The 57671-nt window shown below is 38.4% G+C and carries 48 protein-coding genes, 1 pseudogene and 1 other annotated feature (2 of these 50 cut by a window edge); of the genes and pseudogenes, 37 read left to right on the top strand and 12 right to left on the bottom strand.

What is annotated here, in order from left to right:
• From D8Q48_RS05975 to D8Q48_RS05925, 10 genes are all read left to right on the top strand, one after another.
• A protein-coding gene (locus tag D8Q48_RS05975) for a hypothetical protein (RefSeq protein ID WP_121055844.1) crosses the window boundary here: on the top strand, positions 1 to 556 show its 3' portion. 1076 nt of this gene lie to the left of the window's left edge; 556 of the gene's 1632 nt are visible here — the last part of the coding sequence; its start codon lies beyond the left edge, outside the window; it ends in the stop codon at positions 554 to 556.
• 203 nt (positions 557 to 759) lie between these two features.
• Positions 760 to 1530, top strand: coding sequence for an acyl-CoA dehydratase activase (locus tag D8Q48_RS05970; protein ID WP_121055842.1), 771 nt, complete (start codon positions 760 to 762; stop codon positions 1528 to 1530).
• A 22-nt stretch (positions 1531 to 1552) separates the two neighbouring features.
• Positions 1553 to 2704 (top strand): double-cubane-cluster-containing anaerobic reductase, encoded by a 1152-nt coding sequence (locus D8Q48_RS05965; protein WP_121055840.1) that lies wholly within the window; start codon positions 1553 to 1555, stop codon positions 2702 to 2704.
• 1051 nt (positions 2705 to 3755) lie between these two features.
• Complete coding sequence (locus tag D8Q48_RS05955; protein WP_121055838.1) at positions 3756 to 4514, top strand: tRNA threonylcarbamoyladenosine dehydratase; 759 nt, start codon at positions 3756 to 3758, stop codon at positions 4512 to 4514.
• Between the two features lie 33 nt (positions 4515 to 4547).
• The gene (locus D8Q48_RS05950; RefSeq protein ID WP_121055836.1) at positions 4548 to 4925 is read left to right on the top strand and encodes a diacylglycerol kinase family protein; all 378 of its coding nucleotides are present in this window, start codon (positions 4548 to 4550) and stop codon (positions 4923 to 4925) included.
• 379 nt (positions 4926 to 5304) lie between these two features.
• Positions 5305 to 6351: an ABC transporter permease subunit gene (locus D8Q48_RS05945; RefSeq protein WP_243116241.1), complete on the top strand. Its 1047-nt coding sequence runs from the start codon at positions 5305 to 5307 to the stop codon at positions 6349 to 6351.
• Entirely contained in the window at positions 6352 to 7122 is a 771-nt protein-coding gene (locus tag D8Q48_RS05940) for an ABC transporter ATP-binding protein (protein ID WP_121055832.1), read from the top strand.
• A 76-nt stretch (positions 7123 to 7198) separates the two neighbouring features.
• Positions 7199 to 8395, top strand: coding sequence for an ABC transporter substrate-binding protein (locus D8Q48_RS05935; protein WP_118738462.1), 1197 nt, complete (start codon positions 7199 to 7201; stop codon positions 8393 to 8395).
• Positions 8396 to 8603: 208 nt separating this feature from the next.
• The gene (locus D8Q48_RS05930) at positions 8604 to 8987 is read left to right on the top strand and encodes a hypothetical protein (RefSeq protein ID WP_118688345.1); all 384 of its coding nucleotides are present in this window, start codon (positions 8604 to 8606) and stop codon (positions 8985 to 8987) included.
• Entirely contained in the window at positions 8980 to 10554 is a 1575-nt protein-coding gene (locus tag D8Q48_RS05925; protein ID WP_121055830.1) for an AarF/UbiB family protein, read from the top strand. Before D8Q48_RS05930 ends, D8Q48_RS05925 begins: the two co-directional genes overlap by 8 nt.
• Before the next feature lie 257 nt (positions 10555 to 10811).
• Here D8Q48_RS05925 and D8Q48_RS05920 read toward each other — a convergent pair whose 3' ends face one another.
• Positions 10812 to 11051, bottom strand: a complete 240-nt coding sequence (locus D8Q48_RS05920) for an HPr family phosphocarrier protein (RefSeq protein ID WP_022074862.1) — start codon at positions 11049 to 11051, stop codon at positions 10812 to 10814.
• Positions 11052 to 11258: 207 nt separating this feature from the next.
• Here D8Q48_RS05920 and D8Q48_RS05915 point away from each other — a divergent pair, with 207 nt between their 5' ends.
• The 10 genes from D8Q48_RS05915 to fucO all read left to right on the top strand — a co-directional run bounded on the left by D8Q48_RS05915 (position 11259) and on the right by fucO (position 22022).
• On the top strand, positions 11259 to 12137 hold the full coding sequence (locus D8Q48_RS05915) for a LysR family transcriptional regulator (RefSeq protein WP_117990200.1): 879 nt from the start codon (positions 11259 to 11261) through the stop codon (positions 12135 to 12137).
• Between the two features lie 169 nt (positions 12138 to 12306).
• Positions 12307 to 13107, top strand: a complete 801-nt coding sequence (locus D8Q48_RS05910) for a DUF4866 domain-containing protein (RefSeq protein WP_022074860.1) — start codon at positions 12307 to 12309, stop codon at positions 13105 to 13107.
• 19 nt (positions 13108 to 13126) lie between these two features.
• Entirely contained in the window at positions 13127 to 14458 is a 1332-nt protein-coding gene (locus tag D8Q48_RS05905; RefSeq protein WP_118724726.1) for a threonine/serine exporter family protein, read from the top strand.
• A gap of 158 nt (positions 14459 to 14616) precedes the next feature.
• Positions 14617 to 18225, top strand: coding sequence for an ABC transporter ATP-binding protein/permease (locus tag D8Q48_RS05900; protein WP_121055828.1), 3609 nt, complete (start codon positions 14617 to 14619; stop codon positions 18223 to 18225).
• A gap of 48 nt (positions 18226 to 18273) precedes the next feature.
• Positions 18274 to 18756 (top strand): VanZ family protein, encoded by a 483-nt coding sequence (locus tag D8Q48_RS05895; RefSeq protein ID WP_121055826.1) that lies wholly within the window; start codon positions 18274 to 18276, stop codon positions 18754 to 18756.
• A gap of 43 nt (positions 18757 to 18799) precedes the next feature.
• Positions 18800 to 19060: a hypothetical protein gene (locus D8Q48_RS05890; RefSeq protein ID WP_117990204.1), complete on the top strand. Its 261-nt coding sequence runs from the start codon at positions 18800 to 18802 to the stop codon at positions 19058 to 19060.
• A 150-nt stretch (positions 19061 to 19210) separates the two neighbouring features.
• Positions 19211 to 19444, top strand: a complete 234-nt coding sequence (locus D8Q48_RS05885; protein ID WP_117990205.1) for an HPr family phosphocarrier protein — start codon at positions 19211 to 19213, stop codon at positions 19442 to 19444.
• 56 nt (positions 19445 to 19500) lie between these two features.
• Positions 19501 to 20064, top strand: a complete 564-nt coding sequence (locus D8Q48_RS05880) for a class I SAM-dependent methyltransferase (protein ID WP_117990206.1) — start codon at positions 19501 to 19503, stop codon at positions 20062 to 20064.
• Positions 20065 to 20171: 107 nt separating this feature from the next.
• Positions 20172 to 20732, top strand: coding sequence for a TetR/AcrR family transcriptional regulator C-terminal domain-containing protein (locus D8Q48_RS05875; RefSeq protein ID WP_330514282.1), 561 nt, complete (start codon positions 20172 to 20174; stop codon positions 20730 to 20732).
• Between the two features lie 144 nt (positions 20733 to 20876).
• Positions 20877 to 22022, top strand: a complete 1146-nt coding sequence (fucO, locus tag D8Q48_RS05870) for a lactaldehyde reductase (RefSeq protein ID WP_117990208.1) — start codon at positions 20877 to 20879, stop codon at positions 22020 to 22022.
• Between the two features lie 57 nt (positions 22023 to 22079).
• Here the strand turns inward: fucO and D8Q48_RS05865 are convergent, their stop codons facing one another.
• Positions 22080 to 22706, bottom strand: coding sequence for a TetR/AcrR family transcriptional regulator (locus D8Q48_RS05865; RefSeq protein WP_117990209.1), 627 nt, complete (start codon positions 22704 to 22706; stop codon positions 22080 to 22082).
• A gap of 214 nt (positions 22707 to 22920) precedes the next feature.
• On the opposite strand from D8Q48_RS05865, the gene D8Q48_RS05860 reads away from it, so the two are divergent.
• The 8 genes and pseudogenes from D8Q48_RS05860 to D8Q48_RS05825 form a co-directional block, all read left to right on the top strand.
• Complete coding sequence (locus tag D8Q48_RS05860) at positions 22921 to 24984, top strand: MMPL family transporter (protein WP_117990210.1); 2064 nt, start codon at positions 22921 to 22923, stop codon at positions 24982 to 24984.
• Positions 24985 to 25023: 39 nt separating this feature from the next.
• A complete protein-coding gene (locus tag D8Q48_RS05855; RefSeq protein ID WP_121055824.1) occupies positions 25024 to 27873 on the top strand; it encodes a hypothetical protein in 2850 nt (949 codons plus the stop codon).
• Positions 27874 to 28046: 173 nt separating this feature from the next.
• Complete coding sequence (gene rpmG / locus D8Q48_RS05850; RefSeq protein WP_004842370.1) at positions 28047 to 28196, top strand: 50S ribosomal protein L33; 150 nt, start codon at positions 28047 to 28049, stop codon at positions 28194 to 28196.
• A 22-nt stretch (positions 28197 to 28218) separates the two neighbouring features.
• The gene (gene secE / locus D8Q48_RS05845) at positions 28219 to 28419 is read left to right on the top strand and encodes a preprotein translocase subunit SecE (protein WP_022074848.1); all 201 of its coding nucleotides are present in this window, start codon (positions 28219 to 28221) and stop codon (positions 28417 to 28419) included.
• A gap of 25 nt (positions 28420 to 28444) precedes the next feature.
• Positions 28445 to 28963, top strand: coding sequence for a transcription termination/antitermination protein NusG (gene nusG, locus D8Q48_RS05840; RefSeq protein ID WP_121055822.1), 519 nt, complete (start codon positions 28445 to 28447; stop codon positions 28961 to 28963).
• A gap of 51 nt (positions 28964 to 29014) precedes the next feature.
• Entirely contained in the window at positions 29015 to 29440 is a 426-nt protein-coding gene (gene rplK, locus D8Q48_RS05835) for a 50S ribosomal protein L11 (RefSeq protein WP_022074846.1), read from the top strand.
• 152 nt (positions 29441 to 29592) lie between these two features.
• Positions 29593 to 30285 (top strand): 50S ribosomal protein L1, encoded by a 693-nt coding sequence (rplA, locus tag D8Q48_RS05830; RefSeq protein WP_022074845.1) that lies wholly within the window; start codon positions 29593 to 29595, stop codon positions 30283 to 30285.
• 181 nt (positions 30286 to 30466) lie between these two features.
• Positions 30467 to 30706: pseudogene (locus tag D8Q48_RS05825) on the top strand (PD-(D/E)XK nuclease domain-containing protein); the annotation flags it as partial.
• Positions 30707 to 30813: 107 nt separating this feature from the next.
• Here the strand turns inward: D8Q48_RS05825 and D8Q48_RS05820 are convergent.
• From D8Q48_RS05820 to D8Q48_RS05800, 5 genes are all read right to left on the bottom strand, one after another.
• Positions 30814 to 31245, bottom strand: coding sequence for a lipoprotein (locus tag D8Q48_RS05820; RefSeq protein ID WP_118688335.1), 432 nt, complete (start codon positions 31243 to 31245; stop codon positions 30814 to 30816).
• Between the two features lie 51 nt (positions 31246 to 31296).
• Positions 31297 to 31707 (bottom strand): hypothetical protein, encoded by a 411-nt coding sequence (locus D8Q48_RS05815; RefSeq protein ID WP_118688334.1) that lies wholly within the window; start codon positions 31705 to 31707, stop codon positions 31297 to 31299.
• A 186-nt stretch (positions 31708 to 31893) separates the two neighbouring features.
• Positions 31894 to 32577: a hypothetical protein gene (locus tag D8Q48_RS05810; protein WP_118688333.1), complete on the bottom strand. Its 684-nt coding sequence runs from the start codon at positions 32575 to 32577 to the stop codon at positions 31894 to 31896.
• A gap of 11 nt (positions 32578 to 32588) precedes the next feature.
• A complete protein-coding gene (locus D8Q48_RS05805; protein WP_118688332.1) occupies positions 32589 to 33323 on the bottom strand; it encodes a hypothetical protein in 735 nt (244 codons plus the stop codon).
• Between the two features lie 169 nt (positions 33324 to 33492).
• Positions 33493 to 34107: an accessory gene regulator B family protein gene (locus D8Q48_RS05800; RefSeq protein WP_121055820.1), complete on the bottom strand. Its 615-nt coding sequence runs from the start codon at positions 34105 to 34107 to the stop codon at positions 33493 to 33495.
• Between the two features lie 166 nt (positions 34108 to 34273).
• On the opposite strand from D8Q48_RS05800, the gene D8Q48_RS05795 reads away from it, so the two are divergent.
• The 7 genes from D8Q48_RS05795 (at position 34274) to D8Q48_RS05760 (ending at position 47841) form a co-directional block, all read left to right on the top strand.
• Positions 34274 to 34987 carry a LytTR family DNA-binding domain-containing protein gene (locus tag D8Q48_RS05795; protein ID WP_121055818.1) on the top strand — a complete coding sequence of 238 codons (714 nt, stop codon included), beginning with the start codon at positions 34274 to 34276 and terminating at the stop codon, positions 34985 to 34987.
• A 365-nt stretch (positions 34988 to 35352) separates the two neighbouring features.
• Entirely contained in the window at positions 35353 to 36261 is a 909-nt protein-coding gene (locus tag D8Q48_RS05790) for an ATP-binding protein (protein WP_172696947.1), read from the top strand.
• Between the two features lie 77 nt (positions 36262 to 36338).
• Positions 36339 to 36480 (top strand) — a sequence feature (ribosomal protein L10 leader region).
• A gap of 49 nt (positions 36481 to 36529) precedes the next feature.
• Positions 36530 to 37066, top strand: coding sequence for a 50S ribosomal protein L10 (gene rplJ / locus D8Q48_RS05785; protein ID WP_118688328.1), 537 nt, complete (start codon positions 36530 to 36532; stop codon positions 37064 to 37066).
• A gap of 113 nt (positions 37067 to 37179) precedes the next feature.
• The gene (gene rplL / locus D8Q48_RS05780; protein WP_186865610.1) at positions 37180 to 37545 is read left to right on the top strand and encodes a 50S ribosomal protein L7/L12; all 366 of its coding nucleotides are present in this window, start codon (positions 37180 to 37182) and stop codon (positions 37543 to 37545) included.
• Between the two features lie 304 nt (positions 37546 to 37849).
• Complete coding sequence (locus tag D8Q48_RS05775; RefSeq protein ID WP_121055814.1) at positions 37850 to 41719, top strand: DNA-directed RNA polymerase subunit beta; 3870 nt, start codon at positions 37850 to 37852, stop codon at positions 41717 to 41719.
• Between the two features lie 14 nt (positions 41720 to 41733).
• Positions 41734 to 45417, top strand: a complete 3684-nt coding sequence (rpoC, locus tag D8Q48_RS05770; protein WP_117990216.1) for a DNA-directed RNA polymerase subunit beta' — start codon at positions 41734 to 41736, stop codon at positions 45415 to 45417.
• 444 nt (positions 45418 to 45861) lie between these two features.
• Positions 45862 to 47841 (top strand): sodium-translocating pyrophosphatase, encoded by a 1980-nt coding sequence (locus D8Q48_RS05760; protein WP_117990217.1) that lies wholly within the window; start codon positions 45862 to 45864, stop codon positions 47839 to 47841.
• 109 nt (positions 47842 to 47950) lie between these two features.
• Here D8Q48_RS05760 and D8Q48_RS05755 read toward each other — a convergent pair whose 3' ends face one another.
• Positions 47951 to 50350, bottom strand: a complete 2400-nt coding sequence (locus tag D8Q48_RS05755) for a family 78 glycoside hydrolase catalytic domain (RefSeq protein ID WP_118688325.1) — start codon at positions 50348 to 50350, stop codon at positions 47951 to 47953.
• Between the two features lie 230 nt (positions 50351 to 50580).
• On the opposite strand from D8Q48_RS05755, the gene D8Q48_RS05750 reads away from it, so the two are divergent.
• Positions 50581 to 51666, top strand: coding sequence for an AraC family transcriptional regulator (locus tag D8Q48_RS05750; RefSeq protein ID WP_118688324.1), 1086 nt, complete (start codon positions 50581 to 50583; stop codon positions 51664 to 51666).
• A gap of 163 nt (positions 51667 to 51829) precedes the next feature.
• Here the strand turns inward: D8Q48_RS05750 and D8Q48_RS05745 are convergent, their stop codons facing one another.
• The 4 genes from D8Q48_RS05745 to murC are packed head-to-tail and all read right to left on the bottom strand — an operon-like array spanning position 51830 to position 56523.
• A complete protein-coding gene (locus D8Q48_RS05745) occupies positions 51830 to 53014 on the bottom strand; it encodes a ribose-phosphate pyrophosphokinase (protein WP_121055812.1) in 1185 nt (394 codons plus the stop codon).
• A complete protein-coding gene (locus tag D8Q48_RS05740) occupies positions 53014 to 54015 on the bottom strand; it encodes an ATP-binding protein (RefSeq protein WP_121055810.1) in 1002 nt (333 codons plus the stop codon). Before D8Q48_RS05740 ends, D8Q48_RS05745 begins: the two co-directional genes overlap by 1 nt.
• A gap of 13 nt (positions 54016 to 54028) precedes the next feature.
• Positions 54029 to 55150 (bottom strand): DnaD domain protein, encoded by a 1122-nt coding sequence (locus tag D8Q48_RS05735; protein WP_330514287.1) that lies wholly within the window; start codon positions 55148 to 55150, stop codon positions 54029 to 54031.
• Positions 55147 to 56523, bottom strand: coding sequence for a UDP-N-acetylmuramate--L-alanine ligase (gene murC / locus D8Q48_RS05730; protein ID WP_118688321.1), 1377 nt, complete (start codon positions 56521 to 56523; stop codon positions 55147 to 55149). Before murC ends, D8Q48_RS05735 begins: the two co-directional genes overlap by 4 nt.
• Before the next feature lie 214 nt (positions 56524 to 56737).
• Between murC and D8Q48_RS05725 the strand changes: the two genes are divergently transcribed.
• Positions 56738 to 57671: the 5' portion of a glucose-1-phosphate adenylyltransferase gene (locus D8Q48_RS05725; RefSeq protein WP_117990223.1), read on the top strand. 341 nt of this gene lie beyond the right edge of the window; 934 of the gene's 1275 nt are visible here — the first part of the coding sequence; it begins with the start codon at positions 56738 to 56740; its stop codon lies off the right edge, out of view.

The following is a 57671-nucleotide window of genomic DNA, read 5'->3' as shown; positions in this document are numbered from 1 at the left end:
TTATCAGCATTTATTAGATATGAATGGAATTGAAGGTTCGATCAATGATCTCGATAAGAAATTGAATTTCTTAAATGAGCAGATAAAGGATATGACTGAGAAGAAACAAAACCATATGATGGAATTGGTAGTGGGATGCTGTAGCATTTCAATTTTGTCTTCTGTATTCATGATTATGAATCTTATGGGAATAAGTGCAGCTACACAGTGGGTCGTGCTGGGAACAGTGATTGGCATTGGTGTAGTGGGAGCTTTAGTGACAATGCTTCGTAAGACAAATGTTGTATCAGCATTTTCAGAAAATATGGAGAAACTGTACGATCATTTTGAAGCGGTAAAAGAGAATGTCAATGAGACATTGGCTGAGAGAGCAGAAGCGAAAGAAGAAGCAAGAGCTGCAAAAGAAGCCGCTGAAGAAGAGGCACTGGCTGAGCAGGAAGCAGCCGAGAAAGCTGCGCAGGAAGAACCAGAAAAGAAAGAATCTCAGCAGATTATTCATATAGAGGATAAGACTGCCAAAAAAAATAATGTAGATGATAATATTAAACATGCGTAGGTAATAATAAGGCAGAAAGAGGCAATCTTAGGATGGCTGAAAACAAATAAGGTACGCATTTATAATAGATAAAAATGATTTATAGATAAATTCAATAAATAAACCCAGACATGTAAAAAAGCTATAAGCACATGTCTGGGTTTTATTGTATTTAAAAGAAAAAAATGATACTTTGGATATAGTTGGATACGAAAGGGGAAGTTATGAATTACGTAGGAATTGATATTGGTTCGACAGCATCAAAAGTCGTAACAAGAGGTGACTGCCAGATGCAGTTTGTATTGCCAACCGGATGGAGCAGTAAAGAAACATGCAAGATAATCCAGGAACGATTGCAGGAATCGGGAATCGATGTGCTGGCAGATTCTACGAAGGTTGTTGCAACCGGATATGGCAGGGTTGCGGTAGATTTCGCAGATTATGTGATTACAGAAATTACCTGTCATGGAAGAGGCGGACGGGAGATAGCAGGAGAAAATTGTGGAATCATTGATGTGGGTGGACAAGATACAAAAGTGATTCTGGTAGAACACGGAATGGTAAAAGATTTTTTGATGAATGATAAGTGTTCAGCAGGAACAGGAAAATTTTTGGAAATTATGGCAAATCGTTTGGGAGTTACGCTGCAGGAATTGTTTGAGATGGCAGAATCGGGAACGGTGCTTCCAATCAGTTCTCTTTGTACAGTATTTGCTGAATCGGAAGTGATCAATTATATTGGGGAAGGGCATAAAAGAGAAGACATTGCAGCCGGTGTAGTGGATTCTGTTGCAGCGAAGGTATGTCAGCTGGCACAGAGAAAAGAACTTCCGGATAAAGTGATTTTGACAGGTGGAATCAGCAACAGTACGTATTTTACAAGAATTTTGTCAGAGAAGATAGGACGAACCGTAGAACCAACAGAAAATGGCAGATATGCAGGAGCTCTTGGAGCAGCATTGCTGGCAGGGGAAAAAAGCAGAAAAAAACGATAAACAGTGAAAGGATGAACAGAAGATGGAAATAATTAAAGATTTACCAGAGGTATTTGAGGAGTTTGCAGAACAGAGAAAGAATTCATTTCTTGCAGTAAAACAGTTGAAGGATAAAGGAATTCCGGTTATCGGAGCATATTGTACATATTTCCCGAAAGAAATTGCAATGGCAATGGGAGCAGCCACAGTAGGTTTATGTTCAACATCTGATGAGACAATTCCGGATGCAGAAAAAGATTTGCCTAAAAATTTATGTCCGCTGATTAAGTCCAGTTATGGATTTGCAAAGACAGATAAATGTCCATTTTTCTATTTTTCAGATGTAGTTGTCGGAGAGACTACATGTGATGGAAAGAAAAAGATGTATGAATATATGTCTGAATTTAAAGATGTGTTTGTAATGGAGCTTCCAAACTCTCAAAGTGCGGCATCAATGCAGCTTTGGAAGGGTGAGATTATACGCTTTAAAGAATATCTGGAAGAAAAATTTGGTGTGGCAATTACAGAAGAAAAAATTGCAGAGGCTATTAAAGAAGAAAATGAAGTAAGAAAATCTTTGAAAAATTTATATGAAGTGATGAAACACGAGCCGGCACCAATCAAAGGACATGATTTGTTTAAGGTACTTTATGGAAGTGGATTTAAATTTGACAGAAAAGCAATTCCGGCGGAAGTAAATGCATTGGCAGAGAAAATAGAAAAAGAATATGCAGAAGGTAAAATGTTGGAAAGTCGTCCACGTATTCTTGTAACCGGATGTCCAATCGGCGGAGCAACAGAAAAGATTATTACAGCAATTGAGGAAAATGGCGGCGTGGTCGTAGCTTTTGAAAACTGTTCCGGAGCAAAATCTATCGATAAGCTGGTAGACGAGGAAAATCCAGATGTATACCAGGCACTGGCAGAAAGATATCTGGCAATCGGATGTTCAGTCATGACACCAAATCCAAATCGTCTTGAGCTGTTAGAGAGATTGATTAATGAATATCAGGTTGACGGAGTAGTGGAGATGACCTTACAGGCATGTCATACATATAATGTGGAGACACTGGCAATCCGTAAATTTGTAAATGAGAAGATGGGACTTCCGTATATCAATGTAGAGACAGATTATAGTCAGGCAGATGTGGGGCAGTTAAATACAAGAGTTGCGGCATTTTTAGAGATGCTGTAGGATGTGGATGCAGAGTATTGCTATTTAGTTCATTAAATGGCAATACTTTCCTTACAAAAAATTGATATAAGAATTCTTGCTCAAATTCCATGAGCGGGTGACACATAAGAGCGTAAATTTTTGCTAAAAGCAAATGAACTTGAACTCAAACTTGCTGCTACGCAGCTTCAAACATGTTCGTTCAAATTCATTAACACAAAAATTTACGCTCTAAGTGTCTCCAACGCTCACTCCATATTCGCTCGGATTTCTTATATCAATTTTTTGTAAGTAATGTATCGGCTCAAGTTGTGAAGTAAATAGCAACAAAGGATATTGAGCGACGATATCTGCGATAGTGGATTTTGGGGAATTGAAGATGCCAAATTTTGATGGGGAGCATCCTCACGTTATCGAAAACGTGGGATGTAGATGCAAGATTTGCGAAGGAAGTATCTTTAAATCCCAGAAAAGACAAGATGTAGATGCAATTGTACATGACAGGCAGGCTGAAAAGCATCTGCAAGCTCAAAGAAAAGCAAATTGCAGATTACCTCGGTCTCAAAAATAGCATCTGCAACAGCGAATATCAAGCCTTGCAGATACAACGGTTGCCACAAAGATATCTACAACACTCAATAAGCGAGATGTGTAGATACATGAGGTGCCAGCGCCTGTCCAGTAAAGCGCTGCTTTTTAATTCATTAGATTTGCGATAACGTACTGAGAAAAAATATTGGATATGAATTTCTGTGAATACAAAGGAAGCGATTGGAAATACTAAAAGGCCAGAATTTTACGTTAGAGCTTAGAAACTTGCTGTTTGAGGGCATAGCCCGAGTTGCTGGTTTCTAAGCTCTGTTTTTAGTAATAATTCTGACCTTTATATATTTCCCGCTGACGGAGTCTGAATAGAAATTCATATCCAATATTTTTCTCAGGGACGCTTATCCAACTTAATGAACGAAACAGCAAGTGGATTTGTTTGCATCAGCCCTTGGTTGACAATTGCCTACTAAAACGATATGATAAACAAAGAATACACTTTATATAGAAAATGAGGATAGAAGCAATGTTAAATCAATTTTCAAGGACAGAATTATTATTAGGAAAAGAAGCAATGGAGCGTCTTGCAGGAGCACGGGTGGCAGTGTTTGGAATCGGCGGGGTCGGCGGCTATGTATGCGAAGCATTGGTTCGTTCCGGGGTGGGTTCTTTTGATCTGATTGACGATGACAAAGTTTGTTTGACGAATTTAAACAGACAGATTATCGCTACAAGAAAGACCGTCGGAAAATATAAAGTAGATGTGATGAAAGAACGTATTTCGGATATTAATCCGGATGCGAAAGTAGAAGTTCATAAGTGTTTCTTTTTGCCGGAGAATGCGGACGAATTTCATTTTGAAGACTATGATTATATTGTAGATGCCGTAGATACAGTGACAGCCAAAATTGAGTTGATTATGAAAGCAAAAGAAGTCGGAACACCAATTATCAGCAGCATGGGTGCGGGAAATAAATTAGATGCCAGTCGTTTTAAGGTAGCAGATATTTATAAGACAAGCGGATGCCCGTTGGCAAAGGTTATGCGTCGCGAGTTGAAAAAGCGTGGTGTAAAGAAGTTAAAAGTTGTTTATTCAGACGAGCTTCCGATTAAGCCGAAAGCTGATATGGCAAGTAGTTGTCGTACAAACTGCATATGTCCTCCGGGAGCTGAACACAAGTGTACAGAGCGACGTGCGATTCCGGGAAGTACGGCTTTTGTGCCATCGGTAGCAGGTCTGATCATTGCAGGTGAGATTGTAAAAGACCTGTCTGGAATACAGTAAAAGATAGGACCATACCAAACTAGGGGGGATTTTATGGAACAAAAGAAAAAACAAAATCATAAATTATATGGTGGATTTCAATATGCGTTTACAGGAATTGTAACTGGGTTGAAGCAGGAACAGAATATGAAGATGCATGCAGTAATGACAGTTTTGGTTGTGATCGCTGGATTTTTCTTTCACATTTCTATGACAGAATGGTGCATCTGTCTGTTACTCTGTGGTCTTATTATGGCATTGGAGCTGGTGAATACAGCGGTGGAAGCGGTTGTGGATCTTGTGACTGAGGAGAGAAAGCCATTGGCAAAGATTGCAAAAGATACGGCAGCAGGGGCGGTACTGATTGCGGCAATTTTTTCGGCTGTGATTGGATGTATCATTTTCTTGCCGAAATTTATAGTGTGGATATAGTTTTTTATTACATAGGAGATTTTATTTCCTATGTAATAAAAATCTTCCGGCAGGATGCACACTGCGGCGTACAAAACAGATGTCGCAAGCAATCGCCGCAGGTGTCAGAATGTGCAAAGCACATTCTTTTTTTGAGGAGCATCGAAAGATGCTCCTTTATCTATGTAAAGGACAAATAAATTTACTTATAGAAAATTTCTATAAATAGAAAGAACTTATCATAAATAGCGATTGGTGAAGAAAAAAAGAAGATGATAATATAAAAATATGAAAAAGATTTAGAGACGCTTAAAAAATTTAGTAATTAGATTGTCAGCATTTCGTTTACTTTTTGAAAGACATACGAAAACCAGACAATATGATAGCAGAAAGGGAAAAAATGTCGAAAGAAGATACAAGTAAAATGAGAGGATTGAGCCGTCAGCAATTGAAGGAGTTGGAGGCAAAGGAAAAAACAAAATTACAGAAGTTACTTGACTGGATTGTTATACTGTTGCCTATTGTATGCGGAATGGTGGCAATATTTGAATATAAATTTGTTCCAGATGGCAGTAGGAATAAAAATCCGAATACCTATCTCGGATCCTTGATTTTGTTTATTGCAGCGTATATCATTTATTTCCTTATTGCTATGGGAAAGAAATCAAGAGGGAGTGTTCCTTTTTATGAAAAATTGAGATATCGTGCACCTCTGTTTTCAGCATTATTTTTGTTGCTGTCAGGATACGATTATCTGACATTGAAAACGGGAATTTTAACACAACCATTTATTCCTTGTATGAATTCTATTTTAAACATTGCCTGGGAGGACCGCTCTTATTTGATAGAATGTACACTTCATACGTTGCGCTTGTTGCTTCTTGGATATTTTATTGGTGTTATAGCAGGACTTGTTACAGGAATTGCATGTGGTTATTTTGAAAAGGTACGTTATTGGGTGAATCCGATTATTAAATTTCTTGGGCCGATTCCAACACCTACATGGATTCCGATTGTTATGATAGTTGCTGCATCTTTATTTAAAGGAGCTGTATTTATCATTGCATTAGGAGCATGGTTTGCGGTAACAGTTGCATCTATGACAGGAATTTCAAATGTGGATAAAAGTTATTTTGAGGCTGCCAGAACATTGGGGGCAACGGAAAGGCAACTTGTGTTCAGAGTTGCAATCCCATATGCAATGCCATCTATTTTGCAAGGGTGTACACAAGCTATGAGTTCTGCTTGTGTTGCAATTACTGTTGCAGAGATGATGGGAGTCAAGGCGGGGCTTGGCTGGTATATGAACTGGGCAAAATCATGGGCTGCGTATGATAAAATGTTTGCAGCATTGTTTGTAATCTGTATTATTTTTACGTTGGTCACAAAGGTACTAGATTTGATAAAACGCCGCCTGTTGAGATGGCAGAATGGAGTAGTAAAATAAATGGCAGATAAACAAGTTATTTTGAAACTGGAGAATGTCTCCAAAAGTTTTGCAAAAGTAGAAAATGATGAAGTTACACATGCTCTAAATGCAATTGATCTAACACTGTATGGGGGAGAATTTGTCAGTCTGGTCGGTCCGTCTGGTTGCGGAAAATCAACGATTCTAAGATTGATTGCAGGATTAATTGTACCAACAACCGGGCAGGTTTTGGTTAATGGAACCGCCGTTGAGAAACCTTCTCCAGAAAGAGGAATGGTTTTTCAGAAACCAACGTTGTTTCCATGGCTTACGGTCGAAAAAAATATTGCATTTAGTTTGAAGATGCAAGGTAAACTAAAAGGAAATGAGGATAAGGTGAAACAGATGCTGAGGGTAATCGGTCTGGAAGAATTTAAGGATGATTATCCAGATCAGTTATCCGGCGGAATGGCACAACGTGTGGCACTGGTTCGTTCGTTGATCAACGAACCGGATATTTTACTTTTAGATGAACCTTTGGGAGCATTGGATGCGTTTACGCGTATGAATATGCAGGATGAGATACTAAAAATGTGGTACCAAAATAAACAATTAGCAATTATGGTTACACATGATGTAGATGAAGCTGTATATATGGGAACAAGGGTGCTTGTAATGGATGCGAATCCGGGAAGGATTGTAGAAGATATCCAGATTGAGCAGGAATATCCAAGAAAACGTTCATCTGCAGCTTTTATCGAATATAGAAATCAGATTCTTGACAGATTACATTTTGGAGGGAATTCGTAAAAGACTAAGTGGTCCATTGTCATCAATGCAGGAGTTGGTGATTGGAATATATTTACAATAGCAAGGAGAAAAAGAAATGAAATTGAAAAATGTAAAACGAGTGATTGCAACAGCCATGGTTTCAGTAATGGCATTGTCAATGACAGCATGTGGAGGAAGTGGAGACAGCACTTCAAAAGGAGGAGATTCCAAACAGGAAGCAAGCACGGATAAAGTAGAACGTCCGGAAGCTGTTTCAGAAGAAGATTGGGAAGCAATGCAGAAAGAACCTGTTTTTGGTCAGGAATTGAATTATTTGTTTAATGGTGGAGCTTGTGTATCCGCAAAATATATGGCCGAAGTACAAGGATACTATGAAGAATATGGTATCAATGCGAAATATATGGAGGGTGAATCTGTAGTAAATACAGTTGGTACAGGACAGTGCTTATGGGGAACAGACCATATTGCAACAATGCTTGTTCCGATAACCAATGGTGTGAATATGTCATTTGTGTGTGGTGCACATGTAGGATGTAAATCTATTTATGTGCCGGAGGACAGTGATATTAATTCCGTTCAAGATTTAAAAGGAAAAACAATTGCAATTCATGATGGTATTGGTAATTCAGATCAGAATATCAGCTATCGTTTGTTAGATGAATATGGTATTGACCCTACAAGTGAAGTAGAATTTTTAGATATTGCGGATAATGCAGCAACAATAGAAGCTATGAAAAATGGAGAAGTAGATGCAAGTATTTTTTCTGATTATTTTGTGTTAGCAAATTTTAAAGATGATTTGAAAATGATCTGTTCAATTGGTTATAGTCCGGAATTTCAGGATGAGGCTTGCTGTGTAACTGCTATGAATAATGATTTTATTAAAGAAAATCCAGTTCATGCCAAATATGTTACAATGGCCATCAAACGTGCAGGTGAATATAATAGATTACATTCTGAAGAAGCAATTCAGAAAATGTATGATACAGATAAGATGACAGGTGAAAAAGAAAATCAGCAGGTATTCTGGGATAATTTACATTTTGGACTTTCTGATGCATTTACAGAAAATGCACTTCGAGAAATTGCAGAAGACTATATTCGCCTTGGCATTATTAAAGACAAAGATTTGACTGTAGATGATGTGATGGATATGGCCTGGACAGAGACCTGCTCGGATGAGGAGATGCCAGAAGGATATACAGTAGGAGATCCGGTAGAACCAGAGAATGCAATTGTTCCAATTCAGCAGAAAGAAAATCCGGCGAAAATGGAAGGATTTGGATTATAAGAACATACGAATAATTGGCAAAGTAGATACTAAAAAGAGCGAGAGAATACTTTTACGAGTGACTTCTCGCTCTTTTTTCAGACTATTATATTTACTTTTTTTTAGAAAAAGTGTATAACAAAAGTATGAAAAATAACTGGTATGATTCACTTTCATGGCAATCACTACACGGATTGACACGAAGGGTACACGAAAGGAGAAGAAGACTATGGAAAAATTGACAGACGGATTAAAGAAAATCTTATTGGCAGGAATCGGAACAGTGGCTGTTACAGCAGAAAAATCAAAAGATGTTCTGGATGAACTGGTAAAAAAAGGCGAGTTGACAGTGGAGCAGGGAAAGGCTCTGAATGAAGAACTCAAACATAATATTAAACAGACAGTAAAAGATAAAGTGAATGTTTCAGTAAAGACATCAACACCTGAAGAATTAAATGAATTGCTCAGTAAGATGACAGCTGAGCAGCTTGCACAGTTGAAAGAGCAGATAGAAAAGGTGGAAGCGGAAGCACCGGAAGAAGAGGTTGTAGAGCCGGAAGATGTAGTGGAAGCAGAAGCAGAAGAAGTTGAAGAGCCAGAGGTTAATGAGTAACGCACAATCAGGTTCCAGATTGAAGGAAATTACGGCAGTATTGCGTAAGCATGAGATCACAAAGGGCATGACCCCGGTGAAGCTGCGGTTGATTCTGGAAGATCTGGGACCTACTTTTATTAAAATAGGACAAATCATGTCGCTGCATTCGGATGTCCTTCCAAAGAAATATTGTGACGAGTTAATGAAACTGCGTTCGGATGTGCCGCCGATGCCATTTTCAGAAGTGGAGGAAGTAATAGAAGAATCTTATGGCTGTCCGTGGAAGGAAGTATTTTCAGATATAGAGAAAATGACGCTTGGTTCTGCTTCGATTGCACAAGTGCATCGTGCAACGCTCAAATCTGGAGAGAAGGTTGTTATAAAGGTACAGCGCAAGGGAATCTATGACACGATGGCAAGAGATATCGGACTGCTTCATAAAGCGGTGAAACTGGTGCCGCCGATCAGCATTAAAGAGACTGTGGATTTTAGCATGGTTTTAGATGAACTGTGGGTAGTCACGCAAGAAGAAATGAACTTTCTGACAGAAGCAGCCAATATGGAGGAATTTGCTCGGAGAAATAAAGATATCGCCTTTGTGCGTACACCGATTTTATACAAAGAGCATACGACACATCATGTTCTTGTTATGGAATATATTGATGGATATCCAATTGATGATAAAATATCGCTTCAGGAAAATGGATATGATCTGCATGAAATAGGAACAAAATTAATAGATAACTATATTAAGCAGGTTATGGAAGATGGATTTTTTCATGCTGATCCACATCCGGGAAATGTATGCGTATCCGATGGGAAAATTGTCTGGATCGATATGGGGATGATGGGAAGATTGTCTGAACGAGACAGAGAATTGATCGGAGATGCAATTCAGGGAATTGCGATTAATGATATCGGAATGATACAGGATGCGGTACTTGCGTTGGGTGAATTTCGTGGAAAACCGGATCAGAGTAAATTATATGAAGATATCAGTACTTTGATGATGAAGTATGGAAAATTGGATATGGGTAATATTGATGTGGCAGAGACAATGCAGGATTTGATGGAGGTTATGAAAACCAATCGGATTTCCATGCCACATGGACTTACAATGCTGGCTAGAGGATTGACGCAGATGGAAGGCGTTATGGCAGACATTTGTCCGGAGATCAATATGGTAGAAATTGCAGCAGCCCGTATAAAAGGTGATTTCTGGCGTAATTTCGACTGGAAAAAAGAGTTAAAAAGCAGTGGCAAACATTTGTATCGTGCACTTCATAAAACAATAGATTTGCCATCAGTGACGGCAGATGCGATACAAGGCTTTATGAAAGGGCAGACAAGAGTAAATCTGGATTTACATGTGTCAAAAGATTTATCAGAGCTTTTGAGAAGACTTGTAAGAAATATCGTAATGGGGCTGTGGGTAATGGCTCTTTTAATTAGCTCGAGTATTATTTGCACGACCAATATGCAGCCGAAGCTGTGGGGAATACCTGCGATTGGAGCTATTGGTTACCTGCTGGCATTTGTGATTGTACTCTATGTATTTATAAAACACTTTTTGTCGAGAAAATAATAGAAAAATTCAAGTCGAGCAGCCGCGAGACTTGGCGCGTGATTCTGGTCAGCGTAAGCTGACACATTCTTTACAGAATCACTGCGCATCCTCGCGGAGCGTTTATCTCAGTCGGAGATTGGACTCCCACTGAGACAAATTTGTTGTTACTCACCACCTGAAAGAGGTGGGAGTCTTCTCGACTGAGATAAAATACGAGGGACATCCCATGGGAGTTTTGGGTGCCCCTCGTATTTTTGTACTAAAAGTACACACTACTATGATACGCGATATTTTTGAAGAAGTCTGTCAGCCTTCTGTTCATCATCACCATGAATGACGAGAGTAACCGGAAGACCCAGACGAATGGCCATTAGTTCGGAAAGTTCTTTTCCGTTAATATTCATACGATGATTCTCAATGTCTTTGACTGTGATATTAGCAGATAAATTTCTGCATGTGTTATAAAAAGTGACAAATTGTCCTGTAGTTACGAATTTGATATTTTGTTTAATCATAATCAATTCCTCATAGTCTGTATAAAATTGGTTAAAATGACATTGTTTGCAAAAAAGATTCGTATAATCAGATTTTTGTTTGACTTTAACCTTGTTCAGTATATAATAAGATGCATAAAAACGTAAAATACATATTTACTATGACTGATATACATTTTTTGTATATTAAAGAATGGGAAAATTTATGTGTATTAAGGGAGCAAAAGCATGGAGATTACATATGATTATTATCGGATTTTTTATTATGTAGCAATGTATAAAAGTTTTTCAAAAGCCGCGAAGGCATTAATGAGCAACCAGCCGAATGTTACACATTTTATGAACAATTTGGAGAATCAGCTGGGATGTAAGTTGTTTGTGAGGTCAAACCGTGGAGTGACATTGACAGCGGAGGGACAAAAACTGTATCAACATGTTTCTATTGCATATCAACATATTCATACCGCAGAAATGGAACTTGCAAATGAACAGAGTATGGAAAGTGGCAGTATCACAATCAGTGCCAGTGAGATTGCACTGCATCTGTTACTATTGCCTATACTTGGAAAGTTTCATAAGAAGTATCCGGGAATCCGTCTTCGGATTTTAAATCATTCGACTCCGCAGGCGATACAAGCAGTGAGGGAAGGCGTAGTAGATTTTGCGGTGGTGACAACACCATTGAAAGCAAAAAAACCACTGAAATCAATTTCACTGATGGAATTTCAGGAAATTGTTGTTGGAAATGAGACATTTGCAGACATACAAGAAGCAATTTGTCTTGAGGAGATTGCAAAAAATCCATTAATCTGTCTGGGAAAACAAAGCACAACATATGAGTTTTATTCCAAATTCTTTTTAGAGCATAATCTTGTATTAGAACCGGATACAGAGGTGGAAACAATTGATCAGGTCTTGCCGATGATTATGAATGGATTGGGAATTGGATTCTTGCCGGAGCCGTTTGCAAGAAATGTAATAAATGAGAAAAAGGTATATGAGATTCCAATGGTTGAAACGATACCGAAGCGGGAAATCTGTCTGGTGGAGAATCATAATTTTCCACCAAGTATTGCGGCAGAAACTTTGAAGAAAATGCTTATGTGAAATCAAGAAATATAAGTATGTAAATAATACATATCGGTTATGCAAATAAAACAGTCATGGTTGGTTTGACTTTAAAAGAATAGCTTTCTATACTTAGTGCAGAAGAAGGGTTATCGTTTACAAAATAATGTTAAGCCTGACCAGAAATTTGCATAAAGGAGGAGTTGTCATGCAAACCATTTTACCTAGAGAAGAGGCTGTAGAAGGTATTTTTTCAGAGATTCTTGCCTCGCCGACAGCATGCGAGCAGTTAAGAGATGTTTTTTATGAACATTTAGATGAAGAACATGGGATTGATTTTGATGAGTCAGAACATTTCATACAGGTATTATTTAATGCCTATAAAAATGGAGATGTGACGGCTCTTTTATTAGAATTATGTGGAGGAAGCATGTTTGATTTGCTTAGAGAAGCTTTTTTGATTCCTAAGAAGTTTCACGGAAAATCAGGGGAGAATCCGGTATTGCTGACCGATGTGGATGGAAATATTCTGGAAGGAAAAGAAAAGGAAATTTCCGGACATGAGTATGAAAAATTCAAAGAAATATATGACCGACATGAATGTGCACCACGTTCTAAATTATATTTGGCAGATGGATACGATATTGTACGTTCCTATACAAAAGGAATGGAACTTGTAGAGAAAAAAGATAATAGAAATCGAGGAATCCTGATTTTATATGCATTACCAGATACTCGTAAACTTGGATTGACAGAAGCACAGGCATATGCTGTTGTGTGGGATACTTTTCATAAAATACAGGAAGAGGCGCCAAGAGCAATGGTATATTACGGACAGGAGACTGGTGTGAAGAAAGATAAGGAATTCGATGAGATTGGAATTTTACTTCCGATTCGTGAATTTGAGAAGAAAATGTTACACCATTTGAGTGAAATTGATGGAATTGTATTGACATGTCGCGAGAAAATGATGAAAAAAGCAGGAAATGAAAGTCTGGATTTTGAATAAAGGTTAGGAAGTGGAGAGTATGCGGGGAGAAACAATCAGAAAAAACCATATGGATATTCTCTGGCATGAATATACAGACCAAAATGGTGAAAATAAACCAGTGACGGAAGCTAGTTTGACGGAAAAGGCTTCTATTATCGGACGGGTGGGGATTATGCTGCTCTCATGTGGAACAGGAGCATGGCGTGTGAGAAGTTCTATGAATGCGCTGGCAGAAGCGATGGGGATTACTTGTACAGCGGATATAGGTTTGATGTCGATAGAATATACATGCTTTGATGGAGAGGAAGGATTTACACAGTCCTTGTGTCTGACGAATACGGGAGTGAATACTTCAAAGTTAAATCGTCTTGAAAACTTTATAAGAGATTTTGAAGTTGAAGGCAAGCATATGTCAGGAGAACAACTTCATTCATTTCTAGACAATATAGAAAAGATACATGGTTTATATTCACCAATTGCATTAGGATTTGCAGCAGCGCTTGCCTGTGGCGGGTTCACTTTTCTGCTTGGTGGCGGGCCGATTGAAATGTTGTGTGCATTTATTGGCGCAGGAATCGGAAATTTTATTCGATGTAAATTATCAAAACATCATTTCACTTTATTTTTATGTATTGTATCATCGGTGTCAGCGGCTTGTCTTGTATATGCCGGAGTACTGAAAATAGCAGAGCTTTTGTTGGGGATATCAATACAGCATGAAGCCGGATACATTTGTGCTATGTTATTTATTATACCGGGGTTTCCATTTATAACGAGTGGAATCGATTTGGCGAAACTGGATATGCGATCAGGTATTGAACGCTTGAACTATGCACTGATTATTATTCTGGTTGCGACAATGACTGCGTGGATCATGGCACTTTTGCTACATCTGCAGCCAGTTGATTTTATGAAAATATCATTGCCGGTATGGGGATGGATTCTTTTTCGCATACTGGCAAGCTTCTGTGGGGTATTTGGGTTCTCGATTATGTTTAATAGTCCGGTGCGGTTGGCAGAAGTTGCGGCGGCAATTGGTGCAATAGCAAATACATTGCGGCTGGAACTGGTAGATATCGCAAAATTTCCACCTGCGGCAGCAGCGTTTATCGGAGCACTTACAGCCGGAATACTGGCTTCTTTAATCAAAAATAAAGTGGGATATCCAAGAATTTCTGTTACGGTGCCATCTATTGTAATTATGGTACCCGGATTATATTTGTATAAAGGATTTTATAATCTTGGGATGATGTCATTAGCAGTGTCTGCATCATGGTTTGCATCTGCAATATTGATTATCGCAGCACTTCCGTTAGGATTGATATTTGCAAGAATACTTACGGATAAAACATTTCGATATTGTACCTAAACATGGGATATTAAGAAATTGATTTATTACTACAGGAGAGTGATGGATCAATTTCTTTTTGTTAAGTTGAGAAATTAATTGACCATACAAATTTCAAAGTGTAACATAAGATAGAAACAGATGTAAAAGAACAAATACCTTTTGGTAAAGGAGAAAATATGTTACAAATTCAACATATATGCAAGGAATACCGAACCGGTAATCTGGTGCAGAAGGCGTTGGACGATGTCAGTTTGAATTTAAGAGATAATGAATTTGTTGCTATTTTAGGTCCCAGCGGTTCAGGTAAGACAACACTTCTGAACATTATCGGAGGACTGGACCGTTATGATAGCGGGGATTTGATCATTAATGGGATTTCTACAAAAAAATATAAGGACAGGGATTGGGATTCTTATCGTAATCATACGATTGGTTTTGTGTTTCAAAGCTATAATCTTATTCCGCATCAAACTGTTTTGGCAAATGTTGAACTGGCACTGACGATATCCGGTATCGGTAAAGCACAGCGGAAAAAGAAAGCAATCGAAGCATTGAAAAAAGTAGGCTTGGGTGAGCAATTACACAAGAAGCCAAACCAGATGTCCGGGGGTCAGATGCAGCGAGTTGCGATAGCAAGAGCATTAGTAAATGATCCAGATATTCTGCTTGCAGATGAGCCGACCGGTGCACTTGACAGTGATACAAGTGTGCAGGTTATGGATTTGCTTCAGGAAGTTGCAAAAGACAGGTTAGTTGTTATGGTTACGCATAATCCGGAGCTGGCAAAAGAGTATGCAACTCGAATCGTAAATCTGCGGGATGGTAAGATCCGTTCGGATACAGACCCATATGAAGTGGATGAAGCAATATTAACTCCACCGGAACATAAGAATATGGGCAAATCATCGATGTCATTTATGACAGCTTTGTCGCTTAGTTTTAACAACTTAAGGACGAAGAAAGCAAGGACTTTATTGACATCCTTTGCAGGCTCGATAGGGATTATTGGAATTGCACTGATTTTGTCACTTTCGACCGGAGTGAATAAATATATTCAAAATATTGAAGAAGAAACGTTGTCAGAATATCCGTTACAGATTCAAAGCACCGGGTTTGACATTACATCGATGATGGTTGGAGCCGGAGGTGGTGCCGAAGAAAATGTAAAAAAGAATAAAGATGACGGCAAAATTAAAGTGATTCAGATGGTGACAAATATGTTTGCGACAATGAATTCGAACGATTTGAAATCTCTGAAGAACTATCTGGATAACGAGGAAGCCAGTGGAATCCGAAAATACACAAATGCAATCGAGTACTCTTACAATGTATCTCCACAGATTTTCAAGGAAAACGGAGATAAAATCCGTCAGGTAAATCCAGATAAATCATTTTCAGCACTGGGACTTGGCTCATCTACTTCTTCAAATAGTATGATGTCATCAATGATGAGCACGGATGTATTTTACGAAATGCCGAAAAACAGCAGTTTGTATGAGAAACAATATGAAGTAAAAGCCGGAAGATGGCCGAAAAAGTATAATGAGTGTGTAGTGGTTCTGACTTCGGATGGAAGCATTAGTGATTTCATGTTGTATACACTGGGATTGCGGGACTCTATGGAACTGGACGAGATGATCCAGCAGTTTATAAAAGAGGAAAATGTAAAGACGCCTGAGAATTTGGGAACTTATACTTACGATGATATTATTGGAAAGAAATTTAAGCTGATAAACAGTTCTGATTGTTATGAATATGATAAGCAGTATAAAGTCTGGAAAGATAAAACAGACAACAGCTCTTATATGAAGAAACTGGTTGCGAATGGCGAAGACCTAAAGGTAGTCGGTATCGTGCAGCCGGATGCAGATGCCAAGGCAACGGCATTACAGGCAGGAATTGCTTATCCATATGCTTTGACAGAACATGTGGCAGAAGAGGCAAAGAAAAGTGAAATTGTAAAACAGCAGCTTAAAAATCCGGATATCAATGTATTTACAAATGAAAAGTTCGGAACTGACAAAGGTGACGATGATTTTAACATGGATTCTTTATTCACAGTTGATGAAGCTGCATTGCAAAAAGCGTTTAAATTTGATGAAAGTGCGATGAGCAATCTTGGCAATTCACTTGATTTTTCCGGTGCAGATTTAGAAAAAGCATTTCGTGTCGGAGGGGATAGTTTTGAACTTTCCAATATGGTGAATCTGGAAGAGGTACAGCTTGATCTGTCAGGTATGCCACAGTTGAATTTAGGAGAGATTCTTTCCAAATTGGATTTATCAGTATCACCGGATGGATTGAAACAAATGGCATCTAGTCTGTCAGAAGGATATCTGGAATATGCGAAGACACATCCAGAAGCAGATTACTCTCATTTGCTGGAAGATTTTACAGAATATTTAAAAACGGATGAGGCAAAGAAAATTATTGAGGATAATATCAAAGACATTATCAAAGGAAGTGCCAGTGTGACCATTACACCGGAACAAATTCAAAAGCTGCTCAAAGACATCATGGCAGGTTTCTTACAGTATGTAACAGATAATGGTTATACAGATGTTAGTAAATTTGGAGAGTACTTGCAGGAATATTTACAGACAGATGAAGCAAATCGAATGCTTGCGTCAGTCGGAGACGGGATTCAGATTGATGATATCGAGGTAAATATTACTGCTGAACAGATGACAAAGCTGGCAAATGAATTGTATAAAGGATACCAGAATTATGCATCAGTAAATGGGAAACCGGATCCGTCCAAGATGGGAGAACAAGTAATAAAGTATCTTGGAACAGAGGATGGAAAGAAACGTCTGACAGACGGACTGACTAAAACGGTGGATATGAATGCTCTGGAAAGTCAGGTATCTGCAGCTATGCAGGATTATATGACAAAGGCAATGGGTGTGCTTAGTAATTCCATGGGTGAAGCAATTGGGACACAGGTTTCATCGGCAATGGCGCAAATCGCAACACAGCTTACAAAGGGTATTGAGAGTGCGATGACACAGATGATGACGAATGTTGGGACACAACTTCAAAATGCGATGGGAAGTGCAATGACAATCGATACCGATGCATTTGCAAAAGCATTTCAGATGAATATGACGGAAGATGATCTGGTGGAATTGATGATGTCTATGAATACATCGAACAGTGTGTCTTACGACAGTAATCTGCAGAAACTTGGGTATGTGGATTTTAATGTGCCGGCAGAAATTTCATTGTATCCGAAGAATTTTGAGAGCAAAGAAGAAGTTGTAAAAATTCTGGATAAGTACAATCACATGATGGAAACGGAAGGAAAAGATGAACAGGTCATCAGTTATACCGATGTAGTTGGAACATTGATGTCTTCGGTGACAAATATTGTGGACATTATCAGTTATGTACTGATTGCGTTTGTTGCGATATCGTTGATTGTATCATCAATCATGATTGGAGTTATTACGTATATCAGTGTATTGGAGCGTAAGAAAGAGATTGGTATTCTGCGTGCAATTGGTGCTTCGAAAGGAAATGTATCTCAGGTCTTTAATGCAGAGACATTTATCATCGGATTATGTGCAGGGGTGATCGGTATTGGATTAACAGTAATCTTGTTAATTCCGACAAATGCGATCATTCATTCGGTTGCAGACACGACAGCTGTAAGTGCGGTATTACCGGTTATACCTGCATTGGTACTGATAGCGTTGAGTGTAGTACTGACATTGATCGGTGGTTTGATTCCATCTAGAAAGGCGTCAAAGAGTGATCCGGTAACGGCACTGAGGACAGAGTAAAACAGAGTGCATGGAGTAGCATAAAGGGAAGTATAAAGGAAATAACAAATGAAGTATAACAAGAGAAAGAGACTCTTTCTTGTGCTGGCAATTATCTGGATGATTATGATTTTTGGTTTTTCGGCCAGAAATGGTGATTTGTCAGGAGAAGACAGCGGAAGGGTCGGAAGACTTGTCGGTGAGTGGTTTGTTCCGGGATTTGATGAGTGGAGCGAGGTAAAACAAAATGCATTTGTTGATAAAGTGGATTTTCCGGTTCGAAAGACTGCACATGCGACGGAATACGCAGTATTGGGTACGTTGATTTTCGGGGCAACTTATGAGATTCAGCGAAAAAAGAGATATATCGTTGGAATCCCGTGGCTATGCGGAACGATATATGCAGCTACTGATGAAATTCATCAATTGTTTGTCCCTGGTCGAAGCGGTCAAGTGCGGGATGTACTGATTGACAGCTGCGGCGCGTTTATCGGAGTAATGCTTGTAACATGGATGATAAGTCGTAGAGAAAAGAAAGAAAGTACAAAATGATGTACTTCGTAAAGAAAAATATCAGAAAGATGAGGAAAAGAACATGAATGAATTATATGAAGCGATTGAGAAAAAAATAAAAGATGCAGGATATCCGAGAAAAATTTCAGGGGTAGATGTATACAATGATATTTGTGACCAGATAGACGGAAAGGAAAACGGAACTTACATTTTGTTATCCAAATTCGAGGATGATGTCGTATTTGAATATCATATTACAATTCAGGACGAGGATTTTAATCTTGGAATTCTGACGATGAAGACTCCGGAAGGTGTGTTCGAAGCAGATTTTGATGCTGAATAAGAAACTTGTGACAGCAGAAAAGACTATTGAATACTTTATCTAGGACAAAAAAAGAGCAGAATTTGCATGAAAATAGACAAAATATGTATTGACGATAAAATTGTTTTGAGGTATGATTAGGCAGATTTTACGGAAAGGCAGGAAAAAAAGATGGCTGATACAGTTCAGAAAAAAATCGCATTTGAAAATGCAGATGCAGCAGTAGAATTTGTTAATAGAGTACAACAATTTCCCTTCGATGTAGATTTAAAGGCAAGAAATATGAGAATTGATGCAAAGTCTTTACTTGGCGTACTTTCTATTTGCGAAGAGAAGAATATTGAAGTAGAAGCTTTTGGAACGAGTGATGAGTTTGTCGAACTGCTTGCTGAGTATACAGCATAGTTTAGATGAAGCCTATAAATTATGTGGTAAGTGCTATATAGACGAGGAGAAATAAAATGAATCCATCACAGATTACAGATTGGTGTCATCAGATTATACGGTCTGTGGCAAAGAAAGACGGATTATATATTGATGCGACTATGGGGAAGGGACACGACACAAAGCTTTTATGCGAATTAGCAGGAGAGCAAGGAAGTGTGCTTGCATTTGATATCCAGTCGGAAGCGGTGCATGCAACAGAAAACTTGCTGCAGAAAGAAGGTCTGCTTGACAGGGCAACATTACTTTTGACAGGTCATGAGCATATGGATGAATATGTGCAGACAGAATCGGTGGATGTCGTGTGTTTCAATTTCGGATATCTTCCGGGCGGGAATCATAGTATTTCAACAAAAACAAAGACAAGTCTGGAAGCAATTGAAAAAGGGCTTACCTTGTTGAAGCATGGTGGTATGATGAGTCTGTGTATTTACAGTGGCGGTGATACAGGGTTTGAAGAGAAGGATGCAATTCTTCAATATATAAAAGAAATTAATCCGAAAGAATATACAGTAATTGTAAATGAATACTATAATCGTGAGAATAATCCCCCAATCCCGGCATTTATTTTTAAACGTTAAAAGGTTGGATTTCACTGTGATTGCAGTGGAATTCAACCTTTTATTCTGTATTTTACGGGGAAGATATGGTATAGTATGGATAAATCAAAAGAAAGGTATGGTAAAGAGTGGGAGATAAGCAGGAGAAAATGAAATACCGGCTTGCGGAAGCGATGAAAACTTGTATGAGAACCATGCCGGTAGAGAAGATTACAGTTAAAGAAATAGTTCAGGAATGTGGGACAACACGACAGACATTCTATCGCTATTTTCTAGATAAATATGATTTGATAAACTGGTATTTTGACAAGATTCTTTTGGAATCCTTTGAGCATATGGGAGAGGGAAAAACTGTCTATGAAGGTTTGTGTAAGAAGTTTCAGTATATTGAAGAAGAAAAGTTATTTTTTAAGGCAGCATTTCGTAATGACCAGCAGAATTGTTTAAGAGAACATGATTTCCAATTGATACTTGCTTTTTATACAAGGCAGATTGAAGAGAAGACGAAAGAACCGATTTCAGAAAATCTACGTTTTTTGTTGGAGATGTATTGTCAGGGGTCTATTTATATGACTGTTCAGTGGGTGCTGGGTGAGAGAAAAAGCACACCACAAGAGATGGCGAAGGCACTTGTATCGGCGATGCCGTCAGAGTTGTATGATGTGATGAAACAATTAAATCTTGTGTAAAATGAATGAAAAATAAGAAAAAAGTCAATCTGACATGTGAAAATGTGACAGATTGACTTTTTTGTAACTTTTTATTTGGAGAAGATATTGTTAAAATAAAGACATAAGAAAACAAAACGGCAAAACAGAAAGGGAGAAGAAAAAATGGCAAACAGAATTATGTTGAATGAAACATCTTATCATGGAGCAGGTGCAATTGGGGAAATTGCAACAGAGGCAAAAGCAAGAGCTTACAAAAAAGCATTTGTATGTTCTGATCCGGATTTGATTAAATTTGAAGTAACAACAAAAGTAACAAAAGTGCTGGAAGATGCAGGACTTGAGTATGAAATTTATTCTGATATCAAAGCAAACCCAACAATCGAAAATGTACAGCATGGAGTAGAAGCATTTAAGAAAGCAGGAGCTGATTACATTGTTGCTATTGGTGGCGGTTCTTCTATGGATACAGCAAAAGCAATTGGTATTATCATTGCAAACCCTGAATTTGAAGATGTTAGAAGCCTGGAAGGTGTTGCACCTACAAAGAAACCTTGTGTACCAATCATCGCAGTTCCAACAACAGCAGGAACAGCAGCAGAGGTAACAATCAACTATGTTATCACAGATGTAGAAAAGAAAAGAAAATTTGTATGTGTTGACCCACACGATATGCCAATCATCGCAGTTGTAGACCCAGACATGATGTCTTCTATGCCAAAGGGGCTGACAGCTTCTACAGGTATGGATGCATTAACACATGCAATTGAAGGATACACAACAAAAGCAGCATGGGAAATGACAGATATGTTCCATCTGAAAGCAATTGAAATCATTTCAAGATCACTTAGAAGTGCAGTAAATAACGAAAAAGAGGGACGTGAAGGTATGGCTCTCGGACAGTATATTGCAGGAATGGGATTCTCAAACGTAGGACTTGGAATCGCACATTCTATGGCTCATACACTTGGTGCTGTATATGATACACCACACGGTGTTGCATGTGCAATGATGCTTCCAATCGTTATGGAATACAATGCAGATTGCACTGGCGAGAAATACAAAGAAATCGCAAGAGCAATGGGCGTAAAGGGTGTGGATGATATGTCTGTAGAAGAGTACCGCAAAGCAGCAGTAGATGCTGTACAGAAGCTTTCTGTAGATGTTGGTATCCCTACAAAACTTGAAGCACTCAAAGAAGAGGATCTTCAGTTCCTGGCAGAGTCTGCTCATGCAGATGCTTGTGCACCGGGTAATCCAAAAGATGCAAGCGTAGAAGATCTGAAAGATTTGTTTAGAAAATTAATGTAAGAAAAAGCTATATAAAAAAAGAAACGGCAGAGCAGTGCATGTTCTGTCGTTTCTTTTTTACTGGCTGTATTCATTTTTGTTGAAATAAGATAATAAAATATGATGAATCGAACGATGCAGGTACGGCATATACTCTTCTATAGGAAGAGGCTGTTCGTATAAGATACAGCTATAGCAGGTGGAACCTACAAGCTCCAGTATTGTAAAAAGTAATAATTCAGCTTCTACATCGGTGATAGAGCTCTTTTGAACCAATTCACGATAATAAGAATAGAATTCGCGAGATTCTTCTGATTCGTCAGCAACTTGTTGCTCGAAGGCAACTCTGAAAATTCCCCAGGATAAATTTTTAGAGATAAATTGCAATAATTTAGGGTTTTCCTCCAGTTTTGCTATAATGAAATCAACAACAAAAAATAATTGGTTTTCGAAACCTTCGATAGATTCTTGCAGAAGAGCATGGTGTGCTTCTGCGAAAAGCTGACCGGTTTTATGTGCGATTAAAATGTCTCGCAAGTCGTATTTATCTTTGAAATACAAATAAAATGTGCCTTTTGCAAGACCGGCTTTAGAAGAAATGTCGGAGATTGTCGTCTTGGCAAATCCCTTATCTGTGAATAATTCAAATGCAGTCTGTAAAAGTGCATTTTTCTTTTCTTTCTTATTTAAGTCTACCTTACTCATATTCCTCACTCCTGTAATACATTCTTGAACAATATCGATATCATGCGATACAGTTCAACAAGATATTATCTATTGTGTAACAAAAGTAAAAAAAAATCAATATGAAAATGACCAATATTCATTTTCGGCTACAAATTTGCAAATGTGAATATTGACCAATAGTCATTTAGGAATATAATGGGTTTAGAAATGAAAAAGATTGGGAGATGAAAATATGATTAAGGTGGGTAAAAAAATTGTGAAATACAGAATCACAATTTTAATTATCGGAATTTTATTATTAATTCCATCGGTTTTGGGGTATTTAAAGACTCGGGTAAATTATGATATTCTCTATTATCTGCCGGGGAATATTGACACAATGAAAGGTCAGGATATTTTAATCGATGAATTCCAAAAAGGCGCATTCGCAATGGAAATCGTAGATGGCATGACGACGAAAGAAGCAGCAGATGTTAAACAGAAAATTGAGCAGGTAGACGGAGTGGCAGATGTAATCTGGTATGATTCTATTGCAGATTTATCAATGCCGATCAGTGAACTGCCTGACAACCTAAAAGATGTATTTTATAAAGATGATGCGACATTGATGGCAATCTTCTTTGATGATACAACCTCCGCAGACAGTACAATGGATGCAATCAAAGAGATTCGAAGTGTTACAAACGAACAGTGCTATTTAAGTGGTATGTCAGCAGTTGTAACAGACATTAAGAACCTGTCTGAAAAAGAGATGCCGATTTATGTACTGATTGCAGTTGTGTTAAGTTGTATTGTACTTTCAATATTTACAGATTGTTGGGTTTTACCGATATTCTTTATGCTTAGTATCGGTATGGCAATTGTTTATAATATGGGAAGTAACTACTTCCTCGGACAGATTTCTTACATTACAAAGGCGTTAAGTGCAGTGTTGCAGCTTGGAGTTACGATGGATTATTCTATTTTCCTGTGGCATAGTTATCAGGAAAATAAGCAGCGTTTTGATGGCGACAAAGAGCGTGCGATGGCACATGCAATATCCAATACATTTACATCAGTAATCGGAAGTTCCATTACAACGGTGGCTGGTTTCATTGCATTGTGCTTCATGAGCTTTACACTTGGACGTGACTTGGGTATCGTTATGGCAAAGGGCGTTATATTTGGAGTGATCAGTTGTGTTACAATTCTGCCGTCACTTTTGCTTGTGTTTGATAAAGCGATTGAAAAGACAACACATCGTTCCATCATACCGCCGATGGAGAAACCAGCAAAATGGATCACAAAACATTTCAAAGTGTTTGTGATAGTATTCCTTGTTGTATTAGTTCCGGCATTGATCGGATATACAAAGACAGATGTATATTACAATCTGGATTCTACACTTCCGAAATATCTTGCCAGCATCAAGGCAAATGATAAACTGGCAGATACATTTGACATGAATGCAACAGACATGGTACTTGTCAAATCTGATATGTCAGCAAAAGATGCGAAAGCAATGCTGAAAGAAATTAAAAAAGTAAAAGGTGTGAAATTCGCACTTGGATTGGACGATCTGCTTGGTTCATCTATTCCAAGAGATATCATCCCGTCAGAATTGACAGAGACATTGAAACAAGGAAATTGGCAGCTGATGCTTGTTCAGTCAGAATATAAAGTAGCGTCAGACGAGGTTAATGAACAGTGTACAACAATCAACGATATTGTGAAAAAATATGACGATACAGGAATGCTCATTGGTGAAGCTCCTTGTACAAAAGATCTTATTACAATTACAGATAAAGATTTCAAGGTAGTAAGTGCGGTTTCAATCGTAGCAATCTTTATCATTATTGCGTTTGTATTTAAATCTATTTCATTACCTGTTATACTGGTATCAGTAATTGAATTTGCGATTTTTATTAACCTGGGAATTCCGTATTATACCCATACAACGTTGCCGTTTATTGCATCTATCGTAATCGGAACAATTCAGTTGGGAGCAACTGTCGATTATGCGATTTTGATGACGACACGTTACTGGAAAGAGCGAAGCAAAGGACGCGAAAAGAAAGAAGCAGTACGAATTGCATTAGGATCATCGATTAGTTCGGTCATTGTATCCGCATTGGGATTCTTCGCCGCAACATTCGGAGTTGGTTTATATTCAGATATTGATATGATTTCTTCTCTGTGTACATTGATGTCACGTGGAGCATTGATCAGTATGTTTGTTGTAATATTTATCCTTCCGTCTATGTTGATGGTATTCGATAAAGTGATTTATAAGACAACGAAGAAAATGAAAGTATGATGATGCTGGCTAAACAGGAACATAAGGAGGTTCATTAAAATGAAAAATAGAGAGTTCAGAACGTTGATCGCAGCAGTGATGCTGACAACTTTAGTGGCAGGAAGTGTTGGAACAACACCTGCATATGTATTTGCAGCAGAGGGAAATGCGAAAGTATCGACAGAACAAAAAGATGCAAAAACAGAAAAATCAGATAAAAAAGAGTCTTCGAAAAATACAGAATCAACCAGTGCAAAACCGACAAAGAATGAGACTGTATATGCTAAAATTGATGGAAGTGGAGCTGTTACAGAGGTTACAGTTTCAGATCAGCTGAAGAATATTTCAGATGTATCAAGTTTGCAGGATGTTTCGGACTTGAGTGACATTGAAAATGTAAAAGGAGACGAAACATTTACAACAAGTGGAAAGAATCTGACATGGAATACAGAAGGTTCTGATATTTGTTATCAGGGTAAGACTGATAAGGCTCTCCCGGTCGGAGTGAAGATTAGTTATAAGTTAGATGAAAAAGATGTATCGGCCAGTGATCTGGAAGGTAAGAGTGGTCACTTGGTTATCCGATATACTTATGAAAATACAAGCGAAAAAACAAACAATGGCATAAAAGTTCCATTTATGATGGCATCCGGATTGTTGATGGATACAGATATGGTTTCGAATGTCGTAGTAAAGAATGGAAAAATTATTTCTGATGGGGATAGAGATATGGTTATCGGATATGGTTTCCCAGGTATGACAGAAATTCTCGGAACTACGGATCTTGATATTCCGGACTACTTTGAAGTAGAGATGGATGTTACAGATTATGAAGCAATTGAAGGAATTACAGTTGCTACAAACAGCTTGTTTAATGACCTTGGTGATAAAGAAAATGATTCGAAATTAGATGACTTGGAAGGACTTCAGGAGTCTATGAATGAACTTCAGGATGCAGCGAATCAGCTGGTAGATGGAACAGGGCAGCTGAAGGATGGTCTTGATACATTACTTGCATCATCAGGGACACTGACAGACGGTATCGGACAGCTTGCTACAGGAAGTAAGACATTGGCAGACGGAACAAAGAGTCTTGCAAGTGGAGCCGGGGAACTGGTATCAGGAAGTAAAGCACTTGCAAGTGGAACAGGTACATTAGCAGGTGGGACAAAGACATTAGCACAGGGGAATGCAGATTTATCAGATGGAGCAGCAACACTGGCAGCGGGAAATGGAAAACTGGCACTTGGAACATCCGCATTACTTGATGGTGCAAACACTCTGGCAACAGGAAATGCTACATTAGCAGGCGGGCTTGAGCAGATAAATAATGGCGCTAAAAAGGCATCAGATGGAGCAACAGCTCTTTCGACAGGACTGGATGGTGCAGCAACCGGTGTTGGAGCATTAAAAGGCAAAGTAGACGACATGGTAACCGGTGTGAATGCGTTGGCAGATGGAGCAAGAACATTAAATACAAATCTTATGAATGCATCAGCAAGCTCGAAGGAATTGGATGCAGGAGTACAGCAGGTTGCTACAGGTGCAGCAAAGTTGCATGCAGGCTTAAATGCGTTGAACACAAAATTGAATCCGTCAAGTACAGGGGCAGTTGCAGAATCAGCACAGAATGTCGAAAGTGAGGCGGCAAGTCTTCAGAATCAGGCAGCCGGACTGCAGGGAACAGCAGCAGAATTACAGAATGGTGCAGCAAATCTTCAGGCACAGGCAGCTACAGCAGCGGCAGAGACAACAGCGCAGGCACAACAGGCACAGAGTCAGCTGGCGGCAGCACAACAGGCAGCGCAGACAATTTTGAATTCCGGAGTGGAATTAGATGAAGGTACAGCAGCCCAGCTTCAGGCATTAGCAAATGCATATATAGATACAACAGCGTTGGAGTCGGCAGCAGTACAAATGACAACATATGCAGGCACAGCACAGGCATATGCAGACAGCACAAGTACAGCAGCAAATACAGCAACAAATACAGCAAATGAAGCAGCTAATGTGGCAACACAGGCAAATAATGTAAATCAGGCAGTTCAGAATACAAGTCAGGCAGAACTTGCAGGAACGGTAGCAGCATTGAATGAGGCCGCAGCACAGGTGGATGCAGGCTTAAATGGAGAAAAGGGCATTAAAAATGGTATGAGTGCTCTGAGTGCAGGATTAGGTCAGTTAAGTACAGGTGCAACACAGTTAGATATGGGACTGAATGGAAATGCGGCAGCTGGAATAACAGGACTGAAAGACGGAGTAACATTATTACAGAGTGCTGTATATGGAGAAGATGGGCTTGCAGCAGGTCTGGCAAATGCATCTACAGGTGCAAAAGATTTGGCAACAGGAAATGCTGATTTGTATGCAGGAGCTACAGCATTGAGTGCAGGGGCAAAATCAGCATCAGAAGGAGCAGCAACACTTGCAGCAGGAGTAAAAGACCTTAATGCAGGGGCAAAATCAGCATCAGAAGGAGCAACAGCACTTGCAGGTGGAGCAAAATCAGCATCAGAAGGAGCAACACAGCTTGCAAGCGGAGCAACACAGGTTAATGCCGGAGCAACAACCCTTGCAGCCGGAACAGTAAAACTGCATAATGGTGCAACACAGCTTGATTCGGGAGCAGCAACACTTGCAACAGGTATCGGAACACTGCAGAGTGGTTCAACAGCACTGATTGATGGTGTAAAACAGTTAGACGATGGAGCAAACCAATTGAATAGCGGTATGATCCAGTTTAATGAAGAGGGTATTAAAAAACTTGTCAGTGCATTTGATGGAGATTTGAGTGCTGTTCTTGATAAAGCAAACGGAATGATTGATACATCGAAAGCATACAAGAGCTTCACAGGTATTTCAGACGGAATGGATGGAGAAGTGAAATTTGTATTTGTAACAAACAAATAACAAATAAATAAGAAATAGCAAAGAATAATAAGGAAAAAGACTTGACTTCCATAGGTCAGATATGGTATAGTTTTCTGGCGAATGGAAGTAGGTCTTTTTTTTATGCCTAAAACTTGATGGCTTCGCAACCATCAGAAACTAAGAATTAAAAAATAAAAAGCGAGGTGGAAGTTGTGCGCACAAGAATTACATTGGAATGTACAGAATGCAAGAACCGCAATTACAACATGACAAAGGATAAGAAAACTCATCCAGACCGCATGGAAACAAAGAAGTATTGTAAGTTCTGTAAATCACACACACTGCACAAAGAAACGAAATAGTCGTTGAGAGGGAGTGGACATCATGAGTGAGAAGTCAGGAAAACCTCAGAAGAAGAGCTGGTTTAAAGGTCTTAAGGCAGAGTTCCGTAAGATTATCTGGCCAGACAAGGATGCACTTGTAAAACAGACAACGGCAGTAGTTGCAGTTTCTGTATTCTTAGGAGCAATCATAACAGTGATTGATTCTCTTTTGAAATATGGAATCGACTGGCTTGTACGCTAGGCGGCTACAGCAGAAAGGTGATTTTATGTCAGAAGCAAAATGGTATGTAGTTCATACTTATTCAGGTTATGAAAACAAAGTAAAAGCGAACATTGATAAGACGGTCGAGAATCGTCAGCTTGAAGATCAGATTCTGGAAGTAAGAGTTCCTATAGAGGAAGTTGTTGAACTGAAGAATGGTGTTCAGAAAGTAAGTCAGAGAAAGCTGTTTCCTGGATATGTCATGATTCATATGATTATGAATGATGACACCTGGTATGTTGTTCGTAATACAAGAGGTGTGACAGGATTTGTTGGTCCTGGCTCCAAACCGGTTCCATTGGATGAGACAGAGATGGAACATTGGGGAATCGGACAGACAGAGGTCAAATGCGATTACGAAATCGGAGATATGATAACTGTCTTAAGTGGTGCCTGGGAAGGAACAGCAGGTGTTGTTAATACAATCAATGAACAAAAACAGAGCCTGACGATCAATGTTGAGTTGTTTGGCCGCGAAACTCCGGTTGAACTTAACTTTTCAGAAATTAAAAAGATGGATTAAAACCGTGGGAGGGATGCCTAATCCCGTGAATACCACAAGGAGGTAATTAAAATGGCAAAAAAAGTAGAAGGATATATTAAATTACAGATTCCAGCTGGTAAAGCAACTCCAGCACCACCGGTTGGTCCTGCATTGGGACAGCACGGTGTTAACATCGTTGAATTTACAAAACAGTTCAACGCTAGAACAGCAGATCAGGGAGATCTGATCATTCCTGTTGTTATCACAGTTTACAATGACAGAAGCTTCAGCTTCGTTACAAAGACTCCACCGGCAGCAGTTTTGATTAAGAAAGCTTGTAACATCAAATCTGGTTCAGGCGTTCCAAACAAAACTAAAGTTGCTACAATTACAAAAGCTCAGGTAGAAGAAATCGCTCAGACAAAATTACCTGACTTAAATGCAGCATCTCTTGAGTCAGCTATCAGCATGATCGCTGGAACATGCCGTTCTATGGGTGTAGTAGTAGAGGACTAATATTTATTAAATAAAGTATTATAATCGGTTCCGGATTGAAAGTTTCCTGCGGTGTCTAAGCAGGTGGCAAGTAGATAGCGGAAATTGTAACAGAGTTGAATATCGTGGGAGGGGTACGATCCCGCCAATACCACAAGGAGGTTATTATAGAAATGAAACACGGAAAGAAATATATCGAAGCTGCAAAACAGATCGAAAGAGGAAACCTGTACGAAAAAACAGAAGCTATCGCTCTTGTAAAGAAAGCAGCAGTTGCAAAATTTGATGAAACAATCGAAGCTCATATCAGAACAGGATGTGATGGACGTCACGCTGATCAGCAGATTCGTGGAGCAGTAGTTCTGCCACACGGAACTGGTAAAACAGTTCGTATCCTTGTATTCGCTAAGGATGCAAAAGCTGAGGAAGCTAAAGCAGCAGGAGCAGATTTCGTTGGAGGAGACGAACTGATTCCAAAGATCCAGAACGAAGGATGGCTTGATTTTGACGTAGTTGTTGCTACACCAGATATGATGGGTGTTGTTGGACGTCTTGGACGTGTACTTGGACCAAAAGGTCTTATGCCAAACCCAAAAGCTGGAACAGTTACTATGGATGTAACAAAAGCTATCAACGATATCAAAGCTGGTAAGATTGAGTACAGATTGGACAAAACAAACATTATCCATGTACCGATTGGTAAAGCTTCATTCACTGAAGAACAGTTAGCGGACAACTTCCAGACGCTTATCGATGCAATTATTAAAGTAAAACCAGCAGCAGTAAAAGGTCAGTACCTTAAGAGCGTAACACTGACATCTACAATGGGACCTGGAGTAAAACTTAACCCATTGAAACTTGCTTAATTCGAGTTTTAGAGATTGCTTATAAAAGGAGCTTGTTAAAAGTTCGTGAATAATAAAAACCGGAGACATCAGACCGAGAGGTAAGGTGTTTCCGGTTTTTGTATATTTCGTTGATAAAATAATGTATATTGCTGAAAGGGGATTCTTCGGATATGAAGAAGCGTGAAGTGTTTCTTCTAATAAAGAAGCAGGAGAGGGATACAGTGATGTTTTGGTGGAGACAGATGATGGAGAAACAGGAATTGTGTTAGAACTGAAGTATGCGGACGATGGTAATCTGGAGACAGCCTGTCTAGAAGCATTTGAACAAATTGAAACAAACAATTATGAAGAAGTACTTCAAGATGATGGAGTGGAGAATATCATAAAATATGGAATCGCTTTTTATAAAAAGAAGTGTAGGGTGAAAATTAAAAAGTAAGAGATGGAAGGGCTAGATTGACTATTCGGGCATTTTGCTGCGAAAAATAAAACCGGAGACATTACACCAGAATGGCGGGTGTATCTCCGGTTTTGCTTTGCTGATTTTTAAAGTCTGTTTTCTATAATGTAAAGAAGTTTGAGTTCGGAATTGTATACCAACAACAATTCCGAGTTGTCTTTTTCTATACGATAGTAGTATTGACAATGTTCAAAGTCAATGCGTTCTTCTGATGGTACATCTAATTTATCCAAACAATATGTAGCAAAAGCTGGAAAATTATCTGTGAATACTGTTGAAGAAGAGTTGGTTGTCCAGTCTGCCATTGATTTTACAGAAGCTGCATCATCGGTTTGGTAAACAGTATAGAATGTTCCATCTCCATGAAAGGAGGTTCCGGTATCCTTGTGATATATTTCGTTTGAATCTTTTGGTAATTCTAGCTTCCAGTTTTGTTGAATTGTAAACTTGTTAGAATTGCATCCGGTTAAAATGAATATTAAGCTGATGAAAAAGATGCTTAATTTTACTTTCTTCAAAAAAGATACCTCCTTTGTAATTGGGAAAATCTACCATAATAAAATTAGACTTTACAACTTGTCGTCTCTTGCATAATAATCAAAATACCAAAAATCGCTACCACGGCTTACACCAAATGAATTGATATAAGAATACTTAAGGTTTTGTTCAACAGAATATATAAACGGATTGATTTTCTTTACTTTAGGTTCATCTGTAGGAATATAATATTGCAATTGTTCGATTTCGAGATTTTCCCAAAATCTTAAATTGATAAAATAGAAATAATCAAAATCGGTTGTGTAGTAAACCTTTCTTGAGGTGAAATCACTGCCATCTCCGAGGTGATCAAAATTGTTTTCTGACCTTACAGATTTCTTGCCAAAGATGGGGAGACCCTTAGCAAACATGACTGGTGGAGTGAAAATAATAAGGGCACATAATAAGAGTAGGATGGGTATTGCGAAATACTTCTTTTTCAATGTAAAACTCTCCTTTCGAAATGCTGTTATGGATGTTACTATTAGGATATCGTTTTCAGATAATAATTTCAATATAAAATAGTCAATCCAGAAAAGCTGAAAGTGAAACAGCTTTTCTGGATTTAATAAAACTTAACTATGTGTTTACAAAGATTTTAAGCTGGCAAAGTTTTGACATACATTACTTTATAATACGGTATATGAAACACTTACGTTTCCGGAGTTAGCAGTAGAATATAGTCTGAATGTCCCATTGGAGTATCCCATGTGATAATATTCTGCATCGCCACAAACTTGTGCAGGAGCGGAAGCAGAAGTCTGTTTAGCACGTATATATTGCGAAGATCTAGCACTAAAATATGACTGAGGAATTCCATATTGTGTAGAAACGCCAGATAATTGTGAAATTGTACTATAGCCTGAACCGGATGAAACTGTAAATGTGTAAGAAAAACCTTGTGAAGCCATCATTGTATAATAAGCACGATAAGTAGAGCCTGTTATGTTGTAGCCAGCGTCATAAGGAGTAACATCGGATGAAATCTTTTCGAAACCATATGCTCCATATGCTCCGTTTGCATATACGTTTAAATTGCAGATGCCACCATTATATTCAGCGGTATGTGTTTCTACAGGATTAGACAAAAAATCAGCAGCTTTTTGAGTGAAAAACGTGGCTGAATTGTTATTGTAATCATCTACATATCCGTTTTTGTTTAATGAAACATCAGGAAAAAGAGCTTGTAAGGTTTCGAAGGAAATGAGTTCATCTTGTGGGGGAGTAACGGTTTGGCGTTCTGCGGCACAAATTGTAATGGATGAACTTAAGAAAAGAGTTAGCGTGAGGATAATACTGAATAATTTTTTCATAGTGATACCTCTTATTGTATAGGTGTTGGAATATCTAAGTCGTTATTTACTTTAGTGATTTCAAAGATGATTTCTGAGTGAAAATAGTCTTTTCCCAATACTACATTACTTTCGGCCTCATCTTTTGAAAAACCATTTTGCATGAGCGAAGCAATTGCAACAGCTTTTTCGGACTCTTCGGTGTTGATTACAATTTTTTTGATTTCTTGTTCTTTTAAATCAACGATATATTCTAATTGGTTGATATAAGGTACTTCTATATTTCTTCCATCTGGATCATAATGTAAAGTATCTGTATATTCTGTATAAAAAGTTGCAAGATTTTTCTCCTTTTTCTTAAGGCGAAGAACAAGATTTTGACGATTATAAATGGCGTCTTGACGTTCGCTGATTTGCTCAGCTGTCCAAAATGTATCGTTTTCGTTGCGGAGTTTCATGCGACGATAAGTTACATTATTTGATGTATAACTATAGGATGCTAATAATGAAGTTGAATGGCTGGAGTCTTCGATTAAATTTTCATATTGTTGATATGGGTTTGGAATTAGCATGCCTTCATATACACAGAGTTTACTTTTTTTATTTGCTTCATTTGTTCGGTAGTATGTGGCGGTGTATTCATAACTGTTGGAGAAAAAGTCTTTGATGATTTTTTTGCCATTATCTTCTGTGGTTGATTTACTACAACCAGAAGTAAATACTATAATTAGAAGAAAAAATAAGAGCCATTTCTTAAGAGTTTTCATAATACACCTCCTAAAATTTAGATGATAATTAAATTGTTAATTGTGAGTAGTGCTGTTTCTTAATTCTTTGGGCAGTGTAACTTCGCCCCATAAGGAGACGCATGAGCTTTGTTTTGCAAATTTTGTTGCAAATTGCTCTAAATATTTAATGGTGAGATTTTTTAGTGGCTTATTGTCTTTCTGGTGATTTTTCATCTGTTTTGTTCCTCTCTTTCTTTCGAACTGAAAATGATAAAGCAATAATGGTTTCAATTTCTACTACTAAAAGTGTACATAACATGTAACTCTCCTTCCCCACTTGTAATATATTAGATATAGAAATTATAAAAAGAATAGAAATTATTCCTTTGAATTTAAATTTAATTCGTTCAGAAAAACTTATGTCATTTTTGTTTTCAGATTGTATTGGCGCAAATAAAATAACCAAAAGCACTTCTAAAATGTAAATAAGGAATTTGGTGCTATACGCAAACTGAATACAATTTCCCAAATGAATAATACATTCTAATACTATTAGTGTTAAGCCAAAACATTGCAATACCGTTTTCAAGTGAATTCCACCAAGAAAATGTTTCGTTAAAGTTAAACAAAATAAAATTTGTAGGAACTCAGTAAAATGATTAGTTAAAGCGAATATGATGGCGAGTGCTAAAAGTTTCTCAAATTCAGAGAGAATGATGAGAAGGCTATATTCTACTTTTATTTTTGATAAATGCTCTAAGGTACGATTTGTTGTTAACCAAGAAATTGTTTGTGTAATAATAAAATTATTTAACTTTTCCATGGACTAATCGTATCATCAATCAAGAAATAAAACTATAATTTTCGGATAACTTAAACATGAACAGCTAATTATTGAGCGTGAATGACAAAGATGTTTCGTTGCTGAATTGGAAAGATAAAGATATAATGAAAGTGATTATTGAAAAGCAAAGAAGGGGAAACGGATAATGTACAACATATTAATTGTAGATGATGAAGCAGAACAGTGCGAAGCATTGAAAATAATATTGGAAAGACGAAAAGAAAATATAGTTGCAGATATTTGTACAACATTAGAAAAAGCGAAGATATTTTGTGCCGGAAAGAAGTATGATGTATTTTTGCTTGATATGAAGTTGGATGAGAAGGATGGCGATGAGGGTGGGCTACAACTTGGGAATTATATACGCTCGATTATTCCTTATAAATATACACCGATTATCTATATTACTTCTGTTCCAGAAAAAATTCAGGCGGCATTGTCTGATACGGGGTGTTTCCGATACATTTTAAAACCATATACAGCAGAAAATATTAATAAGTGCCTGGATGATGTGCTGCATTCTCCGTTAGTAGCACCGGAAACATTTTCTTTTCAGAATTTTTGGGGTGGAGAAATTCGTATTCCAGAGCGTTCGATTATTTATATTTGTCCTGGGATAAATAGAAGGTTACAGATTTATACAAAAGATGGATGCTATGAAACTATAAGTTACACGATGGAGCAGGTGGAAAACATACTTAGATATGGATTCTTTCGATGTCATCGGAAATATATTGTGAATTTAAAATGCATTTCGGAATATGATAGGAGTAATCGTTTGTTGTATATTGGGAATGAGATAATACCGGTAGGACGTAAATATAAAGAAGCATTTGAAAACATATGGAGGGTATTATAGAAGTGTATGCGTATATAGAAAGCTTTATAACGTCATACATAGAATTTGTGGCGTTTTATATCTTGCTATGTGGATTTTTAGAATATCCGTTGGCGAAAAGAAAAATATTTTTGAAAATTGCTGTTATACCGGCTATAGTAAATTGCTTTTTGTGTTTTTTTCAACTTTCAACAGCAATACAAATGGTCATAAGTAATTTGGCTATGCTAGTTTGTTTAGAATATCTGGCTAGAATTTCTTTTGTTCGAATATTTATAATATACGTCTTGGGGGATATGTGGATAATGTTGACGGAGGTTGTTCAATTACCTATTTGGAATTTGACTCCTGCGGGAATATTTCATGGAATAGCGCCGATAGGAGGCATGATAATTGTTTTGTTATTAGCGTGGCTTGCCTATCGCTATATTCCTTTACGTAAAGTATATGAAGCGATTTCAAGATGGAACATTTTAATGTTATTGGTAATAATAAATAGCTTCTTGGTTCTATTTATGGTAGTTATGTATGCACGATTGAAAACAGAACATTTTATTTCAAATTATTTGATTATCGTTGGAATTATGCTGATTCTTATTATTGAAAATGTTGGAGAGGTTTATCATTATTTTAAGCAGAAAGAACAGCAAAAATGTGTGCAAGTATACGAGGAATATCTTCCGATTATAGAAGGATTAATCGAGCAAGTGCGAATCAGACAACACGATTATCACAATAAACTTCAAAGTATTCATGCCCTTGCATATGTATGTGAAGATTTTGAATCGTTAAAGGGGGCTTTGTTGAAAACAACGGAGCATGATATGCTTCCTGATTTCGAAATGAATTTGCTAAAATTGAATATGCATTTGGTAAGTGGATTTTTGTTCAGTAAAATTCGTCAGGCAGATAAAGAGGAAAAAGAATTACATCTGGATATTGAACAATATGTAATTAGAACGACCTGTACGGAATATGAGGTGATTGAATGCTTGGGAATCCTGATTGATAATGCAATTGAAGCAACGAATGAAGGCGGAACAATATTGGCGAAGATTGGCTCGCAAGATGACAAATTAGTATTTGAAATTAAAAATGTCGGACCGCATCTTACGCCGGAATTTTGTAAAAATATTTTCAAAAAAGGATATTCAACGAAGAAAAATGATGTGAGTAATCATGGGATTGGATTGTATAAGTTAAACAGAACGGTAAAAGAACATGAGGGAAAATTGACATTGGAGAATGCTGAAGTGAATCAAACAGAATACATATCGTTTGGATTGAGGATATGAACTTTTCGCATACATGAGTGAAAAAAGTAAAAAATAAAAGAAAAAACACTTGACATCTTGCTAAATTAATGCTAATCTAATATAGCAATTGACTGCCGAAGACAGCAGGTGCTGTAAAGCGTAAGTATGATGACGCCTGCCGAGGAAGACAAGATTTCGAATGAAGATGAAATTTGTAAACCTCTGTGTCTTTGGGCATGGAGGTTTTTATTTGCTTAAAGCAACCTTCTAGCAGTCATACAAATCTAATAAGGAGGTGCACCGGAACGTGGCAAAAGTTGAATTAAAACAACCAATCGTAGCAGCTATCGCTGAAGACATTAAAGACGCTCAGTCAATCGTACTTGTTGACTACCGTGGACTTACAGTAGCACAGGATACAGAGCTTCGTAAACAGCTTAGAGAAGCAGGTGTTATTTACAAAGTATGTAAAAACACTATGATGAAGAGAGCGTTTGAAGGAACAGAGTTTGCAGGTCTGGATGAATTTTTGGAAGGACCAAGCGCAATCGCTATTTCTAAAGATGACGCAACAGCTCCAGCAAGAATTATCTGTAACTTCGCTAAAGAAGCAGATAAGCTTGAACTGAAAGCAGGTGTAGTTGAAGGAACAGTATATGATGTTGCAGGATTAACAGAACTTGCAAAGATCCCTTCAAGAGAAGTACTTCTTTCAAGATTACTTGGAAGTATGCAGTCACCTATTACAAACTTCGCTCGTGTTATCAAACAGATTGCAGAGCAGGATGGTGAAGCTGAAACAGCTACAGAAGCCCCAGCTGAAGAAACAGCAACAGAGGAGTAAGACATCCAAAACATGGTGGTTTGAGATGAATACACTGTGTATGATATGATTCGGAAGAATGATATTTATAAACCTATAATATGAAAATAATGGAGGATATTAAAATGGCTAAAATGACAACAGCTGAAATGATCGAAGCGATCAAAGAGTTATCAGTATTAGAGTTAAATGAATTAGTAAAAGCATGTGAAGAAGAATTTGGTGTATCTGCAGCAGCAGGTGTTGTAGTTGCAGCAGCAGGAGATGCTGGAGCAGCTGCAGCAGAGAAAGATGAGTTCGACGTAGAACTTGTATCTGCTGGATCAGCAAAAGTTAAAGTTATCAAAGCAGTTCGTGAGATCACAGGTCTTGGACTGAAAGAAGCTAAAGAGCTTGTAGACGGAGCTCCAAAGGTAGTTAAAGAAGCTGTTTCTAAAGCAGAAGCTGAAGATATCAAAGCTAAACTTGAAGCTGAAGGTGCTGAAGTTAACCTTAAATAATTGTTGTTCTTATACAATTAGAGAGTGTTATAGAGCGGCAGCTATGTCCAAGAGACAATTCTTGGACGTAGCTGCCGCTTTTTGTTTCGCTTATATACCACAAAAACATAAAAATGTCAAGAAAATTTTGAAAAACATGTTGACATTCAAATGGAAGATGTGCTATAGTAGAAAATGCGCTATTGTGGAAAGCTAGGCGTTGTAGATTGTAAAAAACGAAGCCTTGTTTTACCGATAATAGAAAAGTGGAGTATTAACTGGGCAATTGGAGCCCGCAAAAAAATATATGAGGAGTGAAACGTCAATGGAGAAAAACAGAATTCGTCCCATCACAAACGGAAAAAGTTCACGTATGAGCTATTCCAGACAAAAAGAAGTATTAGAGATGCCGAATCTTATCGAAGTTCAGAAGAACTCTTATGAGTGGTTTCTGGAGTCTGGTCTGAAAGAGGTATTTGATGATATTTCACCAATCGCTGATTATAGCGGTCATTTCAGCCTGGAATTTGTTGATTTCAGACTCTGCGAGGATGAAGTGAAGTACACAATTGAAGAGTGTAGAGAACGTGATGCAACATATGCTGCACCTCTGAAAGTAAGAGTAAGACTTTACAACAAAGAGACTGATGAGATCAATGAGCATGAAATTTTCATGGGAGATCTTCCGCTGATGACAAAGACAGGAACATTTGTAATCAATGGTGCTGAGCGTGTTATCGTAAGTCAGCTCGTTCGTTCCCCAGGAATTTATTATGGTATTGCTCATGATAAACTCGGAAAAGAATTATATTCATCTACAGTAATTCCAAACCGTGGAGCATGGTTGGAATATGAGACAGACTCCAATGACGTTTTCTATGTACGTGTTGACCGTACAAGAAAAGTGCCAATCACAGTGTTGATTCGTGCTCTTGGCGTTGGTACAAATGCAGAGATCGTAGAGTTGTTCGGTGAGGAACCTAAGATTCTTGCAAGTTTTGGAAAAGATACTTCTGAGAGTTATCAGGAAGGTCTTTTGGAATTATATAAGAAGATTCGTCCGGGTGAGCCACTTGCAGTAGATAGTGCTGAAAGTTTGATCACAAGCATGTTCTTCGATGCAAGACGTTATGACCTTGCAAAAGTAGGACGTTATAAATTTAATAAGAAACTGGCTCTGAAGAATCGTGTGACAGGACAGGTTCTGGCAGAAGATGTAGTAAGCCAGATCACAGGTGAAGTTGTTGCTGAAAAAGGAACAAAAATTACAAGAGAACTTGCAAAAGAGATTCAGAATGCAGCAGCACCATACATTTGGGTAGAAGGAGAAGATACATCACGTAATATCAAGATTCTTTCTAATATGATGGTTGATCTGCAGGCAGTAGTAGATATCGATCCAGAGGAAGTTGGCGTTACAGAGCAGGTATATTATCCTGTATTGGCAGGACTGATTGAAGAGTCTGCAGGAGATATTGATGAATTAAAAGAATCTATCCGCAGAGATATTCACGATTTGATTCCAAAGCATATTACAAAAGAAGATATCATGGCTTCTATTAACTACAATATGCATCTGGAATATGGTATGGGTAATGATGATGATATCGACCATTTGGGTAACCGTCGTATTCGTGCTGTCGGAGAACTTCTCCAGAATCAGTACAGAATCGGACTTTCACGTTTAGAGAGAGTTGTTCGTGAACGTATGACAACTCAGGATCAGGATGGTGTATCACCACAGTCACTGATCAACATTAAACCGGTTACAGCAGCTGTTAAAGAATTCTTTGGTTCTTCACAGTTGTCACAGTTCATGGATCAGAACAACCCATTGGGAGAGTTGACACATAAAAGACGTCTGTCTGCGTTAGGACCAGGTGGTTTGTCAAGAGACCGTGCCGGATTCGAGGTACGAGATGTACACTATTCTCATTATGGAAGAATGTGTCCTGTAGAGACACCTGAAGGACCTAACATCGGTCTGATCAACTCACTTGCATGTTATGCAAGAATTAACGAATATGGTTTTGTAGAAGCTCCATATCGTAAGATTGATAAAACAGATCCGGTAAATCCGATCGTAACAGATGAAGTTGTATATATGACAGCAGATGAAGAAGATAATTACCATGTAGCACAGGCGAATGAGCCTTTGGATGAAGAAGGACATTTCATTCATAAGAATGTATCTGGTCGTTACCGCGAAGAGACACAGGAGTATGAGAGAAATAAATTCGATTACATGGATGTATCACCTAAGATGGTATTCTCTGTTGCTACAGCATTGATTCCATTCCTTCAGAATGATGATGCTAACCGTGCCCTGATGGGATCCAACATGCAGCGTCAGGCAGTACCGCTTCTTTCTACAGAAGCACCGGTAGTAGGTACAGGACTTGAGGTGAAATCTGCAGTTGACTCAGGTGTATGTGTTGTTGCAGACGAGGCAGGTGTTGTAGAGCGTTCAACATCTACAGATATTACAATCCGTCACGATGATGAAAGTAAGAAAACATATAAATTAATCAAGTATCTGAGAAGTAACCAGAGTAACTGTTACAATCAGATTCCAATCGTAGACAAGGGCGAAAGAGTAGAAAAAGGACAGGTTATCGCAGATGGTCCTTCTACATCGAATGGAGAGATGGCTCTTGGTAAAAACCCATTGATCGGATTTATGACATGGGAAGGTTACAACTACGAGGATGCTGTTCTTCTTAGTGAAAGACTGGTACAGGATGATGTATACACATCTGTTCATATCGAAGAGTATGAAGCAGAAGCACGTGATACAAAATTAGGACCAGAAGAAATTACAAGAGACATTCCGGGTGTTGGTGATGATGCACTTAAAGATCTGGATGAAAGAGGTATTATCCGTATTGGTGCCGAGGTTCGTGCAGGGGATATCCTTGTTGGTAAAGTAACTCCTAAGGGAGAGACAGAGCTGACAGCAGAAGAGCGTTTGTTAAGAGCAATCTTTGGTGAGAAAGCACGTGAAGTAAGAGATACATCTCTGAAAGTACCTCACGGAGAATATGGAATCATTGTAGATGCGAAAGTATTTACAAGAGAGAACGGAGATGAATTATCTCCGGGAGTTAACCAGTCTGTACGTATCTATATCGCACAGAAGAGAAAGATTTCTGTAGGAGATAAAATGGCTGGTCGTCATGGTAACAAGGGTGTTGTTTCCCGTGTACTTCCTGTAGAAGATATGCCATATCTTCCAAACGGACGTCCACTGGATATCGTATTGAACCCATTGGGTGTACCTTCTCGTATGAATATCGGACAGGTATTGGAGATCCACTTGAGTCTTGCTGCAAAAGCACTTGGATTCAACGTAGCTACACCAGTATTTGATGGTGCAAACGAGAACGATATCATGGATACACTCGACCTGGCAAATGATTATGTAAACTTAGAATGGGATGAGTTCGAGAAGAAGCATGGAGAAGAATTACTTCCGGAAGTACTGCAGTATCTGTCAGATAACAGAGAACACAGAAAACTCTGGAAAGGTGTACCGCTTTCTCGTGACGGAAAAGTTCGTCTGAGAGATGGTCGTACAGGAGAATATTTCGACAGCCCGGTAACAATCGGACACATGCACTACTTGAAACTGCATCACTTGGTTGATGATAAGATCCACGCACGTTCAACTGGTCCTTACTCATTGGTTACACAGCAGCCACTGGGTGGTAAAGCTCAGTTCGGTGGACAGCGTTTCGGAGAGATGGAGGTATGGGCACTGGAAGCTTATGGTGCATCTTATACACTTCAGGAAATCCTGACTGTAAAATCAGATGACGTTGTAGGACGTGTGAAGACATACGAAGCAATTATCAAGGGAGAGAATATCCCTGAACCAGGAGTACCGGAATCATTCAAAGTACTGCTCAAAGAGTTGCAGTCACTTGCTCTGGATGTTCGTGTGCTTCGTGAAACTGGAGAGAATGAATTCGAAGAAGTCAAGATGATGGAATCTGTTGATTACGGTAATACAAACCTGAATGCAATTATCGAAGGCGACAGAAGATATCGTGATGAGGAGTCTTATAAAGATCATGGCTATACAGAACAGGAATTCGTAGACGGAGAACTTGAGAATGTAGAGCAGGAAGAGGAACCAGAAGATTTCGATGAAAACGAAATAATTGATTTCGATGAATTTATGGACGAAGAATAGGAGGAGCCAACTTTATGCCAACAAATAATGAACAGGAAAACCAGCAGTTATCGTTTGATGCAATCAAAATCGGTCTGGCTTCACCGGAAACAATCTTAGAATGGTCAAAAGGCGAAGTTACAAAGCCGGAAACAATTAACTATAGAACATTGAAACCTGAGAAAGACGGTCTTTTCTGCGAGCGTATTTTCGGACCTAGCAAGGACTGGGAATGCCACTGCGGTAAATACAAAAAGATTCGTTATAAAGGTGTTGTCTGCGATCGATGCGGCGTTGAGGTCACAAAGGCCTCCGTCCGTCGTGAGCGTATGGGACATATTGCCCTGGCAGCTCCGGTTTCTCATATTTGGTATTTCAAGGGAATTCCTAGCCGTATGGGATTGATTCTGGATATCTCACCAAGAACATTGGAGAGAGTACTGTATTTTGCATCTTATATCGTACTTGATAAAGGAGAGACAGATCTTCAGTACAAACAGATTCTTTCTGAGTCTGAATATCAGGAAGCAAAAGAAAAATGGGGCAAATCATTCCGTGTAGGTATGGGTGCTGAATCCATTAAAGAATTATTGGAAGCAATTGATCTTGAGAAAGAGTATGCAGAGCTGCAGGCTTCTCTTGAGAATGCTTCAGGACAGAAACGTGCAAGAATCGTGAAACGTCTGGAAGTTGTAGAAGCATTCCGCGAGTCTGGAAACAGACCAGAGTGGATGATCTTAACAGCAATTCCGGTTATCCCACCAGACTTACGTCCAATGGTACAGCTGGATGGTGGACGTTTTGCAACATCTGACTTAAATGACTTATATAGAAGAATTATCAATAGAAATAACCGTCTGAAGAGACTTCTCGAACTCGGAGCTCCGGATATCATCGTCCGCAACGAAAAGAGAATGCTTCAGGAAGCGGTAGATGCGTTGATCGACAATGGTCGTCGTGGCCGTCCGGTTACAGGACCTGGAAACAGAGCACTGAAATCTCTCTCTGACATGCTGAAAGGTAAATCAGGACGTTTCCGTCAGAACCTGCTTGGTAAACGTGTAGACTACTCTGGACGTTCCGTTATCGTAGTAGGACCTGAACTTAAGATTTATCAGTGTGGTCTTCCAAAAGAGATGGCAATCGAGCTGTTTAAACCATTTGTTATGAAAGAGCTTGTAGCAAAGGGAACAGCACATAATATTAAAAATGCGAAGAAAATGGTAGAAAGACTTCAGCCGGAAGTATGGGATATTCTGGAAGAAGTAATCAAAGAGCATCCGGTTATGTTGAACCGTGCCCCTACACTTCACAGACTTGGTATTCAGGCGTTCGAGCCAATCCTTGTAGAAGGTAAAGCTATTAAGCTGCATCCATTGGTATGTACAGCCTTCAATGCCGACTTCGATGGAGACCAGATGGCGGTCCATGTACCGTTGTCACAGGAAGCACAGGCAGAATGCCGTTTCCTCTTGCTTTCACCAAACAACCTGTTGAAACCATCTGATGGTGGACCGGTAGCCGTTCCTTCACAGGATATGGTACTTGGTATTTACTATCTGACACAGGAAAGACCAGGTTCTAAGGGCGAGGGAATGTTCTTCAAAGATTTGAATGAAGCAATCCTTGCATATGAAAATGGATATGTGACATTACACTCTAAGATTAAAGTGCGTGTGCATAAGACAATGGCAGATGGAAGAGAAGTAACTGGTATTATCCATGCAACATTGGGACGTATGTTATTCAATGAGATTATTCCACAGGATCTTGGATTCGTAGATCGTGAAGTAGAAGGTAATGAATTGTTACTGGAAGTTGATTTCCACGTAGGAAAGAAACAGTTAAAACAGATTCTTGAGAAAGTAATCAATACACACGGTGCTACTCAGACAGCAGAAGTACTTGATGATGTAAAAGCAATCGGTTACAAATATTCAACAAGAGCTGCTATGACAGTATCTATTTCAGATATGACAGTGCCACCTGAGAAACCACAGATTATCGAAGAGGCACAGAATACAGTTGATAAGATTACGAAGAACTATAAGCGTGGTCTTATTACAGAAGAAGAGCGTTACAAAGAAGTTGTAGAAACATGGAAAAACAGTGATGATAAGCTGACAGAGGCTCTGCTTACAGGTCTGGATAAATATAACAACATCTTCATGATGGCAGACTCAGGAGCCCGTGGTTCTGATAAACAGATCAAACAGCTTGCAGGTATGCGTGGATTGATGGCTGATACAACAGGTCGTACAATCGAGTTGCCTATCAAATCAAACTTCCGTGAAGGTCTGGACGTATTGGAGTACTTCATGTCAGCACATGGAGCTCGAAAAGGTATGTCAGATACAGCTCTTCGTACAGCCGATTCAGGTTACCTTACAAGACGTCTTGTTGACGTATCACAGGAATTGATTATTCATGACAGCGACTGTGTAGAAGGAACAGGAAGAGAAATTCCAGGAATGTATGTAAAAGCATTTATGGATGGTAATGAAGAAATCGAAAGCTTGCAGGAACGTATCACAGGACGTTTCTCTTGCGAAGATATCAAAGATAAAGATGGCAATGTCATCGTTAAGAAGAATCATATGATTACACCACTTCGTGCTGAAAAAGTTATGAAGAAGGGTGTAGACAGAAATGGGAAACCACTTGAAGAAGTGAAGATCCGTACAATCCTTACATGTAAGTGTAAGAATGGTGTTTGTACGAAGTGTTACGGTGCAAACATGGCAACAGGAGAAGCCGTTCAGGTAGGTGAGGCTGTTGGTATTATCGCTGCTCAGTCAATCGGAGAGCCAGGTACACAGCTTACTATGCGTACATTCCATAGTGGTGGTGTAGCCGGAGACGATATCACACAGGGTCTTCCTCGTGTCGAGGAGCTTTTCGAGGCAAGAAAACCTAAGGGTCTTGCTATCATCACAGAATTTGCAGGTGTTGCAAACATTAGTGATACAAAGAAAAAACGTGAAGTTATTGTAACAAATGATGAGACAGGTGAATCAAAAGCATACTTGATTCCATATGGTTCTCGTATTAAGGTACAGGATGGACAGGTGCTTGAAGCCGGTGATGAGCTGACAGAAGGTAGCGTTAATCCACATGATATCCTGAAGATCAAAGGTTTACGTGCCGCTCAGGATTATCTCCTTCGCGAAGTACAGCGAGTATATCGTCTGCAGGGTGTAGAAATCAATGATAAGCATATCGAGGTTATTGTACGTCAGATGTTGAAGAAGATTCGCATCGAGGAAAATGGAGATACTTCATTCCTTCCGGGAAGTATGGTAAATGTGCTTGAATTTGAGGATGTAAACGAGCAGATGGTAGCAGAAGGAAAAGAAGCTGCAACAGGAGAGCAGATCATGCTTGGTATTACAAAAGCATCTCTTGCAACAGATTCATTTATGTCAGCAGCATCATTCCAGGAGACAACAAAAGTCTTAACAGAAGCTGCTATCAAAGGAAAAGTTGACCACCTTGTAGGATTGAAGGAAAATGTTATCATTGGTAAACATATTCCGGCAGGTACAGGTATGGAAAAATATCGTGAAGTACATCTGAATACAGATGTAAAAGTTGATGAAGACATTGACTTTGATGAGGATATAGATTTTGCTGATGAACTTCCAACAGAGGATAATGCTGTTGAAGAAGTAACAGATACAGAAGCTGATGTAATAACAGAAGAAGATTCTGAAGAATAAGATTTCATAATTTATGGATTATAAAAGAGGTTTTGTGAAAGTTGAAGAGACGGACACAGAACCTCTTTTTTGTGAAAAATTGTATGATTTGTCGAATTTGCATAACCGAAGAAAGTTATATTTCTATTCATTATTCATCGGATATTTGCATAATGTGAATTATATTTATACTAAAAATTCATTAGATATGCATAAAAAAATTTAGGTGCAGAACAAAAAAGTGTAAAAAATGCGCATTATAGGAAATTGGTTTGTAGAAAATGTACAAATTGTGTAAGCATTTGCAAGATTAGAAAGAAATACTTGCAATAAAAAGTGTAAAAAGGTATAATTATAAAAGCTGAAAAATTTACTGTGTTGTGGATTTTTCACTGCGGCGTACAGAATATATAGGAAAAAGGGTATGTCGATAGGGATTATTTATTTTTTAGGGAGGATGAAACAATGGAAAACATGATGTTTCTTGTTCCGGTAGCAGCAGTACTTGCACTGTTGTTTGCAGCTTACCTTGCAGCAAAAGTAAGCAAAGAAGATGTCGGAACAGACAGAATGAAAGAGATTGCAGATGCAATCGCTGAAGGCGCTCGTGCCTTCTTGATGGCTGAGTACAAGATCCTGGTTATCTTCGTGGCAGTATTGTTCGTATTAATCGGATTTGGAATCAGCTGGGTGACAGCAGTATGCTTCGTTGTCGGAGCTCTGTTCTCAACAATCGCAGGATACTGTGGTATGACAGTTGCTACAAAAGCTAACGTAAGAACAGCTAATGCAGCAAGAACAAGTGGAATGAATAAAGCACTTTCAATTGCTTTCTCTGGTGGAGCTGTTATGGGTATGTGTGTAGCAGGTCTTGGAGCGCTTGGTGTAAGTATCGTTTATATCGTAACAAAGAATGTTGACGTATTGTCAGGATTCAGTTTAGGAGCTTCTTCAATTGCTCTGTTTGCTCGTGTAGGTGGTGGTATCTATACAAAAGCAGCAGACGTTGGTGCTGACCTTGTAGGTAAAGTTGAAGCTGGTATCCCAGAAGATGACCCACGTAACCCAGCAGTTATCGCTGATAACGTAGGTGACAACGTAGGTGACGTTGCTGGTATGGGAGCTGACTTATTCGAGTCTTATGTTGGATCACTTGTTTCAGCATTGACTCTTGGAGCAGTGACAGCAACAGTTTCTGGTGTATTATTCCCACTTGCAATTGCAGCTTGTGGTTTGATCGCTTCTATTCTCGGAACATTCTTCGTTAAAGGTGGAGAGAATGCAAACCCACAGAAAGCACTTACAAAAGGTGACTATGCTTCTGCTATCATCGTAGTAATCGCTTCTGTTGTATTAAGTAAAGTATTATTCGACGGATTCGAAGCAGCAATCGCAGTAATTGCTGGTCTGATCGTTGGTGTTATCATTGGTAATGTTACAGAATATTACACATCTGCAGATTACAATCCGGTTAAGAAAATCGGTGAGCAGTCTGAAACAGGTGCAGCTACAACAATCATCAGTGGTCTTGCAGTAGGTATGCAGTCAACAGCTATTCCTCTGCTTTTGATCTGTGTAGCAATCTTTATCTCTTACAAAGTTGATGGACTGTATGGTATTGCTCTTGCAGCGGTAGGTATGCTTTCTACAACAGGTATCACAGTTGCCGTTGATGCTTATGGCCCAATCGCAGATAATGCAGGTGGTATCGCAGAGATGTCAGGTCTGGATGATTCTGTTCGTGAGATTACAGATAAACTTGATTCAGTTGGTAACACAACAGCAGCTATGGGTAAAGGATTCGCTATCGGATCTGCAGCTCTTACAGCTTTAGCTTTGTTTGTATCTTATGCACAGGCAGTAAAGCTTGATTCAATCGACTTACTTAGCTATAAAGTAATCATCGGTATCTTTATCGGTGGTATGCTGACATTCCTTTTCTCAGCATTTACTATGGAGTCTGTATCTAAGGCTGCATACAAGATGATCGAGGAAGTTAGACGTCAGTTCCGTGAGAAACCAGGCATCATGAAGGGTGAGGATAAACCAGATTATACATCATGTGTATCTATCTCTACATCAGCAGCTCTTCACGAAATGCTTCTTCCAGGATTGATGGCAGTTATCGTACCATTGTTAGTTGGTATCGTTCTTGGTGTTGAGTCTCTTGGAGGACTTCTTGCAGGAGCTCTTGTAACAGGTGTTCTGATGGCTATCTTTATGTCAAATGCCGGTGGTGCATGGGACAACGCTAAGAAATACATCGAAGAAGGACATCATGGCGGAAAAGGTAGTGAGGCTCACAAAGCAGCAGTAGTTGGTGATACAGTAGGTGACCCATTCAAAGATACATCAGGTCCATCTATTAACATCCTGATCAAACTTATGACAGTAGTATCACTTGTATTTGCTCCACTGTTCCTTTCAATCGGAGGACTTCTGTAGTTCGAATATAAGATGAGATGTAAAAAGGGCGGATATCCGATCGGGATATCCGCCCTTTTTTACTGAATCTATTTTGTATAAAGATACTGATATTTTATTTCTAATATACTTATAAGAGTGTTCCGTTCATTTCTATCTGCCATCCTGACAACTCAAATGCCCGGTGGAAATCGGCCGTCCATCCTTCTGGAAGTGTTAGGCTAATCCTCAGTTTGTGTAAATCTGCATCTGCAGACCATTTAAGAAATATAATTCCATCTTCACATTTGGCTGCTCCTTCTGCCCATCTAAGGTTTCCAGGATGAGGTTCAATTATAATAGTTTTTCGTCTTTGTATCGGTTGTCCAAGTCCTAATACCTTTTCAGTGAGCAGAGCTCCTGCCATACCATTAAATCCATGGCATCCGGAAAATGCATTGATATTTTCAAAGAATGTACCTGATCCGAGTTTTAATTCTTCAAGATAAATATCTTTTAGTTCTCGAACAAGTTCTTGGACATATCCTAATTTAGCAAGTACATCAAATCGGATCATCAAGCCTATGAAAAGATTTGCTTTTCCGATATTAGGATTGGAGCGATATTCGGGACAAGGCCCCATCATATGAACAAAATTCTTAATATAATTTGTATCATTACGATGAAAATTACTCCACAATTCAAGTGCCTGACCGCCTTCAGTTGGACAGTCTGTACGTGTCAGCTTTCCATCTTTGAAAGAAGCGCCATCTCCACCTCCACCAAAGATTCCTGCTTCTGTATCCAGTTTATTAATGATTTGCCGCATATCATCGGCAGTCTTTTTCCATTCCTCATATCCATAAAGTTCTGCGAGGCGTTCCAACATATAGACAGCAAGACAGTTGTTCGGGATGCTGATTGGTTTCAAAGCAAAATTACGATTAGCAAGAGACCAGTCTACAAATTCAGCACGTTCTGTCTCAATCAAACCGCTGTCACCTCGAAGCGAAAGCAGTCCAGATACAAATTCTTCAACTCTTTCTCTGCAGTTTTCAATAAAGATGAAATCTCCGGATCTATCATAATAATCACATAATTCTGTTAAAAGCCAATAAGACCAGTTGATGAATCCAGGATCGCTCGTATCTGACTTGCTTCCTGGATAAACTTCTGGGAAAAATCCTTTCCACATATCTGTTGTCTTCATGAAATTTTCGATAAAATCTTTTTCTGTACCAAGATTACCAAACATCTGCCATGCTGCCTGGGCAGAAAAATGTGAGTCACATAACCATCCACCTCTTTCGCGTTGAGGGCAGTCCATGAAAATATCAAGAGTGCTTAGACGAAGCGTTCTTCTTGCACCATCATAGATTTGATTTAGTTCTCCGTCGCTGCTACTAAAATAAGAAATTCCTTCATCTGGATAACTGTCATCCAGCAATTGAGGAAATGTTAGCTCGATTTTTCCTGTTGTTGTAAAAATCATTCGGATATATCGGACAAGTTTCGGTTCAAATGTAGTCAGATGATAATTTCCAGGTTCCAATTCATATCGTGTAACATAACTGTTAGCACGCAGTTCGCCATATACAGATAAGTGGTCGCTATTGATCACATCTACAACAGTTTTAGCTTCAACTGATATTTCAAAATCTATAAAACCAAGTTCTGTTTTTCTGTTCTCAAAAATAACAGAAGCTGGATGTTCTCCGGGTGCAAGATAAAGAAGTTTTCTTTTTGTATTTGATAGTTCTGTGTTGTTTTTTTGTTGTTGAGAAAGCTGATATGTTCCGGTAAAAAGTGTTTCTTTATAGCCGCGTAGTTTCTGGAGAAATTGATCTTCTTCCTGCAAGTTTTCATACCATGTTTTATTAAATGCTCTGGCAATTGAGAGTACAAATCCAGGATCATCTGTTTCATCAGAAATCATATCGCAGATTCCTCCAATATGTGACATAGGAATTGGCTGTAAAGAAGCATATGGTGCTCTCCTTGGAAGCCACCCTATCTTTTCTTCAAGAAGGGTTGGCATGTTCCATTGGAAATGACTGCTACCATATACCCACTGTAGACTCTTTTCATCTAATTTATACCATTCGAGTATTCCTCGTGAATGACTCATTGTTTCAACATTTGGCTTTCGATAATTCAATTCTGTATACAAAAATCCTTCTTTTCCAGTTGCAGCAAGAATTGTTCCGTTACTGTCTGTAATCTCAGCGGTCAGCATTCCGGACTCAAGAGTACAATCGTTGCAGTATTTTTCAGGTTTGTTATAAGCGGCTACTTCTATGGCAATATGTACTCTGCCTACTACATGAAATGTATGTTGATCAATTCTACAGTAATGCCGGGCTGTTCTTGCCGGTCCACATGCACATATTTTTCCATTAAGATATAGTCGGTAATAACTTCTCGCAGCGATTCTCAAAGTAATCTGACTGCCTTCTTTTGTATCGATTATTGTATGAAATCCAAGAAATTGGTTGTAATTACTGGAAATACCTTTTCCCCATACCGGTATTGCCAAACGAAATTTATTCATCTACATCTCCTCCTTATACAAGTAGTTATTTATGATGAATGAATCATAGCATATCGCTCTTTAAATTTCTCCGTAATATTCTAAACAATATATTAATTTTCCTACGTTTTTTAACATTTAATATTAATAGTTAAGCAAACCTTCTGTTGATTATATAGAATTTCATACCTTTTTTAATTTGCATTTTTCGGACAATTCGATATACTGAAAGAAAAGGAGGTAATATTGCTATGAATTTTTATGTTTCGATTGGAGATATTCAGGATAGAATTGACTTTTATAATGAGACGCATGACAATTATCCAACTTTTCTTGAAATACTTCAGGAATTGTATCAAGATAGAAAATTTATTAGTTCGGAATCAGAACTTCCGACTATCAATGGTCTTGCCATGTTGGATGATGACAAATTTCTTAAAAAAATTCGCACTTTATATTTTCGGTTTCCAGATAAAGTATTAACCCAGAAAACAGGGTTTGATATTGTTCCTGTGAATGCAGACTTAACAGTTATAAGTCAGTTTTGGCAACTTCAAAATTTTATGCATGTTCATGATTGCTTTGAAATTAACTATATCTTTAAAGGAGAATGTGAACTTGTCTTTCTAGATGAGAAAAGAATATTAAAAGAAGGAGATTTTTGTATTCTGTCACCCTTTACCAAGCATTCAACCAGACTGCTTAGCAGAGAATCACAGATTTTTCCTATATTAGTAAAACAACAGACTTTTAGTAAAGCGTTTTTCTCATTGCTCTCTAATGATGATATTTTATCTACATTTTTTAGGAAGATTTTGTCTGATGCAGAAAAACCAAATTATCTTCTTTTTCATACAAGCAGTTTTCCAGAAGTAAGATTTATTGTAAAAGAATTATTTTTAGAAAATTTTCAATACGATAAATATGTAAATCAAAGCAATATACATTGGTTGAATCTTCTTTTTGTAAGTATATTACGTAATTATCAGACATACAGTCAGTTTTCCAGCTATGATAATGGTTTGGATTATGCTCCTATTCTGCGTTATATTCAAAGTCATTATACTACAGTTACTTTACCTGAACTTTCCAGAATATTCCATTATTCTGTTCCTTATTTATCTAAAATAATAAAGGAGAATACGGGTTCAACTTTTTCGGTTATTGTAAAGAAATTAAAGATGAAAATTGCAACAGATCTACTAGAAAAAACAGACAGCTCAATTGAAGAAATTGCTACTAAGGTTGGATATAACAGTTCAGACCATTTTTATAGGGTATTTAGTGAATTTTATGGAACTTCGCCGACAAAATACAGAAAAGAATGCCGAAAGTAATAATTTTTAATGGGAGACAGTTCTATTAAATCAGTCATGCTGAAGCTGTCTGATTTAATAGAACTGTCTCCTATGTTTGCTGTTAGAGATACAAGATTCTATCTTGTAAAAAGTAAATGTTTTGTTGCTTTTTTAATCAGCAACAGTTTATAGAAAAGAGATATTAAATCTCTTCGCCATTGTTGTATTTGTGAAGTACTTCCTGAATTCTTTCGTTTGGACTCAGAATATCGCTTAAGGAACCATCATGGTTTAATGTGTCAATGATTAAAGCAATGTATTTGCTCATGTCACAGTTGATATAATAAGGTTTTGACAATAACTCAGGTGTCTGATAAATCAGGTTTGTTGTCAAGATACCATGGATAATTCCTTTTTCATATGCTTCATCGAATTTAGCCAGTCCATTTGTGAAAAGACCAAATGTTGCAGCAGCATAGATGCGGTTAGCTTTTCTGCGTTTCAGTTCAGTAGCAACTTCGATGATACTGTCTCCGGAAGAAATCATATCATCAATGATGATTACATCTTTTCCTTCTACAGAAGAACCAAGGAATTCGTGGGCAACGATAGGATTACGTCCGTCTACGATTTTGGTATAATCTCTTCTCTTGTAGAACATACCCATATCAAGACCAAGTACGTTGGCAAGATAAACGGCACGGTTTGTACCACCTTCATCCGGGCTGATTGCCATCATGTGTTCGCTGTCGATTTTAAGATCTTTTACTGTGCGCAGAAGACCTTTGATAAACTGGTATGTTGGTGAAACTGTTTCAAATCCGCTAAGTGGGATTGCGTTCTGGACACGTGGATCATGTGCATCAAATGTGATGATGTTGTCAACGCCCATACGTACAAGCTCCTGAAGTGCAAGAGCACAGTCAAGAGACTCACGTCCTGTTCTTTTGTGCTGACGGCTTTCGTATAAGAAAGGCATGATTACGTTGATACGACGACCCTTTCCACCAACAGCAGCGATAACACGTTTCAGGTTCTGATAATGATCATCAGGAGACATGTGGTTAATGTTTCCTGTCAATGAATAAGTTAAGCTGTAATTACATACATCTACCATCAGATAAAGGTCTTTACCACGTACAGATTCGTTGATAATACCTTTTGCTTCTCCAGAACCAAAACGAGGTACTTTGGCATTGATGATAAATGAATCTTTTTCATATCCTGTAAATGCAACATCATCTTTGTATTGATGAGCACTCTCTTTTCTCCATTTTACAAGATAATCATTGACTTTGTTACCAAGAGCTTCGCATCCTGTAACAGGAATGATTCCTAAGGCTCCTACTGGAATATTTTCTAAATTGAGTTCACTTCTGTGCAGCATTATTTGCCCTCCCTATTAGCGCGTATTTTTTTAATTATTCTAATATCATCGCCGAATAATTTCAGCAAGATATAGTTACTGGTGATTCGTGAAAAAGAACGTTCTGTGTATAGGTCTGCCAACGAATCCAGTGAAAGGTTCGTTGAGACAACGGTCGATTTCATGTTTAAAAGTCTTTCATTAATGCAGGTAAAGAACTGAGAAGCCGTAAATGCATTGGCAAGCTCGGTTCCTAAATCGTCTACGATCAGTAAATCGCAATCATAAACATATTGCTGCATTTGCTTTGATTCATAATCATTATGATCAAATGTTCCCTGAGCCAGAATGTTGAATAAATTTGGCGCCGAATAATAGAGAACAGAGTACCCGGCATCGATTAAATCTCTGGCGATGCAATTGGAAAGAAAAGTCTTTCCGACACCGACATCTCCGTAAAGAAAAATATTGTCGGATGTATGTCCAAAATTCTGAACAAAATTTTTACAAGTCTGATAAGCGTGCTCCATAATAGCACGAGATGTTTTCCCTGTTTTTGGATCCAACTGTCGGTCAGAATAATAATCAAGACAAAATGTATCAAAATTCTCGGATTCCAGAATGCCCTTCAAGTTAGATTGTTCATAAAGCAGTTTTGTGATAGCACGTTTAAAGCAACGGCACTTTGCATTTCCAATATAACCGGTATCCTTGCAGTCAGGACATTCATATACTGGTTCAAGGTAATCAGCAGGAAAACCGGCAGAGGTAAGCAACTGTTGTTTACTGCTTCGCAAGATGCTAAGCTCCTCTTTTAAAGAATCTAAAGCACCCTCATCACCGTCGAGCAGTCGTCTGCCATATTGGACTGACATAATTGAAATTGATTCATCCAGTGATTTGAATTCCGGTAATTTCTTATATACATCTTCATAGTGTTGCGTGAGAATGTCATGGCTTTTAAGCTGCTTTTGCTCATATTCACGCATGATTGTCTGGTATTGTGAATTCGTTAGTCCCACGATACTACTCCTTCTAATTACTGTTTAATAATTGTTCTTCTAATGAATCCATATCATAAGCACGTCGCTCAAAATTATTCAGGTTTTTTGTGACCGGCTTAGATTTTGATACGTTTCTTCGTGCCTGTTTTTCTTTTTGGAACACGGTATCCAATGCAGTAATGTCATTTAAGTGGTGTACATTGTTCTGCTGCCAACGTTCTAAAATTGTATCTGTATATTCAAAACTTGGCTGATGTGTAGCGGAAATTGTACGTCGGCAAGCCTCCTGAACAATATCAAGAGAAAATCCCATCTCATCTGTCCATTTTTTGATATAGACAAGCTCAGAGTCGGCCGGTCCACGATTTTTGATGCCAAATGCATTTAATACAGTATAGCAGTTTTTATTATAATTAGCAGAATTACGCCGTGCTTGTTCTACACTTGCAATACCTTCATCAGCCCACGATAAAGCAACCTTTTGAATGTAATGGATACTTTTATGTCCGCTTTCTACACAAGATTCAATCAGGTATTCAATCAGTCTGGCTGACATACCTAGATCTTTATAAAAATATGTAATTGCTTCGACATCTGTATGAGATAAAGTTTTTCCAAGATACTGTTCTGCTATGAATAAAAGTGATCTTAACTCTTTCTTTTCCATCGAAGAATCAGAAGCGTGTTTATTCTTGTTCGGCACAGTATCGCTAGGTGCTGTTGAAGATTCTTGTTTAGGTACTTTAGTTTCTGCATGAGTCTCTTCGCTATATACAGATGTGATGGAAGCTTCCTTGGATGTAGTTGCAATCGCAGGAATACTTTCTTTGCTGATATTGTTTGCCGGAGATTGTCCTGTCTGCAGGAGTTCGATTCCGGAAATTGTGTGTTCGCAATCGTATTCGAGCTTTAGCAGTCCATTACTTTCCCAATAGCGGAAGGCACGCAAAATATCATTCTCCGTATTATTCAAACAATCCGCAATGCCGGAAATAGTAAGGTTCATAGAAGAATCCTCCATATGCCTTAGCAAAAAAAGATAAACTTTTACAAACTCACCATTTGCGGTAGCCATATAATTGTCAATAAAATAATTAGAGACAAGAGTGGCATTGCTTTGAAAATGATTGGATAATTTTATTGCATTCATCATTTTAACAAATCTTCTCCGATATTTACAACATCTCCGGCACCCATTGTGATCAGGAGATCACCCGCAGAGCAGTGCTCTTTTAAGAAATCTTCAATCTCTGCAAAACTTGGGAAGTAGTAAGCGTCTGTGCCAAGCTTTTTCACTTCTTCTGCAAGAGCCTTGGAAGAAACACCAAGGTTGTCCGTCTCACGTGCGGCATAAATATCAGCAAGTACCAGATGGTCTGCGTGAGAAAGTGCTTCTGCAAATTCATTGAAAAACGCTTTTGTACGTGTGTAAGTATGAGGCTGGAACACACACCACAGTTCGTTGTGTGGGTAATGCTTTGCAGCCTTTAAAGTTGCTTTAATCTCTGTTGGATGATGTGCATAGTCATCAACAATTGTAATGCCGTCCAAAGTGCCCTTGTATTCAAAACGACGGTCTGTTCCGGAGAATGAGAGCAGTCCTTTTTCAATAACAGGCATTGAAATGTTCAGAAGCTTTGCAGTTGCAATCGCAGCTAAAGCATTTGAAACATTATGGTCTCCGGTTACAGAAAGCTGGATATGGTCTGTGATAGTTCCTTTCTCTACAAGGTCAAATGCAACACAGCCTTTTTCGTTGTAGCTGACATTCTGAAAACTATAATCTGCATCGGCGGAAGAACCGTAAGTAATCACATTACAAGATAACCCGGCAAAAATTTCTTCATAATTCTGAATGTCATGGTTGATGATCAAAGTTCCATCTTCCGGCAAAAGTGCTGCAAACTGATGGAAAGAATGACGAATATCTTCCAGGTCTTTGAAGAAGTCCAAATGATCTTCTTCAATGTTCAGAATGATTCCGATTGTCGGGAAGAAATGAAGAAAACTATTCGTGTACTCACAGGCTTCTGTGATAAATGTTTCAGATTTTCCTACACGGATATTACCTCCGATAGCCTGAAGAATACCGCCTACAGAAATCGTAGGGTCAACATCTCCTTCCAATAAAATATGAGAAATCATAGATGTCGTTGTAGTTTTGCCATGTGTACCGGATACAGCGATAGATGTATCATAGTTTTTCATTAACTGGCCAAGTAATTCCGCACGAGTCAGCATAGGAATCTTGCGGGCAACAGCTTCCATTAATTCTGGGTTGGCCTTGTTGATCGCAGCAGTGTAAACAACACACTGAATACCATCGATAATATTCTCCGCCTTCTGACCGTAGAAAATGTGCGCACCATGTTCTTCGAGCTGGCGGGTAAGCGGAGACTCTTTTGAATCAGAACCAGTAACAGTAAATCCTTCTTCCAGTAAAATCTCTGCGAGACCGCTCATACTGATACCGCCAATTCCGATGAAATGGATGTGAATTGGTTTTTCAAAATCGATCTTATACATAAATTAGGTACCTTCTTTTACTTTTTTTTCAAAAAGAGTCATAAAAAGACTCTATCCATTATATTATACTATATATGGAGAAAATTTAAAGAAGTTCTTTTTGGTGAAAATAAATAAAAAGAGTTAAATTTCCTTTGTGAATTTGTAAAAAACGTGCACATGAAATAAAAAGTATGATATAATAAGTGCATCTAACTAGAAATGAGGTGACTACATGATTAAAAAGGAAATGATTGCCATGCTCCTTGCGGGTGGACAAGGCAGTCGATTGGGGGTTCTTACAGCGAAAGTAGCAAAACCAGCAGTTGCTTTTGGCGGCAAGTACCGAATTATTGATTTCCCGTTAAGTAACTGTATTAATTCGGGTGTAGACACAGTAGGTGTGTTGACACAGTATCAGCCATTACGTTTGAATACACATATTGGTATTGGTATTCCTTGGGATTTGGATCGAAATGTAGGAGGCGTATCAATTTTACCGCCGTATGAAAAGAGTACAAACAGTGAGTGGTATACCGGTACTGCAAACGCGATATATCAGAACTTAGAGTACATGGAGTCTTATAATCCGGACTATGTATTAATCCTTTCAGGTGATCATATATACAAGATGGACTATGAGGTTATGTTGGATTATCACAAGGCGAATAAAGCAGATGTAACAATTGCAGCTATGCCGGTTCCAATGGAAGAGGCAAGCCGTTTCGGTATTGTAGTGACAGATGATGACGGAAGAATCAAAGAATTTGAAGAAAAGCCGGAGCATCCAAGCAGCAATCTTGCATCTATGGGTATTTACATATTCAGTTGGCCGGTGTTAAGAGATGCTTTGATTAAATTATCAGAGCAGCCGAATTGTGATTTTGGTAAACATATCATTCCATATTGTCATGAAAAAGGAGACAGGCTTTTTGCTTATGAATATAATGGCTACTGGAAAGATGTCGGTACATTAAGTTCATATTGGGAAGCAAATATGGAGTTGATTGATATTATTCCTGAATTTAATCTTTACGAAGAATTCTGGAAGATTTACACAAATAGTTCTAACATTCCACCGCAGTATATTTCAAATGACGCTGTTGTGGACCGTTGTATTATTAGTAATGGAACAGAGGTATATGGCGAGGTACATAATTCTGTGCTGG

The sequence above is a fragment of the Ruminococcus sp. B05 genome (assembly GCF_003628495.1).
Classification (GTDB): Bacteria; Bacillota; Clostridia; order Lachnospirales; family Lachnospiraceae; genus Schaedlerella; species Schaedlerella hominis.
The sequence above is the reverse complement of the archived record's forward strand: the minus strand, read 5'-3'. Positions and strand labels throughout refer to the sequence as shown.

Excerpts from the sequence above, each read along its gene's own strand:
- D8Q48_RS05915 (WP_117990200.1), top strand. The coding sequence starts at position 11,259 with ATGGAGATTACATATGATTATTATCGGATTTTTTATTATGTAGCAATG.
- D8Q48_RS05865 (WP_117990209.1), bottom strand. The coding sequence starts at position 22,706 with ATGAGTAAGGTAGACTTAAATAAGAAAGAAAAGAAAAATGCACTTTTA.
- D8Q48_RS05885 (WP_117990205.1), top strand. The coding sequence starts at position 19,211 with ATGGCTGATACAGTTCAGAAAAAAATCGCATTTGAAAATGCAGATGCA.
- D8Q48_RS05970 (WP_121055842.1), top strand. The coding sequence starts at position 760 with ATGAATTACGTAGGAATTGATATTGGTTCGACAGCATCAAAAGTCGTA.
- D8Q48_RS05910 (WP_022074860.1), top strand. The coding sequence starts at position 12,307 with ATGCAAACCATTTTACCTAGAGAAGAGGCTGTAGAAGGTATTTTTTCA.
- D8Q48_RS05810 (WP_118688333.1), bottom strand. The coding sequence starts at position 32,577 with ATGAAAAAATTATTCAGTATTATCCTCACGCTAACTCTTTTCTTAAGT.
- D8Q48_RS05880 (WP_117990206.1), top strand. The coding sequence starts at position 19,501 with ATGAATCCATCACAGATTACAGATTGGTGTCATCAGATTATACGGTCT.
- D8Q48_RS05930 (WP_118688345.1), top strand. The coding sequence starts at position 8,604 with ATGGAAAAATTGACAGACGGATTAAAGAAAATCTTATTGGCAGGAATC.
- D8Q48_RS05750 (WP_118688324.1), top strand. The coding sequence starts at position 50,581 with ATGAATTTTTATGTTTCGATTGGAGATATTCAGGATAGAATTGACTTT.
- fucO (WP_117990208.1), top strand. The coding sequence starts at position 20,877 with ATGGCAAACAGAATTATGTTGAATGAAACATCTTATCATGGAGCAGGT.
- D8Q48_RS05795 (WP_121055818.1), top strand. The coding sequence starts at position 34,274 with ATGTACAACATATTAATTGTAGATGATGAAGCAGAACAGTGCGAAGCA.
- D8Q48_RS05940 (WP_121055832.1), top strand. The coding sequence starts at position 6,352 with ATGGCAGATAAACAAGTTATTTTGAAACTGGAGAATGTCTCCAAAAGT.
- D8Q48_RS05760 (WP_117990217.1), top strand. The coding sequence starts at position 45,862 with ATGGAAAACATGATGTTTCTTGTTCCGGTAGCAGCAGTACTTGCACTG.
- D8Q48_RS05855 (WP_121055824.1), top strand. The coding sequence starts at position 25,024 with ATGAAAAATAGAGAGTTCAGAACGTTGATCGCAGCAGTGATGCTGACA.
- murC (WP_118688321.1), bottom strand. The coding sequence starts at position 56,523 with ATGTATAAGATCGATTTTGAAAAACCAATTCACATCCATTTCATCGGA.
- D8Q48_RS05805 (WP_118688332.1), bottom strand. The coding sequence starts at position 33,323 with ATGAAAACTCTTAAGAAATGGCTCTTATTTTTTCTTCTAATTATAGTA.
- D8Q48_RS05895 (WP_121055826.1), top strand. The coding sequence starts at position 18,274 with ATGAAGTATAACAAGAGAAAGAGACTCTTTCTTGTGCTGGCAATTATC.
- nusG (WP_121055822.1), top strand. The coding sequence starts at position 28,445 with ATGTCAGAAGCAAAATGGTATGTAGTTCATACTTATTCAGGTTATGAA.
- rplA (WP_022074845.1), top strand. The coding sequence starts at position 29,593 with ATGAAACACGGAAAGAAATATATCGAAGCTGCAAAACAGATCGAAAGA.
- D8Q48_RS05950 (WP_121055836.1), top strand. The coding sequence starts at position 4,548 with ATGGAACAAAAGAAAAAACAAAATCATAAATTATATGGTGGATTTCAA.
- D8Q48_RS05905 (WP_118724726.1), top strand. The coding sequence starts at position 13,127 with ATGCGGGGAGAAACAATCAGAAAAAACCATATGGATATTCTCTGGCAT.
- D8Q48_RS05955 (WP_121055838.1), top strand. The coding sequence starts at position 3,756 with ATGTTAAATCAATTTTCAAGGACAGAATTATTATTAGGAAAAGAAGCA.
- D8Q48_RS05860 (WP_117990210.1), top strand. The coding sequence starts at position 22,921 with ATGATTAAGGTGGGTAAAAAAATTGTGAAATACAGAATCACAATTTTA.
- D8Q48_RS05775 (WP_121055814.1), top strand. The coding sequence starts at position 37,850 with ATGGAGAAAAACAGAATTCGTCCCATCACAAACGGAAAAAGTTCACGT.
- D8Q48_RS05800 (WP_121055820.1), bottom strand. The coding sequence starts at position 34,107 with ATGGAAAAGTTAAATAATTTTATTATTACACAAACAATTTCTTGGTTA.
- rplL (WP_186865610.1), top strand. The coding sequence starts at position 37,180 with ATGACAACAGCTGAAATGATCGAAGCGATCAAAGAGTTATCAGTATTA.
- secE (WP_022074848.1), top strand. The coding sequence starts at position 28,219 with ATGAGTGAGAAGTCAGGAAAACCTCAGAAGAAGAGCTGGTTTAAAGGT.
- D8Q48_RS05965 (WP_121055840.1), top strand. The coding sequence starts at position 1,553 with ATGGAAATAATTAAAGATTTACCAGAGGTATTTGAGGAGTTTGCAGAA.
- D8Q48_RS05755 (WP_118688325.1), bottom strand. The coding sequence starts at position 50,350 with ATGAATAAATTTCGTTTGGCAATACCGGTATGGGGAAAAGGTATTTCC.
- D8Q48_RS05935 (WP_118738462.1), top strand. The coding sequence starts at position 7,199 with ATGAAATTGAAAAATGTAAAACGAGTGATTGCAACAGCCATGGTTTCA.
- D8Q48_RS05790 (WP_172696947.1), top strand. The coding sequence starts at position 35,353 with ATGATAATTGTTTTGTTATTAGCGTGGCTTGCCTATCGCTATATTCCT.
- D8Q48_RS05945 (WP_243116241.1), top strand. The coding sequence starts at position 5,305 with ATGTCGAAAGAAGATACAAGTAAAATGAGAGGATTGAGCCGTCAGCAA.
- D8Q48_RS05745 (WP_121055812.1), bottom strand. The coding sequence starts at position 53,014 with ATGCTGCACAGAAGTGAACTCAATTTAGAAAATATTCCAGTAGGAGCC.
- D8Q48_RS05890 (WP_117990204.1), top strand. The coding sequence starts at position 18,800 with ATGAATGAATTATATGAAGCGATTGAGAAAAAAATAAAAGATGCAGGA.
- D8Q48_RS05925 (WP_121055830.1), top strand. The coding sequence starts at position 8,980 with ATGAGTAACGCACAATCAGGTTCCAGATTGAAGGAAATTACGGCAGTA.
- rpoC (WP_117990216.1), top strand. The coding sequence starts at position 41,734 with ATGCCAACAAATAATGAACAGGAAAACCAGCAGTTATCGTTTGATGCA.
- D8Q48_RS05735 (WP_330514287.1), bottom strand. The coding sequence starts at position 55,150 with ATGATGAATGCAATAAAATTATCCAATCATTTTCAAAGCAATGCCACT.
- D8Q48_RS05900 (WP_121055828.1), top strand. The coding sequence starts at position 14,617 with ATGTTACAAATTCAACATATATGCAAGGAATACCGAACCGGTAATCTG.
- rplK (WP_022074846.1), top strand. The coding sequence starts at position 29,015 with ATGGCAAAAAAAGTAGAAGGATATATTAAATTACAGATTCCAGCTGGT.
- D8Q48_RS05920 (WP_022074862.1), bottom strand. The coding sequence starts at position 11,051 with ATGATTAAACAAAATATCAAATTCGTAACTACAGGACAATTTGTCACT.